Genomic DNA, 57671 nt, shown 5'->3' with positions numbered 1-57671 from the left:
TGCTTTTTTAGAGTAAATTTTCGCCATACCATGAAAGTGTTTTATAATAGTATAACGGGCTAATACTCAAAATAGTATTAGTTGGTTAAAATAATTTGATGTTTATCAATAATTTTTCTCAAATTCATTAAGGCATAACGCATTCTTCCTAATGCGGTATTGATACTTACGCCCGTAAGTTCCGATATTTCCTTGAAGCTCATATCCTGATACATACGCATTACCAAAACCTCTTTTTGATCCTCAGGAAGCTCTTCAATTATTTTTTTAAGATCCACTTCGACCTGATCAAAAATCATCTTATTTTCAATGGTTAAAGAATCATCTGACATCACAGAGAAGATAGAAAACTCTTCTGTTTCTCTGTACATGGGCATTTTTTTGTTTTTACGGAAATGATCTACGATTAGATTATGGGAAATACGCATGACCCAAGGCAGGAATTTACCTTCTTCGTTATATGAATTGCTTTTAAGGGTTTTGATTACCTTGATAAAAGTATCCTGAAAAATGTCGTTTGAAATATCTCTATCAGCAATCTTTGAATATATAAATCCATATATCTTAGACTCATGTCTTTTTATTAATGTCGCTAAAGCATTCTCGTTGCCTTCAACATAATTTTTCACCAATAGAGCGTCTGGAATATGCAGATCAGCCATAATACTACTTTTTTAGTTTCTGTTTAAAATTTGGAGTAATTTTTTCTAAAAAGTAATTTTATATAATAGGCGGATCTTTTTTTGGTTTTGTTAATAATCTGTTCAAATTTAACAAATAATTATTTTAAAAAGCAAATACAAACAACAAATAATTAATAATAAAATGGTAATTAATCTTAATTAAAATTAATAAATCCTGTCAAAGTCTTTAAAATTACCAAATAACAGTAAGGTTTTAACATTTAAAAAAAGAAGACAAACTTACCTAAATCACTTAATTTAAACCAGTTACATCTTCTTTTTTTAATACTATTTATAGTATTTTAATGATTATTCGTAGACGCGAACATAGTCCACATAATATTTTTGTGGCAATACAGTATCGTCTACGTCAGGTCCTCCAAAATTTCCGCCGATTGCCAGATTGACAATAATGTAAAATGGTTTATCAAACGGCCAGGTATTTTCGTCCTTAACTTCAGGATTAAATGTATACACTAAAGTAGTATCTACAAAGAATTCTATTTTATCTTTTGACCACTCTATAGCATAGATATGATATCCTTCTTCAATGGCAGGGAATTCTGTTCTTTTGGTATTAATGGTATTGCCATGGCTGTCCTGGGTATGCAGGGTGGTATATACCATATGCGGATCTCTGCCTATATATTCCAAAATATCGATTTCTCCTGTTTTTGGCCACTTCACCTCATCGATATTGGCTCCTAACATCCAGAATGCGGGCCATAAACCATGTCCGATCGGAAGTTTTGCCCTTGCTTCTATTCTTCCATATTGAAATTGCTTTTTACCTTTGGTTGTAATTTTAGTGGAGGTATATTTAGTTCCTTCTTTTCTGGCCTCTATAATTAAATTTCCGTCTTTTATCTGGTGATTCGTTTTGGTATAAATTTGCCTTTCGTTATTTCCGTAACCACATAAATCCGGGCAACCGTCTCCGAGTTCGAAGTTCCAGAAGGATTCGTTTATTTTCTTTTTATTAAAATTTTCTTCCCAGATAAGCTTTCGATTGGCTTTTTGCGCGAAACAAAAGCTGCTGATCAGTATTAATACAACTACTTTTTTCATAGTATCGTTTTAAAATTACTAAAATTAAGAAGGCCAGCCTTACACTGACCTTCTCATTTCATTCTTACTAATTAATTAACAATCTATTGATATACTCTCACGTAATCAATCTCCATAGAAGATTGCGTAAAAGCAGCATCAATATTTCCTCCAAAATTACCGCCCATTGCTACATTCAAAATCAGGAAGAAGTCCTTATTGAATGGCAGGGAAGCATCATTCGCAACGGAATGAATCAATTCGTCATCTACATAAATTTTTACGGCTGCCGGTGACCAGATCGTTTTATAGACATGAAACTCTGTAGAAACGTTTGGAATGGTTTTAGAGCCTGTATTACCATTTCCGCCTGAATGTCCGGGATAATGAAGTGTGCCGTGAATCAGGTTTTGACTGTTTCCTACATGTTCCATAATATCTATTTCACCACAAGACGGCCAGGCATTAGTTGCATAATTGGCACCAAGCATCCAGATCGCCGGCCAGGTTCCTCCACCTGTTGGAAGTTTGGCACGAATCTCTACTTTACCATAAGTAAAATCATATTTACCTTCTGATTTTAATCGGGCTGATGAATAGTTAAACCCGCCTGAAGCTTCTTTTTTAGCTGTGATTTTTAAATTTCCTCCTTGTACAATTACATTGCTGGCAGAATTGGTATAGTTTTGTTTTTCACTGTTTCCCCAGCCGTTATCACCGTTTCCTAAATCATATACCCATTTTGAGGTATCCGGAGCTCCATCTGTATTAAATTCGTCTGACCATACCAGATTGGTATAATCTGCAGTTGGCGGATTCTGGTTAGGTGGAGTTGTTGTAAAAGTATGATACCACGCTAAAGTTGAGTTTCCTCCCATTACTGCTCTTACGGTCATTCTGTTTTCTGTGATCGATAAAATCTCGTAAGAACTTTGTCCTATATAGTATCCCATAAAACCGCCATCAGAGAAATTCAACATAGTTCCTCTGGTTTGCTGTGCATGATTTGGATTTTTCATCACAGCTGATTCTGAAGGACCCAGTAAAACTGTTTTAGCTCCACCTGTATTGTAAGGCAGACAGGCATCAGAACCTGAGCTTCCGCCTCCAACACTTTCGAAAGAAGCGTTAAAGAAGGTAGCCCCGCCGTTATCCAGTTCAAATTTCAATTGCTCGCCCACTAAAGAGAACGTCAATACATTTTCGTACAAACAGCTGCTTGTCGGAGAAGCTGCTTTTTCAAAAGGTGCCGCTTTATAATAATCCGGAATCCAGTTTTTCTCTTCATTACTGTCATTTGGCCCCACACCTAAATGTGCAGCTTCTGACGCGGCCCAATACCATTTTTTAGAAGTTCCTCCTGTTAAAAACTGTACGGCCTGATCATCTCTAAAGTCACTAAAAACTTCAAGTTCTGTAGTTATATTGGTCGTTACACCACCTTTTCCATAAGCAATAACAGTGACTGTATATTTATTTATTCCTGTCTTGTTAAACCTTTTTTCAGTAATTCCGCTTGGCGCATTATCTGTACCACCATCACTGTAAACGTATTTATAGGAAATCACATTATCAGCAGTTGCTTTAAAATTAACCTTTCCTGATCCGTCTCCAAAGGGAGTGTCTGCTGTTTTACCTACTATATCAAAAGTCACCTTAAGATTGGACGGTGCGTCTAATGATCCGAACGTAAAATCATCTTTTTGACAACCCGTCATCAAGAGAATCGCAAATAAGGATACTATCTTTATGATTATTTTTTTGTTCATGATTTCTTGTTTTAATTGGATTGTTTAATATCGTCAAAGTAATAGCTTGTTCCTGTTCCCCCTTGTCCGAAGTCAGGAAATAAAATTACTCTGTCGTATTTGTTAGCTGTACTAAAACCGGGTGCTGTCGTTAAATCATAAGTCAGCACTTGCCACGCATTGGCTACTGTTGTTGTGGCATGTACTTCTATAAAAACAGTTGGATTTCCATTTCCATCTTTTGGAGATGTTGAAACTTCCATTTTATATAAAATATCGGCTCCGACTTTTGGTGACCACACATTTACTTTTACAGTAGTTCCTTTGGTATAATTTAATGTATTTTCAAGATTTAAACTGGCTCCGCCCCAAACTTCTGCTCCTGCTTTCTTATCCAGTTTCACTACTTTATCAGACAAATTTGCTCCTGTTTTAGATGGATTGGTAACAATTGCTGCATCAACATTTCCAAAACCTCCCCAGGCATACGTTAGGGCAGATGATTCAAAATCAAGCGGTAATGCGATTGACTCAGCCGGTTCTTTGTAGAAATAAATATTATCTATAAAAACAGTTCCTGTAGCCCAAGGCGTTCCAACCAGCTTCAATTGATAGATATCAGCTACAGTGAACCCCGTCTGGCTTGTAAAGGCCGAAATAGGAATATCTATACTTGTCCACTGATTGGCAACAAGGTCTTTAGTAACAGGTCTTTCTCCGTTTGCCAGTGTTTTGCTAATTAATGAAGTTTCTATTTTCTGCGTATCAGCAGTCCAGACATCCAGGTGAATAAAATCCATACCCGAGACATCTATAGACGTATTGGCTGCCAGTGCAATTCCCTGGTAACTCAACTTGATATAATTCAACATCTTATCACCATTCAGATCAAACTCGCCCCAGCTGCTGCCCTGACTTGCCTGACCCCAATCCGGGAAATAATCTGTTCCGGCAACATTCGTGTATTTAGAACCATAAATAGAAATCACATCTGCGGCTTGTCTGGTCGGAGGTGTAGGAGCAGATGCCGTTGGATTTAAAATCAAAATGGCTTCAAACTGCGCAGTATATTCGGTAGTCTGAATAGCTGCGCTTTTAGAAACTACTCTAATGGTATAAACTCCTGCATTCTGATAGATATACGAAACAGATTCACCATTGTTTGCCGAAATCGGATCGGGTTTTCCTGCTTCTCCAAAATAAACATCATAGAACAAAGCAAAATCTGCTTTGGCTTTTACGGTTACTTTTTTAGAGATCGCCAAATCATTTGTAATAACGACTACTAAGTTCTCCGGTGCCCTGAAAGAAACCACAACTTCTTTGTCTGCTACAGTTGTTTTTCCGTTAATTCCCATTGCCGTAATTTTCGCATGGTACACTCCTTCGGCATAAGTATGTAAAATACCTTCTCCCGGTGCTGCATAGGCTGACTCTGGACTACCGTCACCAAAATTGATTTTATATTGCGTTGCGCCGGATCCTTTAGGAACAAAAGTTACTTTACCGGTATTGTCCTGCGTTACTGTTGTTAATGCCGAAACATTGGTTGGCGCACTTACTCCGTCTAAATCAATATCACTACCATCATCGTTTGTGCAGCCTATTAGAGTGGCTAAAACGAAAAGACTTATAATAAAATGTATTTTTTTCATAATTCGTATTTTTTAATATCCTGGATTTTGTGCCCAGTTTCCACCGGCAAACTGAATTTCTTCAATAGGAAGTGGAAATAATTCGTTTTTATTCGCTTTAAAACCAGGTATTGTTCCTGCCGCTTTTCCTGTTCTTACCAAATCAAAGAAACGGTGTCCTTCTCCAAAAAGCTCTACTCTTCTTTCATTTAAAATTACATCAGTCAAAGAAGCTCCGGTAAGGTTTACATCATGATTATTGTCTCCAAAAGCACGTCTTCTTACCTGATTCAGATATTCTTTGGCTTTACCGTCATCAATCGTACCTCTGTTGTAAGCTTCTGCTGCCATTAATAAAACATCAGCGTAACGTATGGCTCTGTAATTATTTGGATTGGTCAGATTCAGGTCACCCTGAGCATTTCCACTTCTTTTTCTTGGAAGATATTTTCTATTGAAGAAACCTGTATCCTCATTCCCTTTTCCAAATTTAATTCCATTACCATTATCATAACTGGCATTGGCCAGCGCCCATGCTTTGATATCCAGTATCGCAACATCTTTACGCTTATCGCCAACCTGAAAAGCATCTGCACTTTCCTGTGTTGGAATATTAAAGCTAAAACCTGATGTAAAAAGTGGTCCGTCATATCCTCTTGCTCCGCTGAAACCTACAGCGACATTTCCTTCACTACATTGTAAACACGTAAAGCCTGCACCTTCAACATCTGTATACTGTACTTCAAAAACAGACTCTTTGCCATTTTCTCCCGCTTCTTCAAATATGGTATTATAATCAGATACGAGTGAATAGGTACCGGAATTAATTACTGCTTGTAAAATATTCGCAGCCGGAACAAATTTATTCTGGTACAAATAAGCTTTACCCAGTAAGGCCTGAGCTGCCCCTTTTGTAACTCTTCCTGTTTGAGAAGCAATTGGAGATAAATTAGCTGCCGCGAAAATTAAGTCAGCTTCAATAGAAGCATAAACTTCTGCAACGGAGGAGCGCGGAATCTTAGTTTCATCTCCAATTTTAAACCTCGCATCCCCTTTCATTGGAATACCACCAAACCATTTTACTAATTCAAATTGGTAGTAAGCCCTAAGAAAACGAGTTTCGGCTATTAGTTGTGTTTTACCCTCAAAATCCAGTTTATTCTGAAATTCAAGGATATAATTAGCTCTTTGAACACCTGCGAACATCCAGTTCCATACATCTTTCAGGTTGCTGTTTACCGGTGTATGAATCATATCGTCTACTTGCTGAAAACCAATAACATCTGTTGCATTTTCTCCACCGCAGAGTGTATTATCTGAAGCAATTTCTCCTAATAAAACATTTACGTAAGAAGACTGAAGCAAATCATAAGCTGCTATTAATGCCTGATCATAATCGGCTTTTGAATTAAAATAATTCTCAGAGTCAATGGAATATGGCGGAGTAGGATCAACAAATTCATCCGAACAGGAAATCGTTACGGCTGAAAATAATGTTAACATTACGATTGTTGTGTAAAAATATTTTTTCATTTTAATTGAAATTAAAAATTAATGTTTAAGCCCAATAAATAGGTTCTTGGAACAGGATAAAACCCATAATCAATTCCGGCACCAATAGGAGATTGAGACACTCCATCTCTATTTTGAGGTCCGGATGAAGCTCCCGGGTCAAAACCTTTATACTTTGTAAAAGTGTATAGGTTGTTTACCCCTGCATAAAGTCTTAACTTTGTTATTCCTGCTTTCAGCGTTACTTTCGGATCAAGTGAATATCCGATTTGTACATTCTGAATTCGTACGTAAGAAGCATCTTCTACAAAATAATCTGAAAAAATATTATTTGCAGTTGCGCCCGTTGTCACTCTTGGAGTCGAATTACTGGTACCTTCTCCTGTCCATCTGTCTAAAACATAATTCAAACGGTTGGTAGCGGTAACTGTTCTCTCGTAGTTTCTTACCATATCGTTTCCAATGGAAGCGAAAGTAAAAACAGCAAAATCGACATTTTTATAATTGAATTGTAAATTGAATCCCATTGTAGCTTCCGGAATAGGATCTCCTATATTCGTTTTATCTTTAGTATCCAGTATACCATCTCCATTTAAATCTGCAAAACGGATATCTCCCGGTGCTGCTTTGGCGCCAAGTCCTAATTGAGAAGGATGTGCATCGACTTCTGCCTGGTTTTGAAAAATTCCATCCATTTTATAGCCATAAAAATAACCTAACGGTTTTCCAACTTCCATACGGGAAGGCGCAGTTTGTCCGACCCCGAAAGCACCTCCTTCAATAAATCCGGTACCGTTGTTTACTGCTAATACTTCATTTTTAATGAACGTTACATTGTACCCCAGACTTAAAGAAAATGAATCTGAAAACTTTTCTTTATAATCAATCGAAAATTCAACTCCCGAGTTTCTAACCGTTCCGGCATTGAGTGTCGGAGGGCTTGCTCCCGGAGCTCCTGTACCGTTAATTCCTGAAACCGGAATATTTGGAATTAATAAATCTTTTCTGGTGTCAATAAAATAATCTGCAACAATAGAAATTTTATCATTAAACAGTTTCATATCTAAACCAGCATCGAATTTTCTGGCTTCTTCCCATTTTAGATCAGGATTTGGTACCTGCCCGGTTGCCTGTCCGCTTGCGAGCGTGCCGCCAAACACATAAGTTGCCTCACCATTTAAAAGGGCGATGTAGCCATAATTTGGAATCTGATCATTTCCTAAAGTACCGTAACTTGCTCTGAATTTCAAAAAATTAAGCGTTTTGGATTCTCCGAAGAAATTTTCATCAGAAACTACCCAACCTCCTGTAAAGGAAGGGAAATAACCCACTTTATTTCCGGGACCGAACTTGGTAGAAGCATCACGTCTGATCATTGCAGAAAACAAATATTTTCCTTTATAATCGTATTGTACTCTTCCGAAATAAGAAAGCCTTCTCTGATCGTAGACATATCCTCCGGTATTCAGCGAAACCGGCACTCCTTTTGTCAGCGTAAGATCTGCATATTCCCAGGAATTGTTCGGAACGTCAAATCCGGTAGCATTAAAACTGTTTCCCCATTGTTTGTAAATAGTATTACCTACTGTAGCTACAACATTATGATTTTCCGCAATTTTTGTTGAATATGTCCCAAAAAGGTCAAACGAATAATCATTATCATTCGTTGCAGTCTGAGTTACGGAACTTCTTAATACATCAAACACTTTATCACTAGGATTATTCCAGTACAAAAGCTTCTTTGCAAAAGATTTTCCTTCACTGTTTGCGGTATTAAAACCAATGGAAGACGATAAGGTAAATCCTTTGAAAATTTTATAATCCAGTCCAAAATTTCCATTGATTTTTTTATAATTATAGTCATTGTAGGTATTTTCAATTTGCGCTAAAGGATTAATAATTTCACCTCCAAATCCATTTACGGGCACTTTGGTAAAATCTCCATTGGCATCATATGGCTTCAGGGTTGCCGGTACATTTAATGCATTAAACAAAACAGATCCCAATCCGTTTTCATTTAATGTTTTCCTGTTGAAATAGGTATAAATAACATTCGTTTTTAATTTGAATTTATCGCTTAAGTCAGCACCAAGTGCTAATCTGGCCGTATTTCTTAAAAATCCTGATTTATCTCCTCCAACAATTCCTTCCTGATCTAAATGGGAACCACTCACAGAATACGTGATTCTTTCTGAACCTCCGGAGATCGTTAAATCATTATTAATAATTGGTGCGCCTTTCTGAAAAACTTCATCCTGCCAATTGGTGCCTTTTCCTAAACCGCTGACATTTGGATAAAGAATGGCTTGTCCTCCATTAGAATAACTTTCGTTGGACAACAAAGCATATTCTGTCGCATTTAAAGTTGGTACTTTTCTGGTCGTTTCCTGAAAACCTGCATAACTGTTAAAGGACACTTTTGTTTTAGAATTCTTTTTACCCATTTTGGTAGTAACGAGAATAACACCATTGGCTCCGATTGTTCCATAAATAGCAGCCTGTGCATCTTTTAAAACTGTAATCGTCTCTATATCGTTTGGATTCAGTATTCCTAAATCCCCAACATAACCATCGATAATTACCGTAGGCGCATTTTGCCCGTTAGTAGCAACACCACGAATACGGATGTCTAAAGGAGCACCCGGTGAACCGGACTGAGTGGTTACATTTACTCCCGAAATAGTTCCCTGTAAGGCTTGTTCTATTCTGGCCGGTTTTAAAAGATCAAGTGTTTTGCTGTCCAGAACGGCGACTGCACCGGTAAGTTCCCTTTTTTTCTGGCTACCGTAACCTATCACGACCACCTCATCTAACGATCGGGCGTCGTCACTCATTTTTACGGTAATTTTGGTACCCGAAACCACAACTTCCTGTGTTCGAAAACCAATGTAACTGAAAACAATTGTAGTTCCTTTTGGGAGACCTGATAATTTAAAAGATCCGTCAAAGTCTGTGGTTGTACTTTGCGATGAACTTTTAACTTTTACATTCACGCCAGGCAATGATAAACCTGAGCCATCCAGTACGGTTCCTGTTACATCAAGATTCTGCGAAAATGCAAAAGATGTAAACAGCAGCAATACCATTAGTAATAATTTAGATTTCATAATTAGTTAGTTTTTATTGAAAGCTAAATTTATCTTATCCTTTTAAGAATAAACTAAAATTAACCTCAACAAAAAACATACATCATAAAAAAAACCGATTAAAATTAAGATATAACAAAACAAGCCTACATTTTATAAGAAATTACTAATGTTAATTTAATTAACATTTAAATGTAAAAAGTACAATAAAACGTTAATGTTGTGGTGATGTATAGGTGTTTTTAATAGAATTTGACTTTCCTATACAGCCAGAATATACTCTACTAAACCGATTTCGTGCTGTAAATCCATTTTTTTACGCAAACGATATCTTTTTATCTCCACACTTCGAACGGAAATATTAAACAAAGGCGCTATTTCTTTCGAAGAAAGATTCAGTCTTAAGTATGCACAAAGGCGTAAATCATTCGGCGTTAATAAAGGATGGATTTGTTTGATTCTTTTTAAGAAATCCTTGTCGGCACTATCGAAGGCTTCCTTGAATATTTTCCACGAATCCTCCTCCGTAATATTATCGTTGATGGTTCTGATAACCGATTTGATATTCTTGCTGTCATCCTGAGTGGTTTTCTTTAAATCTTCCTTAATAAAAGTCAGCAGCTCATTTTTACTGTTTAAACTCATCGTCGAAACCGCCAGCTCCCTGTTTTTATTATCCACATCCTGAGACAATTGTTCGTTGCGAAGTTTCATGAGCTGTTGTTCATTCTCCAGCTCTTTTATCTCTAATAAAAGATTGTTCTCTTCAATTAATTTTTCCTTTTGTTTCTGATAGAAATTACGGTACGACTTGTTGATGAAATAAGCCAGGACAAGAATCAGCAGAAAATAAATAAAACAAGCCAGATTCGTCAGGTACCACGGTTTTAGAACCACAAAGGTATAAACAGCACTATTTTGCAAAATGGTATTGGCATATTTCGCCCTTACTTTGAAAGTGTATTTCCCGGGTGACAGATTTTTAAAATTAACAGACGATTTAGTACTCCATTCACTCCAGTCATTTTGAAATCCTTCCAGAAGATACTGATATTCGGTATTGATGTATTTATTGTACTCGGGAACCGTATAGTTTAAAGTGATATTATTTTCGGTTGATTTAAAACTTCCTTCTTCATTTAAAACAACATCGTTTAAAGTTTCATTTTGTTTATTGATCGAAATTTCAGCAATAGAAACGCTATAGTTCTTAAAGCTTAAATCATCAATGTTAAGAATATAATAGCCATCTGTAGTTCCGATTAAATAAGTTGATTTTGAAATCTGCCTGATATTCTCGAAACCTAGCATCGAATTGGTTAAGGAAGACGGAATCGGGATGATATTTTGTTTTAACTGATTACTAAGTTTGCTGGCAGAGAAATAATGAATGTAGTTCTTGGAAAAAAGCCATATCCGGTTAGCATCATCTACAATCAATTTACCGGATGTATATTCGTCTTTTTCGAAAATAGAGCTCAGCAAGGCATCTTTTTCAAATTGCTTTGAACTTGAATTTAATTTAAAAATTCCTTCTTTACAGGCATAATAAATAGAATTATTAAATTTTATTAAACTTGCATTTTTTCCTTTTTTTGGCGAAGAATAGGCATAGAATTCTTTTGTTTTTAAAAGAGACGGATCCAGTTTTAGCCTGAAAATACCTTTGTATTCATGGCTGACATACACTTCAAGAGTATTGGTGATTTCAAAATAACGGGAAGAATAATCAAAGCCTTTTATTTTATTTTTAAACTTCCATTCGCTTCCTTTTTTTTCCAAAACCGAAATCCCATAATAATTGCCCTGTAACAATTGATTTTCAGCATTAGGAATCCGCTCTAATTTCCAGGTGCCGGAACCCGAAAAAATGCTTTTTGCAGTGGTACGATCAATAATAAAAGTTCCCGAATCATGCCCGCAAAAAAGCGTATGATCGTAAACAAACAAGGACCAGACCTGACCTTTTGTTCCGCTTATAAACTGAAAATCTTCATTGCTTTTGTATTTCCTGCAAAACAACCCCTGATTTGTTCCTACGTATAATATGCCGTTGTATTCAATCGAAGCATATACGGTTCCCAAAACTCCCGTGTCATCTGTAAAACTATGCACCGGCGTCTGTAGGTTGATGCAATTGATTCCATTATCAAGGCCTATCCATACATTTTGGTCTTTATCTTCAAACAAAGACAAGGCTGTGTTGTTACTCAGGCCTTTACTTTGTGAAATGTGGTACTTTAACTGGCCTTGGTCTGATAAAATAAAAACACCGTTCGAAACTGTCCCCAGTGCATAACTCCCATCCTGAAGACGCTGGCTGCTGTACACAAAACTCGATTTTAATTCTGTGTCGACAGCGGTTCTAAATGGCGTTAAAGTTGCTCCCGAGAGTTTATAAAATCCATCCAGTTGGGTTTGAATCAGCAAACCATCGTCAAGGGTAAAAACATTTACAATAGTATATTTTTTTAAAACAGGATGATCAGAAATTAGTTTTCCTTTTCCGGCTTCTATCTCAAAAAGACCTTCATTTATAGTCTGATAATAAATAGAGGTTTTGGTACTAAACGATTTTATAACACCGTTTTTAGGGGAAATAATTTTGAAGCTTTTCGTTTTGGTATCGTAAATATAAATTCTGTTTAAGGACTGAAATAAAATCCACTGATCGTATTTTAAAATGTTCCAGAACTGCTCATCGTCAAGAATTTTAGCTTTGATTGTATCGCTTAGCGAGGTATATTTCAGTTTCCCGTTTGCCTGCCTGGTCCAGTAGCCAAAATTCATATAACATCCCGTGTAAATCTTATTATCGATTACTTTCACGGAACGCATAATCGTTTCATTTGGAGTTGGATATAATTTCCAATTGGTTCCGTTATATTCCAGAAGGCCTTCGTTATTGGCAAAATAGAGATAATTCTGTTCATCCTGCGAGATCATCCAGCTTTGGTTCCCGGCCCCGTAAATAGTCGATGGATATTTTACAATTGGCGGAAGTTCCTGAGAAAACAGGATTACATTCATCAAAAAACAAAGTATAGAAAATTTAGTTTTCAAGTTTAGCCGTAGTATTAATTTATTACAAAAACAGTTCTAAAATAGCTTATTTTATATTGAAACAACGAATTTTTAGTAAAAAAAAGAGCAATGCCGAAAACATGGCAATTTTGGAACAATTAGTTAAAATTTGGAACAATGGGATTAACAAAACTCAATTCAAAATTGATTACTTTTGTAGAAATTGACTTTTTTTATGCAAATTGACCTTTCTACACTCGACCCGAAACATAATATTATCATTAAAGGAGCACAAGTACATAACTTAAAAAATGTAGATGTAGCGATTCCCAGAAATAAACTTGTTGTCATTACAGGGCTTTCCGGATCCGGAAAATCGAGTCTGGCATTTGATACTTTATATGCTGAAGGACAAAGACGTTACGTGGAGAGTCTGTCTTCTTACGCGCGTCAGTTTTTGGGACGTTTAGACAAACCCAAAGTAGAATACATCAAAGGAATCGCTCCGGCGATTGCGATTGAGCAAAAAGTAAATACGACCAATGCAAGATCTACAGTAGGGACTTCGACTGAAATCTACGATTATATGAAACTTTTGTTTGCCAGAATTGGGCGTACTTATTCGCCAATTTCGGGTCAGGAAGTTAAAAAGAATACCGTTTCAGATGTCGTTTCAGATGTAAAAACATTAGAATTAGACAGTAAATGGCTTTTGTTGTCGCCTATTCACCTGGAAGAAGGCCGACAGCTGGAAGACAAACTAAAAGTACTTTTACAACAAGGTTTTGCCCGTATTTTAGTCAATAACGAAATGGTTCGTCTGGATGAATTTGAAGCTGCTGATCTTCATCAGTTAGACAATAAAGATATCCTTCTTATTATAGACCGAATCGTGGTCAAAGAAGAGGAAGAATTCTATAACCGTCTGGCAGATGCCGTACAGACTGCTTTTTTTGAAGGAAAAGGAATTTGTTATTTACAGGAATTAAACTCAGAAAAACGTTTTTCGTATTCTAATAATTTTGAATTGGATGGTATTACGTTTTTAGAACCAAATGTTCATTTATTTAGTTTTAACAATCCATACGGTGCCTGTCCGGTTTGCGAAGGATACGGAAATATTATCGGAATTGATGCTGATCTGGTTGTACCGAATACTTCGCTTTCTGTTTTTGAAAGTGCCGTTTATCCCTGGAGAGGCGACAGCATGAGCTGGTACAAAGACGAACTGGTCAAACATGCCTACAAATTTGATTTCCCGATTCATAAACCTTTTTTTGAATTATCAGAAGAACAAAAAGAGGTGCTCTGGAAAGGAAATCAGTATTTTCAGGGGCTAAATGATTTCTTCAGGGAATTAGAAGAAAAAAATTATAAGATTCAGAATCGGGTGATGCTGTCCCGTTACCGCGGAAAAACAAAATGTCATGCCTGTCGTGGAAAACGCTTACGCGTAGAAGCATCCTATGTAAAAATCAATGGAAAAACAGTTTCCGATTTAGTCGATTTACCGATCAAACACCTGGTTACTTTTTTCCAAAATATCGATTTAAACGTTTACGAACAGCAAATCGCAAAACGTTTAATGATCGAAATCAATAATCGCCTGTCATTTTTGACGGAAGTCGGGTTGGATTATCTTACCCTAAACAGAAACTCTGCCACACTTTCGGGAGGAGAATCACAACGAATCAATCTGGCGACCTCTCTGGGAAGCAGCCTGGTCGGGTCTATGTATATTTTGGATGAACCAAGTATTGGCCTGCATCCAAAAGATTCTGAACGATTGATTAAAGTTTTGCTTTCACTTCGTGATTTAGGCAATACGGTTATCGTGGTAGAACACGACGAAGATATTATGAAAGCGGCTGACATGATTATTGATATAGGCCCGGAAGCCGGTACCTATGGTGGTCATCTTGTCGCTCAGGGTACTTATGATGAAATATTAAAATCGGAGTCCTTAACGGCCAAATATTTAAATGGCGATTTAGAAATAGCGGTTCCCAAAAAGAGAAGAAAATTCAAAAATCATATTGAAATTATCGGTGCCAGGGAAAACAACCTGAAAAATATCAATGTTACTTTCCCTTTGGATGTTTTAACGGTGATCACTGGAGTTTCAGGAAGCGGAAAAAGTACGCTGATCAAAAAAATCCTGTTTCCTGCCATGCAGAAAAAGCTTGAAAACGCAGCAGAAAAAGCAGGTCAGTTTAGCGAAATAAAAGGCTCATTCTCTCAGATAAAACATATCGAATACGTAGATCAGAATCCAATTGGAAGGAGCTCGAGATCTAATCCCGTTACTTATATCAAAGCATATGATGATATCCGTGATTTGTATGCCAAAGAAAAATTATCTAAAATAAGAGGATATCAGGCCAAACATTTTTCTTTTAATGTTGACGGAGGCCGTTGCGAAACCTGTAAAGGAGAAGGCTCTATAAACGTCGAGATGGTCTTTATGGCCGATGTGCAGTTACCTTGTGAAACCTGCGGAGGCAAACGCTTTAAAAAAGAAGTTTTAGAAATTACTTTCGATGATAAAAACATCAATGACATTCTAACGATGACTATTGATGATGCGATTGCTTTTTTCGAAAAAAACAAACAGGCAAAAATCACTCAGAAATTACAGCCGCTTCAGGATGTAGGATTGGGATATGTTCAGTTAGGACAATCCTCTTCTACGCTGTCGGGAGGTGAAGCGCAACGTATCAAACTAGCTTCTTTTTTAGTAAAAGGTGCCACAAAAGACAAAGCCTTGTTTGTATTTGATGAACCTACAACCGGTTTGCATTTTCACGATATCAAAAAACTGCTGGCTTCTTTTGATGCCTTAATAGATAAAGGCCATTCCATTATTGTGATTGAACACAATCTTGATCTTATAAAATGTGCTGACTGGATTATTGATTTAGGCCCTGAAGGCGGAGAAAACGGCGGCCATTTATTAGCCGTAGGAACTCCGGAAGATATTGTGAAGGTAAAAGAATCTGTTACCGGAGTTTATCTGAAGGATAAATTATAATTTCTTTAAACTCATTAAAAAAATAAAGCGGCCAGAATAATAGAATTCTGGCCGCTTTATTTTCTAATAGCTTGTATTAAGCTACTAAACACCTTTCTTCAAAAGGCAATCCATCTTCATCAATTGCAACTAATATTTTTTTCTGCTTTGAGGCTTCTATTGTAAGATAAAGCCAGGCGAATGACCATAATCCTAAAGTCAGACAAAAAATAATAAAATTCAAACCATGATTGACAACCTTCCCTCCTTTTGACAGAACTGCAAAAAGCAATTCGTCATTTCTTTCTTCTAATGTAAACCCCTTGTGAACTTTCTTTGATATCATATTAGAAAATACCTGAAAGCTCTGTTCCTGACTCAGTTTATTGTTTCTCATAATGGGCAGATTAAATTAATCCAAATTGTGATATATAAATGTTAATTATTTCTAATACAGATAGGGATCTCCATATTAAACAAACACGTTAAAATTACTTTTATTGCATTTTCTAAGATATTTTCCATTAGATCTTCATACTAATATCAAATTCTTACATAAATTTAATTTTTATTAATCAAATAACAAAAAAAAAATATGTTAAAATTCAAACGTTAGAGAAGAAAATCAACAACTTAGCTCTTATTTACGACGTCAAAGCAGTTGGATTACAATTCCTTTTTAAATAATTTTCAGGATTGTTGTTGTGTTTTTATCCCTTAACGCTTTATAATGTAGGAAATAATCTCCAGTACTGCGACATTATAATGAATTCTGAAGATTTAATTTGACGAAGAACCTAACCAAAACAATATTGTAAGTTATTTCTTGTGAATATTTTTTCAGAAAAGAAACATACAATCAGCGACAAGTTTTTTGTACAAATGCAAACCTTAAAATTTGAGAATATTGAAGGCAGACATTGCCCAAATCGCGGTAAATGTGGTCAAATCTTATATAAAGTTCTCTAAATTTTAATTCCAACTCTTTTAAAAAGTCCCTGGATCACCTGATTAATCTCCGGAGAGATATTAAATTTATAATTCAGGTAAATATAAAGAATCGTTACTAAAACCGATTTTAAGGCGATGCTGATCAGCTGATAAAACGGAAACTCCCAAAAATAAAACACTAAGAATAAAGCAAATGTGATCAGAATAGAATGCATGGTTTGTTTTGTAAACGGATACAAATGAAGTTTCTTAACCACAAACTGCAATTTGGCTAAACTATATAATGTAATGGACAATAAAGTAGCAAATGCCGAACCTAAAATACCCGAAATTGGAATAAAAATCATATTTAGAACAAAGGTTAAAAACACCAACATCAATCCTAAGTACAGGACCATTCGGTAATATTTAGTATTAAAAATAATAGCATTATTATTTCCTAAAATCAAATCGAAGTATTTGGAAATTCCAATCATAAATACAACCGGAATTCCTCCGCTGTACTCTTTCGGCACCAATTCGTACAATTGATTGATATTTACAAAAATACACAGCATTACAAAACCACCCACAAACTGAAGGTTTATTGAGGTTTTCTTGTATAAACTATTTAATTCGTCGTGTTTGTTTTCATGCATTAATTTTGCAGTAATCGGATATACAATCTGATGCATGGCCCTACTTGGAACCGAAATAACCAACGCAATATAAGTTGCTACCGAATAATAAGCGATGTTCTCAATTTTCATATACTGATTCAGCATCAATTTATCTCCGTCTAAAAGAAGATTCGCTACACTTCCCGATAAAATAATAAAGAAAGTATACTCCATTACACTTTTTACGTTTTCCGGAATTGTAATCTGGAAATTGGGCCTTTTAATATAAAAGGCATAAAACATCGTGATAATAAAGGCAACAAAATAAATTACTGCTGTAACATAAACAAATTGCACCAAATTGATCCAGTGAAAATATAATCCGATCAAAGCAACAGTAGAAAATAACCTTAAACCGACTTCTTTTATAAAATTGCCAAAAACAGAATGCATATGTACTCTAGCCCAGGCATAAAAAATCTCAAAATAGGCCATACAAATCCCAATAAACGGAATGAGGTACATAAATTCCTTAACAACAGGATTTTCTTTCGAAACAAAAGCGGTAATATCATCAAAGAAGAACAAACCGATAATTCCTAACGGAATACACATGAGGATAGGAAACAATGCTGTAAACGACAGAAACTGCTCTCTTTCTTCTTCCGTTTTGTATTGGGAGTAAAACTTGACTAACGTATTTTGCATTCCGATAGCAAAAAGAGGCATAATCACATTTGCCGCAGAAAGAATATAGTTCGTTAAAGCATAATAGGTTGCGCCTAAAAAAACAGGATATAAGTAAAGTGTATTGATAGCCCCAATTCCGAAGCCGATATAAGTAATAATGGTGTTCTTGAAAGACTGATTTAAGACAATACCCATGTTTTTATTGCAGAGTTTAGATTGCAGAGTTTAGATTTTTGATTTTCTACTCTTTAATGATTTTTGAAATTATTATTGCCTTTGAAATGGTTCTCTTAACTAATCAATTCTACCAATTGTCTGGTAAGATTTTTTCTGGAATATTGCTGTAAACCAACACCATTCGCTTGTAATTTCCCTTCCAGAAATTGATTATAAAAGTCCAAAATTACACTTTTTAGCTTCGCTTTTTCAGAATAATCGAAAAATACACCGGTATTTGTTTCTTTTACAATAGCTGCAAAATCAGAACCTTGTGGCCCAATCGCTATTATCGGACGATTTGATACCATGTATTCAAACAATTTTCCGGGAATGATACTTTTGGTATCTTCCGAATTGATTTCGATCAACAGCAAAACCTGTGATTTCTTTTGATGCGCAATAGCTTCATGATGTGAAACATACCCCAAAAGATTCAGATAAGCATTGAGATTAAATTGGGCAATAGCATCCAGTACTTCCTGACTGACGGCACCAATTAATTTGATTTCCAGATGAGCTTTAAAATCCGGAATTTCATTCAGTAACTCTACCAGAGATTCCCATAAAAATTCAGGATTCCTATCGGATAAAAAGGAACCGATATGCGCGAGCGTAAATTTGGTATCTAAAGCCTGTTTTTCTACATTTTCGATATCATAACCATTTGTAATTACCGAAATTGGTTTGTTGGTAATGGCCTGAAACTCTGTTTTGGTCGTTTTACTCGTTACAATTATAGTATCTGCCGAATTCAGTACTTTATGTTCTAATTTTTTATGTCTTTTCGCTGCGTAAGAAGATAAACGCAGTGCTTTGTGATACCCGATTGTTGTCCAGGGATCACGAAAATCTGCCAGCCATTTTAGGTCTAGTTTTTGTTTTAATTCCAAACCAATTAAATGCAGGCTGTGCGGTGGCCCGGAGGTTACAATGGTATCAATATTATTATCTCTAATATATTTTTCAAGATAAACTATCGAAGGTTTTACCCAAAAAACCCTTGCATCCGGAATAAACAGATTACCACGAATCCAAAGAAAGGTTTTATCTAAAAAGGTTTGTTTTTTCTTTTGTGGAAAAATTCCCGAACTGATTTTTTTGGTTTTATTTTTTGAAAAAACAGAGGCCAATTGGTAAGGTTCCCAGATTTTATTTTTCAGGACAATTACCTGATCAGAAATTTCACTGACCAAACCTTCATCCACTATCGGATAAGTTGGGTTTTCAGGAATATAAACAATAGGCTGAACATTAAATTCAGGTAAATATTTGACGAATTTTAACCAACGCTGTACACCGGGACCTCCGGCAGGTGGAAAGTAATAGGTAATTATTAAAAGTTTTTTTTGTTCCATCAGTTTTCTTCTGTTTCACAGAGACTCACAAAGTTCTCACCAAGTTTCGCAAAGATTTTTAAATATTTTTTTGAGAATCTCCTTGAATTCTTTGGGAATCTTTGTGATAGAATCTTTCAAAATAAACCCCGACAATCAGTAACAACAACATTCCTATCGTACTTATCAATGTAATGGTACTTCCGGTTTTTACTACCTGTGGTTCAAATTTAAATTCAATAGTATGTTTTCCTCCCGGAATTTCCATTGCTCGTAAAACATAATCTACAGGGAAATGATCTGTTAATTTACCATCCACATAAGCATTCCAGCCATTTTTATAATACATTTCAGAGAAAACAGCCAAACCGTCTTTTCCGTTATCGGACTGATATTTGATGTAATTGGGCTTATATTCAACCACTTTAATCGTTCCGGTTGTATCCCATTGTTTCTTTAAACGGGCACTTCTGAATTTACCTTCATTTTCACGAACATTAAAAACCGCCACTTTTTTGGTATCCAAATGATCTAAAGCTTTCATGACATCGTCCGGTTTATTGACAAGCCTTACATTGCTTACAAACCATGCATTACCATTCGTATTAGGATTAACGGTCGGGAATTCTTTTCCTTCTTTATCCGTCTGAATAATATATTTCACATTCAGCATATCCAGAACCTCCATATTGTTTTTGGCGATTTGGTAATCAAACAATTGTTGTATTCTTCTTGGTTTTGCTGCATGATACCCGCCTAATGAATGGTGAAAGTAAGAGGCACGTGCACTGGACATATTTCCATTGACTTCAAAAACCCTGTAATGTGTCGTATCTTTTAAAATCTGAGCATCAGAAGGTGTTTCCTGAAATGGGGCTGCAATTTGCACCGGACTCACAAAATCTTTAGCCGAAACATATTTTTTATCTACAAAAAACAAATCAAAAATCATCAAAAGACCTACAATGATTAAAGTTGTGTTTTGTGAAAATTTATTTTTAATAAACAACCATAAAATTCCAAAAGTAACTACGATAAAGAAACCAGAACGCAATAAATCAGCAGAGTACAAACTCATCCTGTCTTCTTTTAAGGCATCAACAAAACTGGGTCCGTAACTTTCCAGAAAATAACTATCGCTGCTTCCTGTAAAATGAAACATACTTTTTGCAAAAACTAAAATCAATAAAACCCCAAGTCCGAAAGCTCCTGTCTGAACCAGGGCTTTTTGCTGTAATTTTGGTTCGTCTTTCGCTTTAAAAAATGATTGTAATCCCATAACAGCCAGTACCGGAAAGCATAATTCAAGAATAACCTGAATCGATGAAACTGCCCTGAATTTATCGTACATCGGAACGTAATCGATAAAAAAGTCGGTTAACAGGGAGAAATTTTTTCCCCATGAAAGTACCAGAGCTACTAATGCCCCTGAAAGGAAAACATATTTTATTTTTCTGTCATCAATAAACAACGCTAAAACGCCTAAAAAGAAAACTACCACCCCAATATAGGCAGGAGCTGCAACAATTGGCTGATCGCCCCAATACGTAGGCATTCCCGATACAAAATCCTGTGCTTGCTCAGATGGAACTCCCTGTTCCGTCATAAACGAATACATACGGCTATCTGTCCCTACATTTTCATGGTTTGAACCACCGAAAAGTCGTGGCGCAATCAGATTAAGGCTTTCTGCTATTCCGTAGCTGTATTCCGTAATATATTCATGGCTCAGCGCATTCTCATTTACCTTTTTAGTTCCGTCCGGATTAAAGGTCAGTTCGCTATTGCTTCGGGTACTAAATTTAGCATATTCACTGGTTGCCAGTAAATTAGTTGCATTGGCTCCGATAGCAAAAATTCCTGCTGCTGCCAGAACACCAAATGAAATTAAAAGTGGCTTATATTCTTTTTCTTTAAGGAAATTAAAAGCAAAATAACCGGAAAGAATCAATAGGAAAATCAATAAATAATAGGTCATTTGAAAGTGGTTGGCATTAATTTCTAATGCAACCGCAAACATGGTGAGCAAGCCTCCCCAAATATATTTTTTCTGAAAAACCAGTATAAATCCGGCAATAACCAAAGGCATATAAGCTATGGCATGCGCTTTAGCATTATGTCCGACTCCTAAAATAATAATTAAATAGGTGGAAAAACCGAAAGCGATCGCTCCGATAAAAGCTTTTAACGGATCTGTTTTTAAAACCAGTAACAAGCCGTAAAAACCCAAGAAGTATAAAAATAAATAATCTGCAGGACGTGGTAAGAAACGCAATGCATCATCTAATTTGCCAACGTAATCGTTAGGATAGTTGGCTCCAAGCTGATAGGTCGGCATTCCGCCAAAAGCAGAGTTTGTCCAATACGGCTCAGCATGTTCTGTGGCTCTAAAATCATTTTGCTCTTTGGCCATTCCGGTATATTGTGCAATATCGGACTGGAAAATTTGTTTCCCTTGTAAAACCGGGTAAAAATAAATTAAAGAAACGAGAATAAAGCCCAATATAACAAGGGCGTGCGGATAGAACTTATTTACTATTTTCAATTTAGGCAGGTTTGGTTAAATGATGAATCCTATTTTATTTAGGACACAAACTTAATCTATTTCTTCGTAATCAACATAATCTCCCACTTTTTTGGTTTCACGGGGATTTTTTGCATTCGCAGTATTGATAATGATTTCATCATTATTGCGTTGCGTTTTTTGCCATGAATTATCCTGGCTATATTGTTGTTGTCTCTGAAAATTCTCTCCTGCTTTTTCTACAGCCTTTTTTACCAATACAGGCAAAAAGATTCTAGCTAAAAATTTAAAAATATAATAAAAAGCCACGATGTAACAAATAGCTTTTATTAAACCTGAAAAAGATGCTTCTTGCATAATTGTATAATTTTTTTCCAAAATTAATAAATCCATTGTTTAAAATTAAAATATCAATCTTAAATAAATAATAAAATATAGTACATTTGAAATGCGTTATTACTTTTTAATCAAAAATTACGTTTATGTTAAAAGCTAAAAACTTATTTATTGCTGCTCTCTTTTTTACACCACAATTCTTTTTCGCACAATATACCGATGTCATCAACTCCAACCGTCCCGGTGAAACCATGTCGGCTTTTGCTGTGGGGAAATCTGTTATTCAGGCAGAAATTGGTATTTACGGGATAAAAGAAAAGCATGATTTATTAAATTATGATGCAAATGGTTTTGGTACTGATTTAACATTCAGATATGGCGCCTTTCTCGAAAAACTGGAATTTATCCTTGATTTACAGTATCAGATGGAAAGTTTTGATACTCCCTACAACAATTATAAAAAAAATAATTTCAGACAAACCGTTTTGGGAGCAAAATATTTAATTTATGATCCTTTTAAAAACTACGAAAAGGCAAAAAACATTTACAGCTATAAAGCCAATCACAGATTTGACTGGCATCAGTTAATACCTGCAGTTTCTGTTTTTGCAGGAGCCAATTTCGTTGGTAAAAACAATCCTTACTCTTTTTCTCCGGAGTCCAGCATTTCTCCAAAAGTGGCCTTAATTACTCAAAATCAGTTTGGAGGCGGAAAATGGGTTTTTGTGACTAATATTATTGCCGATTATATTTCTACAGATTATCCGAGTTATGGTTATGTATTAACTTTAACGCACGGTTTTAATGATAAATGGTCCGGTTTTGTTGAAAACCAAGGTTATAAAAGTAACTATTACAGTGATGCTATCGTTCGTGGCGGAGCAGCCTACCTGCTGAATCCCAATTTACAGGTTGATGCTTCTGTAAGCACTAACTTTAAAGGTACGCCTTCTATATTTTATGGAGGAGTTGGTGTTTCATGGCGCTATGATACCAAGTACAAGGAAACCCAAATGGAGTTTAAGAAACAATCCAGAAAAGACAAGAAAAAAGATCCTAAAGATCCGGAAGGTGTGAAATCCAAAAATGAAAAGGAAACAGATTATCAGGAACAGGAAAGAAAACGTAAATCTAAGTACGAATAAAAATAAATAACCAAATCTCTCTTAGGAGATATTTTACAATACGATTTAATGATTACAATTAAAGAAGCCAAAACAAAAAAGGAATTAACAGAATATATCAAATTTCCGTTTTCATTATACAAAAACAATCCATACTGGGTTCCACCCATAATTGCTGATGAATTAGAGTCATTTGATAAAACCAAAAACCCTGCTTTTGATAATGCGGAAGCTTATTTTTATCTGGCCTATAAAAACAATGAAATTGTTGGAAGAATAACAGCAATCATCAATTGGTCTGAAGTTAACAATCAGCATAAAAGAAAAGTCCGTTTTGGATGGTTTGATGTTGTTGATGACATCGAAGTTACAAAAGCTTTGCTCGAGAAGGTTTACGAATTAGGAAAACAAAACAATCTGGAACATGTTGAAGGACCAATGGGTTTTTCGAACCTGGATAAAGTTGGTGTTCTTACAGAAGGTTACGATCAGATGGGAACAATGATTACGTGGTACAACAACCCGTATTATGTAACTCATTTTGAACAATTAGGCTTTCAGGTAGAGAAAGAATATATTGAAAGTATATTTCCGTTCTCGAATGTGAAACCCGAATTTTTCCTTAAAGCGCAGGAATTAATCAAAAAAAGATACGGCTTGCGATCGTTAACCTTCACCAAAACAAAAGACATTATGCCACATGTGGACAAAATGTTTGATTTGTTTAATGATTCTTATGCCAAACTAGCTTCATTTGTAGCTATTTCAGATGTTCAGAAAGAATATTTCAAAAAAAAATATATCAGTTTCATCAATCCCGAATACATCAAGTTTGTTGTTGATAAAGACGATAATCTGGTGGCTTTTAGTATAGTGATGCCTAGTTTTTCCGAGGCTTTACAGAAAGCAAAAGGTAAACTGTTCCCATTTGGATTTATTCATTTATTACGAGCACGAAAAAAGAGTAAAGATGTCGTTTTTTACTTAATCGGAGTTCATCCGGATTATCAAAACAAAGGAGTTACTGCTATTATTTTTGATGAATATTTTAAAACGTTTTCAGAAAAAGGAATTCAAACCTGCATCAGAACGCCGGAATTAGCAGAAAACACCGCCATTCATTTACTTTGGAAAAATTTTGATCCCAAAATTCACTGTCAGAGAAAAACGTATTTGAAATATCTTTGAAAAAGTATTCAGTCTCAGTCTCAGTTGACAGTATGGTAACCACGTAAACTGAGACTGAGACTATAAAAAAAATCCATTCGCCTCAACGAATGGATTTTTTTATAATGGAAGATTTTTTTATTCTACTTTACAATCAACTTTTGTTAATGTATTTTTTTGATCAAATTTGAGTAATTTTTTATCTTTAAAGGAAACTTTACCATTTGCTTCTACAACATCACCATATCCTTCATAAAGAATTCCCTCTCTTTCAATAAAGGCAACCTCTCTAATAGATGAAACTCCTTCTGACATAAAAGTATAATCGGCAATTAAAGTATCACCTTTCATATTCCCTATCAACGTTCCTTCATTTTTATCTTTTCCAGCTATATTATAGCTTAATTTTCCATTTACTTCCTGATGCGAATTTACATTGTAACTCAGTTCAATTTTACTAGCACCTGTCGATGCAAAACATTGATCTCCTGCTGGCTCAACAATTTCAGCCTCTTTTGGTGCTTTTGGTGTAATTTCTACCGGTTCTGCAACTTGATCTTTTTTACAAGAAGCAAAAACACTTAAAGTAATAATCGTAACGGCTAGTATTTTCTTCATGTTCTTTTGTTTTAAAATTAGTGGATATAAAATTACTTTAAATAAAAAAATCCACTCGTATAACGAATGGATTTTTTTTACATAATTCCCATATTTGGGATATTTTAAAAAGAATTAAGCGTCTAAATCTACTTTAGTTCTGCTTGCAATTTCTTTATAGGTTCCGTTTTCTAATTTTTCACGAATCGCTTCAAAAGCCACCAATGTTTCATCAATATCAGACAAAGTATGGGAAGTGGTCGGAATCATTCTCAACAAAATAATCCCTTTTGGAATTACCGGATAAATTACGATTGATAAGAAGATACCGTAGTTTTCTCTTAAATCATTTACCATTACCATCGCCTCAGGAACACTTCCTTCTAAGTATACCGGGGTTACACAAGTATTGGTATCACCAATATTGAAATTTCTGGAACGCAAACCATTTTGTAATGCATTTACGTTTTCCCAAAGTTTATCCTTTAGTTCCGGGTGATTACGCAGCAATTCCAGACGTTTCAAAGAACCAATAGTCTGAATCATCGGCAATGCTTTCGCAAACATCTGAGAACGCAAATTATATTTTAAATAATCAATAATATCTTTATCTGCCGCTATAAAAGCTCCGATATTAGCCATTGATTTTGCAAAAGTAGAGAAATAAACATCAATTTGATCCTGAACTCCCTGCTCCTCACCTGCTCCGGCTCCTGTTTTCCCAAGAGTACCAAAACCATGTGCATCATCTACTAATAAGCGGAAATTATATTTTTCTTTTAAGGCAACAATTTCTTTTAATTTACCTTGTTGTCCTCGCATTCCAAAAACACCTTCGGTAATAAATAAGATTCCACCACCTGTTTCTGTTGCCATTTTAGTAGCACGCTGCAGGTTTTTTTCCATACTTTCCAAATCATTGTGTTTGTAAGTAAAACGTTTTCCCATGTGCAAACGCACACCATCAATAATACAGGCATGAGAATCTACATCATAAACAATAATATCGTTTTTAGTTACTAAAGCATCAATAGTAGATACCATTCCCTGGTAACCAAAATTCAATAAATAAGCTGATTCTTTCATTACGAAAGCAGCCAGTTCATTTTCCAGTTGTTCGTGATACTTGGTATGACCTGACATCATACGGGCTCCCATTGGGTAAGCTGCACCAAACTGAGCAGCAGCATCAATATCTGCCTGACGCACTTCCGGATGATTTGCAAGACCTAAATAGTCATTTATACTCCAGTTCAAAATATTTTTTCCGCCAAATTGCATTCTCGGACCAAGTTCTCCTTCTAATTTAGGGAATACAAAATACCCCTCAGCTTGTGAAGCCCATTTTCCTAATGGCCCTTTATTGTTTTGAATTCTTTCGAATAAATCTTTTACCATAATATAATGATGTAATAATTTTAATTTTAAACAGCGTGCAAAAATAAATATTTATTCCATGTTATCATAATAATTTAAAAATGAATCGAATTCAAAATCAATATTCGTTAAAATTTTACAAAAAACCAGTTTACACGCCGCTAAAAATCCTACAAAAATTACATCTGAAGTATAAACCCACCTAATTTATACCTGTTATAAATTCTGTGCAAAGAACCGTTATTGTTTATTTTTTACTAATTTTAAATGCTTTTTTAAAAGAAATATCATAAATCATAACACCTTTATATAATGGCTTTAAGCAACTCAAAAGATTTAAAACTAGCCGTTCTTATTGATGCCGATAACGTACCTTACAGTAATGTCAAAGGTATGATGGAAGAAATAACAAAATTTGGCACGCCAACCACTAAACGTATTTATGCCGACTGGACCAAACCAAATTCTAATGGATGGAAAGGAGTTCTGCTCGAACATGCCATTACGCCAATTCAGCAATACAGCTATACGGTGGGTAAAAACTCTTCAGATTCTGCACTTATAATAGATGCAATGGATTTACTTTATTCGGGAAAACTGGATGGGTTTTGCATCGTTTCAAGTGACAGCGATTTTACGCGTCTGGCGATTCGATTACGAGAATCGGGCATGAAAGTAATCGGTATCGGAGAAAAGAAAACTCCCAACTCCTTTATTGTAGCCTGCGACCGGTTTATTTATATTGAAGTTTTAGACGGCGCAATTCAGAAAAAGAAAATCAAAGTGGCCACCGACGTTAAAAAACCTGTTGAAAAACCTGCTGAAAAAGCATTACACAAAATCGACAAACAAACCATTGACCTTATTGAAGCTACAATTGAAGATATCGAAGACGACGACGGCTGGGCATTTTTAGGTGATGTCGGAAATTTAATCGTAAAGAAAAAACCCGAATTTGACCCCAGAAACTATGGTTTCTCCAAACTGACGCCTATGCTGAAATCATTAACTGATATTCTCGAAATTGACGAAAGAGAATCAGATAAAAAAGGAATTAAACACGTTTACGTTCGTTTAAGATTCAACTAATTATTACACTTATCCCCTATTTAATTTTTTAAAAACATGAGAAAAAAATTCTTCATCTACGGATTCTTATTGTTTCTGGTTGTTGCTGCAGTCTATTATTATTCCGGACGCGGTTTTTTACTCGTAATTATTTTACCCATATTACTGGTTGTTGGAATTTATAATGCCATTCAGACCAAACACGCTATTTTAAGAAACTTTCCGGTTTTGGGATATTTCAGATATCTTTTTGAAATGATTGCTCCGGAAATTCAGCAATATTTCATTGAAAGAGCTACTGATGGAAAACCATTTTCCAGAAATCAGCGCTCAATGGTATACCAGAGAGCAAAAAACATCGATTCCAGTACACCATTCGGAACACAGCAAAACTTAAATCAGGACAGTTACGAAGGAATCAAACATTCTATTTTTCCGGCGAAAGTGAATGAAGAACTACCTCGTGTTTTAGTGGGTGGAAAAGATTGCAAACAACCTTATTCTGCTTCTTTATTTAATGTTTCGGCCATGAGTTTTGGTTCGCTGAGTGAAAATGCAGTACGTGCTATTAATTTAGGTGCCAAAAAAGGAAATTTTTATCAAAATACCGGAGAAGGCGGTTTAACCGAATTCCATCTTGCGGGTGGCGGCGATATTACCTGGCAAATTGGAACAGGATATTTTGGATGCAGGGATGCTGAAGGGAATTTTAATCCTGAAAAATTCTCGGAAAAAGCCAATCTTCCAAATGTGAAGATGATCGAAATTAAATTATCCCAAGGTGCAAAACCCGGTCATGGAGGAGTACTTCCGGCGGCGAAAAATACCGAACAAATTGCTAAAATCAGAGGGGTTGAACCGCATACAATGATCCTTTCTCCTCCCGGACATCATGCTTTTTCAGACAGTAAAGGACTGATTCGTTTTATTGCACAATTACGTCAGTTATCCAATGGCAAACCAGTCGGATTTAAATTATGTATCGGAAACACGGCGGAGTTTGAAGCCATCTGCCATGAAATGATTGCAGAAGATACCTATCCGGATTTCATTACCGTTGATGGTGCCGAAGGGGGTACAGGAGCAGCACCCTTAGAATTTGCTGACGGTGTGGGAATGCCTTTTGAACCCGCATTGATATTTGTAAATAAAACCCTGATCGGATTAAATATCCGCGATAAAATACGCATTATTGGCAGTGGAAAAATCCTTTCCGGCTATTCTATTTTACATGCTGTTGCTTTGGGAGCAGATATGTGCAATAGTGCCCGTGGATTTATGTTTTCCTTAGGTTGTATCCAGGCGTTGCGTTGTCACAATAATGAATGTCCGACCGGAGTTGCCACTCAGAACAAAATGCTGATGAAAGGTTTGGTTGTCACCGACAAATCAGATCGTGTCTATCATTTCCATAAAAACACATTACATTCTGCTAACGAACTTCTTGCAGCAGCCGGCAAAAACAGCTTCGCCGATGTAGACATTAATATCTTCATGCGCGGTGATGAATTTAGTAATTTATCCGATTCTTATTTTCCAGATATTTTAACGAATGTTACCAAACGATAAAAAAAAGCCTCTTTGAATAATCCAAAGAGGCTTTTTAACTAATTCAAATTTCAAAATTACAGTTTTGCAGTTACCTTTTTAGATTCACTTGCGCTTTCTAAAACTGCAAATTCATCTTTATCTACTATTTTCTGAGCAAGAATGGCGTTATTATAGGCTAAGAAATAAACATCAAACTTTACTCCTTCATCGATTAACTCTTTAGAAATCTGATCGTTCTTAATCATTTCTTTCAGTAAATCAGGAAAGGACTCTTTGTATGTCAATTTATTGGTATCGTTCTCCTCTAAATTGGTTTCAATTCTAATTTCAATTTTATTGTCATTAAGAAATGCCTTAGCGGTCGTACTGGTAATTCCAGTGCCTTTAATTGACGAAGAATTATTATAGGTATTTACATGTTCCTGAATTTTTTGCTTGGTATTTTTACAACTTACCAATAACAATACAACAACAAAAGCAAATGCGATTTGAGTAATTTTTTTCATAAATATTTAGGTTTTAGGTTATTTTTTAACTCAAACATAATGAACTTTTTAAACAATAACAACTTTAGCCTACAAAAATAAAAAATGTAATTATTTGATTACAAATTAATTATCCAAAATAAAGCAAAAACATACACAGCAAAATTGAAAGGAAGTATTCCATTAAATCCATCCCGTAAAATCATAAAAAAAGCCACTCTGAAAATGATTTAGGTGGCTTTGGTAATTTTAACTTATTTTAGTAAATCTGGTAGTGATTCTGTATTTATGATCTCTTTAAGAAGAACAGTATTGTCACTCGCCAAAAAATAAGTATCAAACTGAACTCCTTCTTCTACAAGTTCTTTAGGGATTTGATTTTTAAGTATCATTTCTTTTAACAACTTAGGAAATGAGGTATTTACTTTTAATTGATTCACTTGTGTTTGTTCTAAATTGGTTTCAAATCGCAACTCAATTTTGTTATCGTTTATATAACCTCTGGCGGTTGTAAGCGTAACATCATCTGCTTTAAAACCTGGCGCAGTGCTATTGTAAGTCGTTACATATTCCTGAAGTTTTTGTTTGGTGTCTTTACAACTGACGATCAGCAGTGCAAAAAAAACTATTAATGGGATCCTGATTAATTTTTTACTCATAATTTTAAATTTAAATTTTTACTTTTTTAATTTCTGAAGCCTTAAAAGCGCTTCCAGATAATAATAATCCGCATAATTTATCGAGCAGTCAATTTCACTTCCGGCAGGTTTATGACCTGTTGAATGAAGTAAAAAAGCCGAATTAAAATCGTGACTCTGATACTGATCTGAAAGCGAAACAATCATCTTTTTAGCTTTTGAAAGATACTCCTTTTTAAGAATTGCTTCTTTGGTGTACGAACTCAATTCGATAAGTGCCGAAGATACAATAGCTGCTGCCGAGGCATCTCTTGGTTCATTTGGAATTCCGGGAGCATTAAAATCCCAATACGGTATCAGATCTTCGGTAGTCAGTTGATCTAAATAGACGCGCGCCAGTTTGTGGGCAAAATCCAAAAACTTCCGGTCTTTGGTTTCCCTGTAAACCATAGTAAATCCGTAAATGGCCCATGCCTGGCCTCTCGCCCACATACTGCCATCACTATAACCCTGTGCCGTAATTCCTTTTATTTTTTTACCGGTTTCATAATCATAAACCAAAACATGATACGAGGTATAATCCGGTCTAAAATGGTTGTTCATTGTCGTTTCGGCATGTTTTAAGGCAATTTCATATAATTTTTTACTGCCGCCGTTTTTAGAAGCCCAAAAAAGCAATTCCAGATTCATCATATTATCGATGATCGTATTGTGCCCACCATATTTATTATGCGGCCACGAAAGAATGGTTCCTACTTTCGGATTAAAAAGCGTTGCCAGCGTATCTGCCGTTTTAAGGATGATTTCTTTGTATGCTGCATTTTTGGTAAGGCGGTATCCATTTCCGAAACTATTAAAAACCTGAAAGCCCAAATCGTGATCAGCCGCTTTGCTTACCGATAAAGGTGTTAGAAAGCGACTAAATTTATCGGCTTCCTTTTCCCATTTTTTATCTCCGGTAGCTTCATATAAATACCATAATTCTCCGGGCCAGAAACCGCTTGTCCAGTCTTTATAGTCAACAAATTTCCATTCTTTGCTTCCTGTCGGAATGCTTCTGGGAGAAGATCCGTTATCCGGAATCACTTCTAATGTCTTTGAAGCCTGTAAAGCGCAATATTCCAATTGTCTTTTTAGATCAAATGTTGTAGTTTCCTTTTTTTCCTGTGCCTGACTCATCGTTACAAAAAACAGAAAAGCAGATAATAAAGAAACAAATTTAGGATTGAGATTCATAGTATTGGTTTTTGAATGCTAAATTTAGAAAATTACAAAAGAACTAAGGCCTTTTTATCTTTTGCACCTACCAAACCTGTACTATTTTCTACCTTTTTATATCTTTGTTTCGTAAAACGCCACAAAAAAAATCAATCGTGCCATTGAAAAAATCAAGAATTTATTACGGTCTGGTATTTTTTTTCGTCATTGGACTCGGCATTCTTTCCAGGAAGATCGCCATAATTCCGTTATGTTTTGGAGATTTACTGTATGCTGTAATGATATATGTACTCGTGAGGATGCTATTCATTGACAAAAAAGCGCTTCAGATTATACTTATTTCTTTCTTAATCTGTTATAGTATTGAATTCTTTCAGCTTTATCAGGACAGCTGGATTATCGAAGTCCGAAAAACCCTTTTTGGAAGATACGTTCTCGGACAGGGCTTTTTATGGAGTGATCTTGCAGCTTATACTTTTGGAGTTGCCATTGCTTTTATAATCGAAAAAATTACCTTAAAATAGTATAGTTATGAATCTGGTTTTCGCCTCAAACAATAAAAATAAAATTAAAGAAATACAAAGCATTCTTCCCGAAAGCGTAAAAATATGGAGTCTTGAAGAAATTGGCTGCCATGAAGAGATTCCGGAAACCGCAGCTACTATTGAAGGCAATGCAATCCTCAAGGCTAATTATGTAACTCAGAAATATGGTTATGATTGTTTCGCCGATGATACGGGACTTGAAGTTACCGCTTTAAACGGTGAACCTGGCGTATATTCAGCTCGATATGCAGGTGAACAGCGTGATGCAAATGATAATATGAATAAACTTTTAGAGGCTTTATCAGACCAATCAGATCGCAGCGCCCAGTTCAAGACCGTTATTGCCTTAAATATAAACGGTGCACAGCATCTTTTTACCGGAATTGCCAAAGGGAACATTACTTTGAATAAAACCGGAAGCCAGGGTTTTGGTTACGACCCTATTTTTCAGCCTGAAAATTATACGGAAACTTTTGCCGAGTTGCCTTTAGAAATTAAAAATAAAATCAGCCATCGCGGAAAAGCAACTCACCAACTGATTGATTTCCTGAACCCCACAAAATAATTGTTTTAAATACAACATTTTAAACGCTAAAGTTTATATTTCACGACGTATTTTTTTTGATTTTTCTCCGTTTTATGATCAAAATGATTTCGTCACAAACATAACTTTTTGATAATCAAATCATAACAAATACATAAATCTTAAAATTGCATTAGTTTATCTGAATAATTAACAGTAATTTTGCACCCTATTTTAAAAATACATATGAATAAATTTGAACAATTAGGATTGAATGAATCGTTACTGAAGGCGATTTTAGATCTAGGATTTGAAAATCCGTCAGAGGTACAGGAAAAGGCGATTCCCCTATTATTGGAAAAAGACACAGATATGGTTGCGTTGGCTCAGACAGGGACAGGGAAAACGGCAGCTTTCGGTTTTCCGCTAATTCAAAAAATTGATGCTGACAACAGGAATACACAAGCATTAGTTTTATCGCCAACACGAGAACTTTGTTTACAGATTACCAACGAACTTAAAAACTACTCAAAATACGAGAAAGGTATTAATGTGGTAGCAGTTTACGGCGGGGCTAGTATTACAGAGCAAGCTAGGGACATTAAAAGAGGAGCACAAATTATTGTAGCTACTCCGGGGAGAATGCAGGACATGATCAACAGAGGTCTGGTAAACATTAAAAATATAGATTACTGTATTTTGGATGAGGCTGACGAAATGTTGAACATGGGGTTTTATGAGGATATCGTGTCTATATTATCAGATACTCCGGACGAAAAAAGTACATGGTTGTTCTCTGCAACTATGCCACAAGAGGTTGCCAGAATTGCAAAACAATTTATGAGTGACCCGGTTGAAATTACTGTTGGAGCTAAGAACTCAGGTTCTGCAACAGTTTCTCACGAATTTTACTTAGTAAATGCCCGTGACCGTTACGAAGCTTTAAAACGTTTAGCCGATGCTAACCCGGATATTTTCTCTGTGGTTTTCTGTCGTACTAAAAGAGATACACAAGCCGTAGCTGAAAAATTAATTGAAGATGGATACAGCGCTGCTGCATTGCACGGAGATTTATCTCAGGCGCAACGTGATGGTGTAATGAAATCTTTCCGTGGAAGACAAATTCAGATGCTTGTTGCAACTGACGTTGCTGCACGTGGTATTGACGTTGATAATATTACTCACGTAGTAAATTACCAACTTCCTGACGAAATTGAAACTTACAATCACCGTTCAGGACGTACAGGTAGAGCAGGAAAATTAGGAACTTCTATTGTAATTGTTACAAAAAGTGAGTTGCGTAAGATTTCTTCTATCGAAAGAATCATCAAACAAAAATTCGAAGAAAAAACAATTCCATCCGGAATCGAAATCTGCGAAATTCAATTATTGCACTTAGCAACTAAAATTAAGGATACTGAGGTTGATCACGAAATTGACAACTATTTACCAGCTATCAATAACGTTCTTGAAGGTTTATCGAAAGAAGAACTGATCAAGAAAATGGTATCTGTAGAATTTAACCGTTTTATTGCTTACTACAAAAAGAACAGAGATATTTCTACGCAATCGGGAGAAAGACGTGAAAGAAGTGATTCTGCTGAGCCAAGAGAATTCAATAATAACGGAGCAGTTCGTTATTTTGTAAACATCGGTTCAAGAGATAATTTCGACTGGATGTCTCTTAAAGATTACCTGAAAGAAACATTAGACTTAGGTCGTGATGATGTTTTCAAAGTAGATGTAAAAGAAGGTTTCTCTTTCTTTAACACTGATCCTGAGCATACTGAAAAAGTAATGGAAGTATTAAACAACGTACAATTAGAAGGACGTCGTATTAATGTTGAAATTTCTAAAAATGATGGTGGCGGAAGACGTGACCATAACGGACGCAGCGGCGGAAGCAGCGGTGGACGTAGTTCTGCTCCAAGACGTGAAGGAAGTTTTGCACCAAGACGTGAAGGTTCTGGTGGTGGTTTCAGAAGCGACAGAAACGCTGCTCCAAAAGAAGGTGGTTTCAGAAGTGACAGAAGTTCATCTGCTCCAAAAAGAGAAGGTGGTTTCAGAAGCTCAGCTCCAAGAAGTGAAGGTGGTTCAGACAGAGCACCAAGACGTTCTGAAAGCTTTGGTGATTCGCCAAGACCAAGAAGACCAAGAAGAGATTAATACTTTAATCTCTTAAAATATAAAATCCCAAATTCCATACATAATTGGAATTTGGGATTTTTTTTATTAAAAATTTCACTTAGAATTGATGAGTGTTGTGATTCAAAAAATTTAATTTAAATCTGTATTATTCCTTTTTCACTTAAATATTAAAAGCAACACTTCTTTCCTTTGTTAATTTTCTGATAATTATATTCGGAGACTGCGAAATATTTAATCCTGATTTACTACTTTTAGTGCTTTAAATCAGGATATGAAATATTTCGCAGTTTTCTTTTTTACATTATTATCTACCATGGGTTTTGCTCAGGACGCTCCGTCTACAATTCCGCAAAGAGTTTCGGGTTATATTATTAATGACAACAGCAAACAGCCTCTTTCGGGTGTTAATGTTATTAATACGAATAAAGTGCGAGGCGCAAAATCTGATGAAAAAGGATATTTTGAAATTGATGTACAGGTAAATGATACGTTACACTTCTCAATTTTAGGATTTCAGTCTCTTAGAATCAGAGTTACCAATGACTGGATAAAAAATAAAGTGACCAGAATTCAGCTTACCGAAAAAGCAATTGCACTTGAAGAAGTGGTGATCGCTCCTTTTAACCTGACCGGTTATCTTGAAGTAGATTCTAAATTAATTCCAACCAGAGAAAATTATCGTTACAGTATTTCCGGCCTTACGCAAGGCTATGAAGCAGGTGAGTATTCTCCAAATGCTTTTGGAAAAGTACTGGGTTCTATATTCAACCCGGCCGATATGCTTTATAACTTCTTTGGAAAGAACGGAAAGGAACTCAAGAAGCTTAAAGAAATGAAGAAAGATGATACAGTTCGAAATCTGTTAGAATCAAAATACGATCGCGAAACCGTTGCTGTGCTATTAGGGATCAGTAAAGATGAAATTCCCGAAATCATGCACCGCTGTAACTATTCAGATGCTTTTATCCAATCTGCTAACGATCTCCAGATTATGGATGCTATAAGCGGCTGTTACGAACAATATAAAGTATTAAAACGAAATTAATTTATTCCCTATAAATCAATCCTCAATTATCTAATTGGGGATTTTTTATTTTAAATGACCTTTAATTATTAACTCAAAATAAAACTATGTCTGCAATACTTTTTCAAACGATTGACTGGAGCCAGGTTGAAAAAACAGAACACAAAGGCGAAACAGGAAAAGCATTTTGGCAAACAATACAATCCGGAGGCTTACGGATTAGAAAAGTCACCTATTCTGAAAATTACATGGCCGATCACTGGTGCCAAAAAGGACATATTGTACATTGCCTTGAAGGTGAATTCATTAGTGAATTAGAGAATGGCGAACAATTTAAACTTACAAAAGGAATGACCTATATGGTTTCTGATAATACAAGTTCCCATCGCTCCCTAACTGCCAAAGGAGTCGAATTATTAATTATAGATGGTGATTTTCTGAAATAATATTGGAAGCAAATTAAAATATTGTGTGTACATTTACTTCTACACAATAGAAACATTTAATTTTAAAAGATATGGCAAAGAGTCAGGATGCAAAAAAGACAGTAAAGAAAGAACCTCTTAAAACTGCAAAAGAAAAAAAAGAAGAAAAGAGAGAAAAGAAAAATTCTCCTAAAAGAGATTAATTTTTAGTATTCAGTCGCAGTCTCAGTTTTCAGTTATGTATACTGAAAACTGTGACTGGCAACTGAGACTATATTACTTAACCGGAATATTCGAAAGAATTTCCAGTACAAATTTCCAATATTTCTGCGCTGAGGAAATACTTGCTCTTTCATCAGGAGAATGTGCTCCGTGAATGGTCGGGCCAAAAGAAATCATATCCATTTCAGGATAATTTGTTCCTAAAATTCCACATTCCAAACCTGCATGACAAGCCACTACTTTAGGCTTTTCGTTGTTTTGTTTTTCGTAAATTTCTTTTAAGACTTCTAATATTTCAGAATTTACATTTGGCGTCCATCCCGGGTAAGAACCAGAAAGTTCAACTTCACAGCCCACTAACTCAAAAGCGGAACGCAATGAATTCGCCAAATCAAATTTTGAAGTTTCTACAGAAGAACGGGTCAGACATCCGATTAAAATCTCCCCGTCTTTTACGATAACACGTGCAATATTATTTGAAGTTTCTACTAAATCTTCCATATCGGCACTCATTCTGTAAACGCCGTTGTGAGCTGCGTAAATCGCTCTGATAATACCTTCCTGAACCCCTAAATCCATTACTTTCTCCGGTAAATCGCATTTTACGATTTCAATTGAAAGATTAGGTTCCGTTGTTTTGTATTCCGTTTTAATGTCGTTGATGATTTCCTGCATGTCAAAAATGTAAGCTTCATCAAACATTTCAGAAATGATCACTTTGGCAACACTTTCTCTTGGAATTGCATTTCTTAAACTTCCACCGTTTATCTCCACTACCTGCAAACCGAAGTTTTCAAAAGCATCAAACAACAAACGGTTCATGATTTTATTAGCATTCCCGAGACCTTTATTGATATCCATCCCTGAATGACCTCCATTTAGCCCTTTTACGGTAATAATATGCCCGACAGAACCTTCCGGAACTTCTTCTTCATGATACGTTCTTGTAGCCGTTACATCAATCCCTCCTGCACAGCCAATATCAATCTCATCATCTTCTTCTGTATCCAGGTTCAGTAAGATCTGCCCCTGAAGAATTCCGCCTTTCAGGTTTAAAGCTCCTGTCATTCCCGTTTCTTCATCAATTGTAAACAAAGCTTCAATAGCAGGATGCGGAATATCTTTGCTTTCCAGGATAGCCATAATAGTAGCCACTCCTAAACCGTTGTCAGCACCAAGTGTAGTGCCACGCGCACGAACCCAGTCCCCATCTACATACATATCGATTCCCTGCGTATCGAAATCAAAAACGGTATCGGCGTTTTTTTGGTGCACCATATCCAGATGCCCCTGCATTACAATCGCTTTACGGTTTTCCATTCCCGGAGTAGCCGGTTTTCTTATAATTACATTTCGAATTTCGTCTTCAAAAGTTTCTAAACCTAAACTGTTTCCAAAGTTCTTCATGAACTCGATTACGCGTTCTTCTTTCTTTGACGGACGCGGAACGGCATTCAAATCGGCGAATTTATTCCATAGCGCTTTAGGTTCCAGATTTCTTATTTCCTGACTCATTATATTTTGTTTGAAGTTTAACAATTAAGAGCACCAAAGTTACAAAGTTTAAATTCTTTTTCAGCGGTAATTCAGATTCATTTATATTTACGTATTCAAAATTTATATCGTGAAAAGAAAATACATTTTACCTTTATTCCTTCTCGTACAGATTATCATCTTAAAAATCCTTCCCTTTTTCCCGGAATTCACTGAACGCTTTTACAGCAACGGATTGTATGTGAAAATTTCTCATTTTTCAAGATTCCTTTTGGGTAAAATTCCGTTTTCTGTTGGTGATTGCTTGTATACTGTTTTGGTTTTATTTCTGATTCGATGGATTTGGAAAACGCGAAAAACATGGAAATTACAATGGAAAGATCATGTACTAAAAATGCTAAGCTGTATTTCTGTGCTTTACTTTTTCTTCCATTTTCTTTGGGCATTTAACTATTACCGGGAGCCGCTTTTTGAAAAAATGAAAATTCAAAGAGAATATACGGATGCCGAATTATTAGCCTTTACTAAAAAACTAATTATTAAAACCAACGAAATTCAGTTTCAGATCACAAAACATGACAGTGCTAAAATTGTTTTCCCTTATTCGCAAAAACAGGCTTTTCAGATGAATTTAAATGGCTATGAGAATCTTTCGAAAGAGCATCCTTATTTTAAATACGAAATACCAAGCGTTAAAAAATCGCTTTTTAGCGTACCCCTGACCTATATGGGTTTTGCCGGTTACTTAAACCCGTTTACAAATGAAGCTCAGGTAAATTATTTACTGCCCATGTATACTTTCCCGCTGACAGCCAATCACGAAATGGCACACCAAATGGGATTTGCCAGTGAAAATGAATGTAATTTTATCGGCGTGCTGGCTTCTGTTAAAAATGAAAATTTATACTATCAATATGCGGGATATAGTTTTGCTTTGCGGTATTGCCTGGGAATCTGGCATTTTAAAAATGAAAAGATCTTCAATCAATTAAAAAAAACGGTACATGCCGGAATATTAAAAAACTATCAGGAAAGCGAAGATTTCTGGACGCAGTACGATACTTTTATTGATAAAGCTTTTCATTTTCTTTATGACAACTTTTTAAAAACAAACAATCAAAAAGACGGAATGGAGAGCTATAGCAAATTTATTGATCTGATGGTGAATTATTACAAGACAAAAGAATTATAGCTTTTTTTGCCACAGATTACATGATGAAAGGGATTAAATCTTTTTAATCTTATAATCTGTGGCAAAAAATAAAAATAAGTGTAACAAAATAGATTTCAATACTACTAATACTTTATGAGCGATAATCTAGAACAGTCATTTGTTGCGCAGTTGCAGGCAAATCAGAATATAATTCACAAGATTTGTAGATTATATACTGCTGACGAAGATGCTCACAAAGACCTGTTTCAGGAAATCACTATTCAATTATGGAAAGCGTTTCCTAAATTCAGGGGCGATAGTAAATTTTCGACCTGGACGTATCGCGTTGCTTTAAATACAGCCATTACCTTATATCGAAAAACCAAAAGGACCATATCTACCGTAGATTATGAAAGCCATCAGCATTTTGTAAAGGATGTGGATTACAATTATGAAGAGGAAGAACAGATTAAACTGATGTATAAAGCCGTTTATCAGCTGAATGACATCGAAAAAGCATTAGTTTTTATGTATTTAGAAGACAAAGATTATCAGGAAATAGCAGAGACCTTAGGAATCAGCGAAGTGAATGCACGTGTGAAAATGAATCGAATTAAAGGGAAACTTAAAAAAATACTAAATCCTTAAAAATTATTATGAAAGAACTGGATTTACTAAAAAAAGACTGGAAAAAGAATGCCGATTCTTTTCAACAAATTTCTGAAAATGAAATTTACAAAATGATTCACAAAAAGTCTTCTTCCATCGTGAAGTGGATTTTGATTATCAGCATTTTGGAAATTTTATTCTGGACGGTTTCAAACCTATTTTTCAGTACGGATGAAATGTTAATCAAGATAAAACATCCTGAAATGATTTTTTATCTGGAGGTTTTAACGTACTTCAATTATGTCGTTGTTTTGATTTTTGTATACTTTTTCTACAAAAATTATAAAACTATTTCTACTATTGAATCTACCAAATTATTAATGAGCAGCATTCTGAAGACCCGAAAAACGGTTCAGTATTATGTCTGGTACAATTTAGGAATGGCAGTTGTCAGTTCGATCATCAGTTTCTTCATCGCTTTTGTATACAATCCGGACATGACCTATTTAAGGGAAAAATTAGCTACAAGCGGTAAAGCAATGTTTGTTACAGGCGGAATATTACTTCTGGTTACATTGGCCTTTCTGGGTATGTTCTGGTGCTTTTACAGATTATTGTACGGAACGCTTTTACGCAGGTTGTACGCTAATTATAAAGAGCTGAAAAAGATTGATTTGTAGTTTTGAGAGGAACTAAGGTTCTGAGGTGCAAAGGTGCAAAGTTTTTTTTGAAAGGTGCTAAGGTTCTGAGATACTAAGCTGCTAAGGTTTTTTTTAAACCTGAAACTTGAAACAATTTCAAAATCTAAAATTTAATAGTCCCATCTTCTCATTTGATTCAGTTCTTCCTGGACTTTTAGTTCTTCTGCCGGGATAACTTTTAAAAATGATGGATGTTGTTCTATGGCAAATTCTACTTTTTCTACGATTTCATCAATGGTATCGTTGTCATAATCAATATCAAGAGGTTCTTTGATGATGAAAGATTGCAGAATACCTTTCTTTTTCATTCGCAATCCTTTTTTATCAAAGGAACGACGGAAGCCGTCAATTACAATTGGGATTACGATAGGCCTGTGCTGTTTTATAATATGGGCGGTTCCTTTACGAACCGGTTTAAACGATTTTGTAGTTCCCTGTGGAAAGGTAATCACCCAGCCATCTTCAAGGGCAATTTTGATATTTTCAGTATCATTTGGATTTATTTCACGTTTTTCGGTAACATCAACACCTTTGGCACGCCAGGTTCTTTCTACTGTAATCGCTCCAACATAAGCCAGAATTCTTGGCAGTAAACCTGCCTGCATGGTTTCTTTGGCGGCCACATAATACAAATTCATTTTGGGCTGCCATAAATAGCCAATATTCTTAATCGTATCCTGACGACCGGACAAACTCGCATTAAAAACATGAAACATCGCTACAACGTCAGCAAAATAGGTCTGGTGATTGGATATAAACAAAACATTAGTATCCGGCAACGTTTTGATGATTTCAGATCCTTCAATCTGTAATTCATTAAAACCTCTATATCTTCGGTGAGTCATGGCTCCCAAAATTCGGATTAACCATTTCTTGATGAATAATATATGTCCGAAAGGATTTCGTTTAAACAATCCCATAGCTGTATATTGTGTTTTTTAGTTAAGTCGCAAACATACAAAAATAATTCATTTGGCAACACTAATAAGTAATTTCTAAGACAAATGGTTATTGTAATGAATATCAAATTGTTAATTTATTGTTTTTGGAGATTTTCTTCAAAAGTTACTTTTAAAACATCCCTTAATTCGCTTAATATCATCGCCGTTGCGCCCCAGACGATATGATTTTGAATATTAAAGGCCGGAACCAAAATATTAGGACCATAAGAAGTTGACAATCTGGCCTCGATGATAATTTCGTCATTTAAAAAAACAGACAGCGGCAATTCGATCACATCTGCCACTTCCCTTGCATCCGGATAAAACGAAAGTTCATCTGAAGAAATTCCCAGAAAAGGATGCACCAGAAAATTACTTGGCGGAATATACATTGGACTAAATTGTTTAATTACTTTAATTTTCTCCGGAGCAACACCCACTTCTTCATGCGTTTCTCTCAGGGCTGTTTCTTCGTAACCTGAATCGGTAGTTTCGTACTTTCCACCAGGAAAGGCAATTTGAGAAGAATGAACTCCATTGTAAGCATTTCGAACAATTAAAACTAAATGCGTTTTTTCATTTTTTGGATAAAACAACATCATCACTGCTGCAATGCGCGGGTTTTCTGCTTTGAAATCTTGATTTTTCAGGGCTTCAATTCGTTCTTTTGGAGCCATTTTTATATGCGCAGAGACTGCCGGCAGTTCAACTGGAATTAAATTTGGAACATATTGCAAAAAATCCTGAAAATCCATAATCAAAGTTTATTTTTGTACTTTCAAATAAAATATAAATATAGTTTAGAAAAGGCGGTTTTACAAACTTTCTAAAATCAAAGCCATAAAAATGTACAGTAAAGAAGAATCACAAAAAATAAAAAGAGAGTTCTGGGTAGCTTTCGCCGAAAAATATCCGCGTAAATGGGTTCTTTACGATACCAAGATTAAAGATTTCTCTTTTAAATTTTATGTAGACAATAAAAAAGCTCAGGTTTTAATCGATATCGAACAGAGAAGCGATGAGAAACGAACTGCTTATTTTGAAAAATTAGAAGCTTTAAAAAACATTCTCGAGGAGGAATTTATTAAAGATTTAGTTTTCGAAAAAAATTATACACTGGAAAGCGGTAAAACCATCAGCCGAATCTGGACTGAAATACAAGGGGTAGGTTTTAGCAACCGCAATAATTGGGACACTATTTTTGATTTCTTTTTCGAAAAAATGAATGCTTTAGAGCTCTTTTATCTGGAGTATGATGATTTTATTAAGGATATTGAGTAGGAAAGGTACTGAGGACCTAAGGTTCTGAGATTCTAAGGTTTTTATATAACAAACCCGACAGGTTTTTTGAAACTTGTCGTACTTATAATTGTCTTAATAATAATCTTACCTTTTTAATGAAAAGTGACCTGTTTTATTAGTACCATTCTCAAATATTATTTGAAACCAATAATCTGATGATGGTAAAGGTTTACCATTAAAATTTCCATCCCAACCGATGTTAGAACTCAAATTTTTTAAAAACTTTCCATATCTATCATAGATATAAATAGTATAACTTTGATCAGTTATTCCATTAACCTCCCATGTGTCATTTATACCGTCCTCATTTGGAGTAAAAAACTTTGGTATAATATACTCTTCCGGTAATTCACAATCTAAACCAAGATTAGAAACATTTAAATATATCTTAGTTTTTACTATACAAGATGTATTTATCTCTGTAACTCTAACCGTTATCTCTTCATGATTTTTAATTGAATTCTTATATATTTCATTTATAGCATTAGTAATATCTTTTTCATTTTCATCAAAATATGAAAAAGTATAAAGCGAGGGTTCAACAACTAAAAGAGAATTAATTTTTGATAGATTGAATATAGCATATCCTGTACCATCAGAATCACATTCATTAAAATCTGGAATTTTATTTAAATTAAGTTTTTAATTCAATCTTGGTTTCTCCATAGCAGCTAGGATTGTTTTTATTTCCAACTCTAACATTAATTATTTCATTAAAAGGATATTTATTAGCATAATTAAGCGGTAAAGGAGAAGGAAGAGGATTCCCCAATTGATCTTTATAAGTAAAAATAAAATTATCTGGATTTTGTACCAAATCTTTTTGCAGAGATGACATATCAAAGCCTGAAGAAAAGCCATTTCCTAAATCAGCACATGATTCCAAAACAGGTACCGAATTCAGAACAGGTTTTTGTGCATTAATATAATCGTAAGTATTAAAAATATAAACAGATCCTGCATAAGCAATATAATTTTGATCATTAGCATCTAAACCATCCCAAAAGGCGCTAATAAATAAATCTTCTTTGAATATAGAAATTGAATTAGCAAACCAATCACTATTATGTTTTATTTTTGATTCAATTATTTGATATTCTTCCCATATATCATTATCCCCTTTTTTAAACATATATACGCGACCAAAAACTTTCGATAAATTGCCATTATTATCATATTCATATTCGGTTCCTCGTATAGCTATTTGATCGCTATAAATTTCCATTCTGTCACCAAAACCGAAATAGTTAACCGAACCATCAGAAGCTCTAATTTTCTGATGCCCAACCCATTCATTGTTCGAATTTTTCTTAAAAATATAAACTGAACCTAACGCCGTTAGAGGACCTCCTCCATCACCGCTTAAGTCAGAATCATAATCGTCTTCTTTTGGAGCCGCAATCATAATTCCATTTTCATTAATCCTAACAATTTCGCCAAATCTATCTTGCAGTGATCTATAATCGTAAGCAACTAGCTTTTTAACTTCATTCCACTTATTCGAATTAATTCCTTTTTCAAATACGTATGCCGCGCCTGCCCAATTACTCCCTTCTTCTACTGCTCCAACTACAATAGTGTTTTCGAAGATAGCAACAGAATGGCCAAAAGTATCTCGTCGTTCTCTATCGCTTGGTACAATTTTTTGTATTAACGACCAAATACCATCAGCATCTCTATGATAAATATATGCTGCTCCGGCATTTTCCATATAATTTGCCAAAGAACTATCAGTACTGTTATAATTTGCACCAACGACCATATAATTATCAGATATCGCAAAATTAGAACCAAAATTATCCGATAAAGCATTTTCAGGCTTAGCTATTTTTTGAGTAAAAACATAAAGATTATTAACATCTCTTTCATAAATATAGATCGCATTTCCTTTATTTGGATTCGCAGAATCACAACCTAGGATAGCAAGCGTTTTTCCTTCCATAAATAGTGTGGAACCAAAGCCACAATTATTATTTGTATCTGAAAGTGTGAGCTCCTGATAAATAGACCATCCATCGCAATCCTGTTTAGCAATATATACTTTACCAGCATTTTCAACTCCTCCTACCTCTACTTGATCAGCACCATAAGCTGCAAAACCATCGTTAGTAAAAACAGAAAAAGCAAAACTATTATCTCTAACTCTTATAGGTTCAACAACTTTAAAATTTTGTTTCCATTGTTGAGAATACAAAGCAATAACGTTAAATAATAGTAATAATATTATTGTAGATTTTTTTTTAAATTTCATAATTAAATATGAGAGAAGTATTAGCATGAATAGCTAAGCACTCACAATATTATAAACAATAATCTGATTGTCGTAATTAATGTAAAGCTGCTTGCGGTAGTCTTGTTTTTTTCGGGTGATGATCGAGAGTTTGCAATCGTTTCCACTATTGTCTTTGCATAAGAAAGAATACACAATGTCAGTATCATTTTCTTCACGTTCGATATATTCGCTAATACTAAAAAGCTGAATTTCCTGGGAATATACCACAATTCGGTGCTTATCGGTATCGAGGATTACAGAGAGATTGACCAGGTCAAGATTAGACCATTCGCCCCATTTCCCTCTTTCATTTTTTTCCAAGACACTAAAACCCGATGTTTTAAAACGATAAGACTGACTGTAAGACTGTTGCAAACCTAGCCCTAAAAAAAGGATTATTATATAGTTACGTAAAGTATTCATGGTGTATTCGGGGCTATTAAAACTCAAATTTAGCTTTTTCCTTGCTTGCAATCTCAAAATCAGCCATCATTTCTTGAATAATTTTTTCTACAGGCAAAATTTCATGAATAATTCCGGCAATTTGTCCAATTTCAAGTTCGCCTTCTTCGAGATCACCTTCAAACATCCCTTTTTTGGCTCTTGCCCTGCCCAGAAGTGCAATCAATTCTTCTTTGGAAGGCCCTTTTGCATAAAGTTCCTGAACATCATTATAAAACTTATTTTTGATCAGTCGAACCGGCGCTAATTCTTTTAATGTCAGTTGCGTATCTCCTTCATTTACATTCAGAATCGTCTGTTTGAAATTATCGTGAGCAGATGATTCTATAGAAGCTGCAAAACGACTCCCCACCTGAACTCCATCGGCTCCCAAAATCAGGGCAGCCAGCATTCCTCTTCCGGTTGCAATTCCTCCGGCAGCAATAATCGGAATGTCGATTTTTTCTTTTACCATCGGAATTAAAGTCAACGTTGTGGTCTCATCTCTACCGTTATGCCCGCCTGCTTCGAAACCTTCGGCAACGATGGCGTCTACACCCGCTTCCTGCGCTTTTAAAGCAAAAATACTGCTGCTCACCACGTGAACTACCGTAATTCCTTTTTCTTTCAGGAAAGAAGTCCATGTTTTAGGATTTCCCGCTGAAGTAAAAACGATTTTAACGCCTTCTTCAATAACAATATTCATAATTTCTTCGATGTTCGGATATAGCATTGGGATATTTACTCCGAAAGGCCTGTCTGTTGCTTTTTTACATTTCTGAATGTGTTCGCGCAATACTTCCGGATACATAGAACCTGCACCAATGAGTCCTAAACCTCCTGAGTTGCTCACGGCACTTGCCAGTTTATAACCGCTGTTCCAAATCATTCCACCTTGGATTATTGGATATTTTATATTAAAAAGCTGTGTGATTTTATTCATGCAAAAATGCTGTTATTGTTTGATAATTTTTCCTGTTTTGTGTATTCCTTCTGCATCAAAAACATAAAAGTAAAGTCCGCTTTTTAAGGACTGTAAAGAAAGAACCGGATTTTGATTTGTAATTTGTTTCTCGATCACTTTTTGCCCTAAAACAGAATAAATGGCTACTGAGGCTGTACTTTGATCCGGAAATGAAAATGAAACCGTAGTTTTAACCGGATTTGGATAGACCGAAAAAACAGGAATTTCAAAATTCTCCACCCCTAAAGTAGTCCCGAAATTTGGAATTCCGTAACCATACGTATTGGTTGGGGCACTATATCGATCTGAAGATTCGAGGATCATTTGTCTGATTTCCTGATTGGTTTTAGAAGGGAAAGCCTGCCACAGACAAGCAATCGTACCGGCCATAATAGGGCACGAAAATGAAGTTCCATCAACTGTAATAATAGAACCGGAAGCATTTGACGCAACTGCTGCCGTTCCCTGTGCCATAACTTCGGGCTTTATGCGATTGTCAAAACTTGGGCCTATCGAACTAAAAGAAGATCTCACTTTTGAAGCTGTAACGGAACCGACTGTAATCACTGAAGCTGCATCTGCCGGCCCACCAATATGAGGCTCTGCCGTATTTCCTTCATTCCCTGCCGAAGCAACCACAATAATTCCTTTGCTAAAAGCAATTTCGGCACCACGGGAAATGAAATTCTTTACACCGTTCATATCATTATAAGTGTGGCTGTAATTGGCATTGTCAAATTCAAAATAGCCTAATGAGGTTGTAATAATATCTACGCCCAAACTGTCGGCTTTTTCTGCTGCTTCCACCCAAAGTGATTCTTCAACCGGATTTTCAGAAGCATCATTTTCTGTAATGAATAAATAATACGAAGCGTCCGGAGCCGTTCCTACCAAAGCATTCTCTTTGTAGCCTCCCATTGTTGAAAGTACCATTGTACCGTGATCATCTCCCGTATAAAAATTTTCATTTCGGGATACAAAATCATAACCTCCAAGGATTCGGTTATTGCTTATAAGATTCTGAAAAGGCTGAGCCGTATCTACTCCCGGAAAACCGGCATCCAAAACAGCAATTATTTTACCGGATCCTGTATAATTTTGCTGATGCAAAACCTGACCGTTCAGCATCTGTATTTGATTTGCCGAAGTTCCGTAGGCATAATTAATAGCCGTTTTGAACTTATCTTTGGTTTGTGCCGTTTTGTTATTTTGTACTTTTTTTGAAGTCGTATTTAAAGTCTTATCCGCAAAAACCACTTTATCCACAAAAGCTAAGTTTTTCAAAGCCGTAATATTCGCCTGAGTTCCGCGAATGTGGAGTGCGTTCAGCCATTTAGATTGCGCCATTATGGTAATTCCCGTACTTAATTTTACCTGGCTGACATACGTTTTTTCTATCGGAGCATCAGTAATACTTAAGGCAATGTTTTGATTGGTACGACGATCTAAAGACCGCTGCGTAAGCATCTGCAAAGGAGTATTCAAATACGTTTGTGCGTTTGGTTTGGCGTTAAAATACACCCAGGCATCTTCTTCCTGTGCAAACATTGCAGAAGAAAGTAACAATAACAAAAAGAGGTAGTTATATTTCATAGTTTACTTTTTAAAGGCAAAAACCTTCTTAAAAAGTATAAAGCTAAGAAATTACTCCCGAACCAACTAATTCATTATCGAAATACCAGGCTGCAAATTGTCCTTCTGTTATGGCAGATTGCGGTTCGTCAAAACGAATATACATTCCGTCTTCAAATTGATATAAAGTTGCTTTTTGCAAAGGCTGACGGTAACGGATTCTCGCCATTACCTCCATACTTTCTCCGACTTTCAAAGCCAGATCAGTGCGAATCCAGTGTACTTCGGATTTTTCTATAAATAGGGCTTTCTTAAATAAACCAGGGTGCTGGCTTGTTAAACCAGTGTAAATCGTATTGGTTTCAACGTTGGTCGCAATTATAAATAACGGGTCGGTGGTTCCTCCAACATTGAGTCCTTTTCTTTGTCCGATAGTAAAATAATGGGCTCCCTGATGTTTCCCTACTACTTTTCCCATTGTCGGAACATAGTTTAGTTTCTGAGCTTCTGCTTTCAATTCTTCTTCTAAAGACAGACCAAGAGGTTTTTCTATAGTATAAATTGGATCGTTTTTGTCAATCTGAACAATTTTACCTTCTTTAGGCTGCAATTTTTGTTGCAGAAATTCCGGTAAACGGACTTTTCCAATGAAACAAAGTCCCTGGGAATCTTTCTTTTCAGCAGTTACCAAGTCCATTTCGGCAGCAATTTCGCGAACTTCCGGTTTGGTTAAAGCACCAATTGGAAATAATGATTTTGCCAATTGTTCCTGAGACAGCTGACATAAAAAATAGGACTGATCCTTATTGTTATCTGCACCTGCTATTAATTGGTAGACCGGTTTTCCGTCAACTTCTATTTCATTTTTTTGACAATAATGCCCTGTTGCTACGTAATCCGCACCAAGACTTAAGGCAATTTTCATAAAAACATCAAATTTGATTTCGCGATTACAAAGTACGTCCGGATTTGGAGTTCTTCCTTTTTCGTATTCGTTGAACATGTAATCAACGATTTTTTCTTTGTACTCTTCACTCAAATCAACGGTCTGAAACGGTATTCCGAGTTTTTCAGCTACTAATAAAGCATCATTACTATCTTCTAACCACGGACATTCATTAGAAATAGTAACCGAGTCATCATGCCAGTTTTTCATAAAAAGGCCAATAACTTCGTATCCCTGCTGTTGCAGCAAATAAGCGGCAACACTAGAATCAACTCCTCCGGAAAGTCCAACAACTACACGTTTCATTTTAACTCGTTTATATTTTTACAAGGGTGCAAAGGTAAGCCAAAATCTATATAATTGTAATTGTTTTGATTAGTTTATATAATCCTGCAGTAGATAAAACTTATTGCTTTTTTTAATTACTTTTAATCAATCAATTACAACACCATGTCAAAACAGGTTTACAGTATTATTTTCTTTATCGTTTTTACCACTCTGAATGCTCAAAATTATACGCCGACCCTACAAAATTATAAGTCGTATAAGGCATTCAAAGGAAAACCACTGTCTGATAAATTCTCCAATATCGAATCGGTAAAAGTGATTTATAATCTGAAAAGCCAAAAAATGTATTATTTTAATAGTAGTCTTATTCGCTTACACTATGATTTTGTTACGGACTATTTAGGCTATACCAAAGGTCTGGATGTTTTTAATGACGATAATTACAGCGACACGGAAAAAGGCAGAGATTTTTTATTGGGAAATCTGAATCATATAAAAGGAACAGAGAAATGGGTTTTCGAACTGGCTGCTTCAGATCACATGCCCATTGTATTGATAGAGCGTTTTTACAATCTGGTTGTTCAGTCTGCTTTTATGGGTAAAGATTTAAAATTCTATCTGAACAATCCGGAAAAACTGCAATGGAATCAGGAAAATAAATTTAAAATCCCCTGCGTCAAATCGAATTATATTTTTGATGAAATCACTTATCAGGAAGTGGTTTCCGGAAGCAATGTTGGGATCTTAAAACAATATAAAATCAAGGAATTAGAAAGTATCACGCCTCATCCGGATGAAATTATTATTCTGGATGGTACGCCGGATATCTTACCCAATGTGAGAGGAATTATTGTAAACGAGCTGCAAACTCCCCTAAGCCATTTAGTCTTATTAGGCAAAAACAGAAAGATTCCAATTATGGCTTATACTACAGTTTTGAAAGATGCCAATATCAAAAAACTACTTTCAAAAAAGGTAGAACTCAAGATTGCTGTTGACACTTTTTATATCAAAGAATCCACCAAAAAAATAACTCAAAAGACAATTAAGAAAAAGAAAAAATTAATTGTTGACAATAGCGTGACTTATTTGGTTGATTTGGATAAAATCCCAAAAAAAGGCGTGAATTACATTGGCTCGAAAGCGCAAAACCTATCCTATTTAATCGCCATTTCAAAAGAAATTCCGTTTAAGACACCCGAAAACGCTCATGCGATTCCGTTTTACTTTTACACCAGTCATATTCAGAAAAAATCTATTTCCCCTTTAATTCAGGAACTTCTGGCTTATCCACACAAAGATTCTGTCCTTTGGATCCATAAACAATTGAAAAAAATACGCGATGCCATAAAGAAAGAACCTATTGATCCTGATTTAATAGCAAAACTGAATCAGACTTTCAAAAATGCTGCTTTCAAAAATTTCAGGTTCCGATCCTCAACAAATGCAGAAGATATGGATGATTTTAATGGTGCAGGATTGTACGATTCTAAAACAGGAATTATAGGTGACAGTATAAAAACTTTTGAAAAAGCTATTAAACAAGTCTGGGCCAGTACCTGGAATGAAGCTTCCTACACGGAAAGAGAGCTCTTTGGAATCGATCAGCAGAGTATTGCCATGGGGGTTCTGGTGCATCGTTCTTTTCCTGATGAACTGGCCAATGGCGTTATCATCACCAAAAATATTTTCAGGGAAAACTTCTCCGGAATTACGGTCAATGTTCAAAAAGGAGAAAACTCTGTTGTAAAACCTAAAAAAGGGGAAATCTGCGAGCAGTTTGTAATCTATCATTTTAATACCGGAACCGGCGCTGACGATTTTGATGTGGATTATACGTCTAATTCAAACCTGAATAAAAACGAACCTCTACTAACGAGAAAAGAGATCAGTACCCTTTTTGTTGTCAGCAATAAAATTGAATCTAAAATGTATCGTTACTGGAGGAAAAACCTTTTCCATCCTGTTGATATTGAATTCAAGATTGTTGGAGAAAATCGAGATTTGTACATCAAACAAGTTCGCCCATTTAATGAATAATTAATAAAAAACCAAAAGATCAATTTCGTTTGAAATGCTATTAATCCTAACAATTTTAAAATCGAAATCGTCAATTTTAATTTTGTCCTGAATAGATTTCCTGATATTTTCAGGAACTAAAACAAAGCTGTTTTCTAACACAATTTTCAACTCAACAGTATTCAGGAATTTAGACGCTTTTTTATTGACCAGTACCGAAGCAATGATATAAAAACCGATGATAATCAACTGAAAAAACAGCAGCACTTCTATTTTTTCATACGGATACATAATATCCAAAATAGAAAGCGTAATGGTAGCAAACAGAAAGATGATGGCATTTACGGTAAAAGACTGTGTCCTGAATCTTAAAATAGAAAAAATAGCAAACAGACCAAAGCCAATTCCTACTCCGATTTCTATTTTGGTAAATAAATAACAGAGCGAAAAAGTACAGAGTCCCACGATAACCATCAAGGGATTTATGGTTTCATTATCTTTTCTGTTCGAAAAAAAGTAAAGAATCAGGATTGAAAAAAACAGCAACAAAAATCTTCCGGAAAGCTCGTTTAAATCCATTTACAGTAAATATTAGTGAATCAAATTTAGAAAAAAGTTTGCCACGAATTTCACTAATTTTTCCGAATTTTTGTAATTTCTGCTTATAATAATATAGTCATACAAAATTCGGGGCAAAAAAAAAGTCCGCATCGCGGACTATTATAAATCTATTCCATCTTAGGCTTCGAGTCCGCCTTATAACTGCTTTTAGGATCACTCATATTAACTTCTTTGGTTAGTTTTCCTTTTAAGTAGAATTTCCAAATTCCTGCTTTTTTTCCATTAAGAAATTTTCCTTCAGAAGCCACTACTCCATCAGAATCATAGAAAACAGCATCACCATTATACTGATTATTTTTATAAGTAGTCTTTTCTAATATAACTCCGTTCTGCCCGTATTTTTTATAAATTCCTTCTTTCTGTCCATTCACATACGTTATCTCTTCCGCTATTTTAGCATTTGGATAAAAAACAGTTCGTACGCCTTCCAACTTCCCATTTTTATAATTTTCAGTTGTCATAAGTACTTTCGAAGCTTTATGATAATATTTCCACTCCCCTTCGTAATTTTTTCCAATTACTTTTCCTTCACTTACTTTATTTTTAGCCTGATCGTAAAAAATATTGTAAGCACTTCCATCGTTAGCACTAAAATCGCGCGTGGCCACTATATCGCCTCTTTTGGTATCATCAAAAAACTTAAATATTCCCGATTCTTTTCCGTGAATAAACGTTCCCTCATATCGGGGACGTTTGGAAACTTCATAAGTACCTTTCCACAGACCGTCTTTTTTACCGTTGGCATCCAGTTTATTAATGTCTGCCTGGGCACTTACCAGGAACGCGTTCAATAGTGCCAGTCCGAATATTATTTTTTTTAAAATCATCTTATGTTCAATTTAAAGATTAAACGAAATTGTACTTTATAAAGTATATCACAGGTATAAAAAAATCCCGATAAATCGAGATTTTTTTAAGAACTTATTTCTTTTTATTCTGAGCTTTTGTAGCTTCCTGTTGTTCCATTACTTCCTGAAGACGTTGTTGAAATTTGCTTTGTTTTTTAGGCTCTTTCAATTTGTTTTCCTGAATCTGAGCGTGGATTTTATCCGTATCCACAATATAATTTTTAATTACAAACATAATTCCGATCGTAATTAAGTTTGATATAAAGTTATACAAACTCAAACCTGCACCATAACTGTTGAAGAAGATCAACATCATTAATGGGGAAACGTAAATCATGATTTTCATCATTTTAGCCATATCCGGCATACCTTCCTGCTGAGGCGCTGCCATTTGCTGATCTCCTGATGTCATTTTCATGTAGAAGAAAATTGCAATTGCTGCCAAAATTGGAAACAAACTGATATGATCTCCGTATAACGGAATATGAAACGGCAATTTTACAACGGCATCAAAAGAAGATAAATCGTCTGCCCAAAGGAAACTTTTTTGTCTTAACTCAAAAGCAGATGGAAAAAACTGGAATGAAGCATACATAAACGGAAGCTGAATCAATGCAGGGATACATCCTGCCATTGGGTTTACGCCCGCTTTGTTGTATAATTTCATTGTTTCCTGTTGCTTCTTCATTGGGTCTTTTTTGAATTTTTCTCCCAACTCTGTAATTTCAGGACGTAAAACTTTCATTTTAGCCTGTGACAGGAATGATTTATAGGTAATTGGCGACATGGCCAATTTAATAATGATTGTAAAGATGATAATCGCAATTCCGTAAGCGATATAAGAGCTTAAGAATCCAAATAATGGAATGAAAATCCATTGATTGATCCATCCGAAAATCCCCCAGCCTAGTGGAATAATTTTTTGGAAATTTTTATCGTAAGATTTTAATGTTTTATAATCAGATGGCCCAAAATACCAGCTCATTTTATAATCAACTTCTCCATTTGTAAAAGCCAATGGAACAGTTGCTTTAAATTGCTTTATAAAAGTAGTATCTATGTTTTCGTCCTTCACTAAATCATCTGATTGCAGTTTCGATTTTTCGAATGGTTTATCAGTAGCTAAAATCGCCGTAAAAAAGTGTTGTTTAAAAGCTATATAACTCACTTTCTCAGGAGTATCTTCTTTACCTTCTCCATGATTTACTGAACTGTATTTTTCATCATCATACTCATACTCAAGTTGGGCATATCGTTTTTCAATAGAAACACTTTTCTCGTTTCTGTACGATTTTAAATCCCATTGCAAATCTAATGGTTTCGAAGAATTTAAAACTTTATTCAAACCTTGGGAACGAATATCAAAACCAACTAAATACTCATTTGGTTTTAAAATATATTTGTATTCCAAAAATTCATTAGCTCCTGCTTTTAAACGCATTGACAAAATCTGATCAGCTCCAACTTTTGTTAATGTTGGCTCAAAAAACAAATCTTTAGAATTTAAAGTCCTGTTATCAGTTGTTTGTAATTGAATATTTAAATTAGCATTATTGTCTTTAATCAATTCTACTAATTGTTTTGAACCTTTTTCAAATCTTTCGAATTCTTTTAATTTAGCTTCCACTATATAACCGCCTTTATTAGCGATTTTAAGTATCATCTTTTCGTTTTCAATTGTAGTAAAAGATTCTTTTGCAGAAGGAAGCGTAGCTGAATAAGCAAAACCACCTAAGGTTTTTTGTAATTGCGCTAACTGAACGGTGTCACCAGGCGTCACTGCAGCAACAGGCAAAACTGCTGTTTTGGTTTTATCTGTTTTAGCCTGAGCTTCTTGTTTCGCTACTAATTCTTTCTTGGCTTTTTCAGCAGCAATTTCTTTATCAGAAGGTTGATTTTGGTACATAATCCAAATCAAAATTCCAAATATCAATACAAAACCAATGATTGAATTAAGGTCAAATTTTTTCTCTTCCATTATATTTAAAAAAGTTATTCGTTAAGGTTATTGGTCTGAGTTTTACTCAAAAGTTACATCCCCTCAGAATATTAATTATTGTTTTTTATGTGAATTTACCGCTGCGGCCACAAAGTTTACGAAAATAGGATGTGGGTTAGCAACTGTACTTTTGTATTCCGGATGGTATTGTACACCAATGAAAAACGGGTGATCTTCAAGCTCTATAATTTCAACTAAACCAGTATCCGGATTTACTCCCGAAGCAATTAAACCTGCTTTTTGTAATTCGTCAGCATATTTATTATTGTACTCATAACGGTGACGGTGACGCTCTGAAATTGTCTTTTGACCGTAAATTTTATGTGCTAAAGTATTAGGCTTAATATCACATTTCCAGGCTCCAAGACGCATTGTTCCGCCTTTGTCTGTAATCGTTTTTTGTTCTTCCATCAAATTCACCACAGGATGTTTTGTATTCTCATTCATCTCCGTAGAATTCGCTTCCGCGTAACCTAAAATATTTCTGGAATATTCGATAATTGACATTTGCATTCCTAAACAAATTCCGAAAAACGGAATTTTATTTTCACGTGCAAAACGAACTGCTTCAATTTTTCCTTCAATACCTCTTTCACCAAAACCAGGTGCAACCAAAACTCCGTCAAGAGCTCCTAATTTTTCTTCAATATTATCAATATTAATGTGTTCCGAATGTATCGAAATTACATTTACTTTAGTTTCGTTTGAAGCTCCGGCATGAATAAATGCTTCCAATATTGATTTGTAACAATCCTGCATTTCAACATATTTTCCAATCAAACCAATATTTACGGTATGTTTTGGATTTTTTAACCGGCGTAAAAAAGTATTCCAGTTTTTTAAATCCGGTGCTGCTTTTTTAGGAAGATCTAATTTTTTTAAAGCCACAACATCTAATCCTTCTTCAAGCATTAAATTAGGAACTTCATATATCGTTGAAGCATCAATAGACTGAATTACTGCTTCTCTTTTTACATTACAAAATAAGGCTAATTTATTACGCAATTCATCTGAAAGTTCATGCTCTGTTCTACAAACCAGAATATCAGCTTTGATACCGCTTTCCATCAATGTTTTTACGGAGTGCTGCGTCGGTTTTGTTTTTAACTCCCCTGCAGCAGCCAAAAATGGCACTAATGTTAAATGAATAACAATTCCGTTGTTTTCTCCCAATTCCCAAACCAGCTGACGAACAGACTCAATGTAAGGCAGGGATTCAATATCACCAACCGTTCCGCCAATTTCAGTAATCACAATATCATAATCGCCGGATTTACCCAACAATTGCATTCTGTCTTTGATTTCGTTTGTAATATGAGGAACAACCTGAACCGTTTTTCCTAAAAATTCTCCTCTTCTTTCTTTTTCAATAACGGAAAGATAAACTCTACCTGTAGTAACGTTATTGGCCTGAGAAGTAGGAACATTAAGAAAACGCTCGTAGTGGCCTAAATCTAAATCAGTTTCAGCACCATCATCAGTCACATAACATTCTCCATGCTCATATGGATTTAACGTACCCGGATCTACATTTATATACGGATCAAATTTTTGAATAGTTGTACGATACCCTCTTCCTTGTAACAATTTTGCTAAAGATGCTGCAATAATTCCTTTTCCTAAAGAAGAAGTCACACCGCCTGTAACAAAAATATATTTTGTCTGATTCATTCTGTTGTTGTTTGTATTGTAGTTGTGTAAAAAACTTGGCAAAAGTACAAATTTAATTGGACAATTTATCAATTACAGAATGAGATAATTTGCAAATTTATAAACAGATCGTTTACTTGTTTCCGTAATCCGTAATTTTGGATTTCAAACAGTCTAATTTTTAATTAATCTGCTTATTTATTTCTAAAATCTTACGTTGATATTGTTAATTAACCAATGAAAAATGATAGCCGTTTATTTTTACGGTTTCGGATATCTTTTCTTAATATTACGGATTAATTCTTCCAAACCGTTTAGTTTTAATTCGTAGATCAATTGTAATTGCTGGCCCAGTTCTCCTTTTGGAAATCCTTTATTCTGGTACCAAACGACATAATATTCGGGTAAATCAATTAAGAAACGTCCCTCGTATTTTCCGAAAGGCATTTTGGTATGGGCTAATTTTATGAGAAGTTTACTGTCTTGTTCCATTTTTTTTTAAAAGAAAAAAGAAGCAAGATGAAAGAATACAGACTCATTCTCTCCTCTTGCTTCTATGTTTACAAAGCTATTGTTATTTTAATAACTTTTCTATTTTTTCGCCAGTTTTAAAATAGTTTCAGTCGCAGTCACAGTTTGCATTTAGAAACAACTGCAAACTGTGACTGTAAACTGAGACTGAAAACGGAAACTTAATAATGCCATCTCACGAAAGCTTCCATTGCGGCATAGGTCGCTAAACCTAATTCCTGATATAAAGCTGCTGTTTCGTGATTTCGGTCCTCGGCTCTCTGCCAAAATTCCCTGGCGTCCGTTCCCTGAAAAACAACTCCGTCTTTTTGAGACTGGTGTTTGAAAATTCCATGGCGTTTGGCCAGCACCTGATCAGGACTCATGGGTACTGCCATTTCGACTTCGTCAATTCCCCATTCCTGCCATGCGCCGCGGTACAGCCACAACCAGCAGTCGTCCATAAAGGGTTTTGGTTTTAAAGCTTTTACCGCTTCAAAAATAGCATCCAGACAAACTTTATGGGTTCCGTGCGGATCGGCTAAATCCCCGGCTGCGTATATTTGGTGTGGCTTGATTTTTTCAATCAAATCGATGGTCAGTTGAATGTCTTCTTTTCCGATTGGTTTTTTCTCGATGGTTCCGGTTTCATAAAACGGAAGTTCCATAAAATGAATCTGATCATCTGTTAACCCAACGAAATGGCTTGTGGCTCTCGCCTCTCCTTTTCTGATTAATCCTTTGATGTAACGAACTTCGGGAATGTCTATTTCACTGTTCTTTTTATTCTCCAGAAAGGTTTGTGCTTTTTGATAAATCGTATCGGCTTCGG

47 protein-coding genes and 1 pseudogene (1 of these 48 running past the window's edge) are annotated in these 57671 nt (G+C 35.3%); 15 read left to right on the top strand and 33 right to left on the bottom strand.

All coding sequences use genetic code 11. The features are described 5' to 3' along the window. The 8 genes from EV142_RS24180 to EV142_RS21070 all read right to left on the bottom strand — a co-directional run. A protein-coding gene (locus tag EV142_RS24180; RefSeq protein WP_164502545.1) for a hypothetical protein crosses the window boundary here: on the bottom strand, positions 1 to 27 show its start. 117 nt of this gene lie to the left of the window's left edge; the window shows 27 of its 144 coding nt (coding positions 1-27); the start codon lies at positions 25 to 27; its stop codon lies beyond the left edge, outside the window. A 50-nt stretch (positions 28 to 77) separates the two neighbouring features. Beyond that, positions 78 to 662: an RNA polymerase sigma factor gene (locus EV142_RS21100; RefSeq protein ID WP_127337092.1), complete on the bottom strand. Its 585-nt coding sequence runs from the start codon at positions 660 to 662 to the stop codon at positions 78 to 80. A 330-nt stretch (positions 663 to 992) separates the two neighbouring features. Beyond that, on the bottom strand, positions 993 to 1751 hold the full coding sequence (locus EV142_RS21095) for a glycoside hydrolase family 16 protein (RefSeq protein WP_132037822.1): 759 nt from the start codon (positions 1749 to 1751) through the stop codon (positions 993 to 995). An 83-nt stretch (positions 1752 to 1834) separates the two neighbouring features. Continuing rightward, positions 1835 to 3499 carry a glycoside hydrolase family 16 protein gene (locus EV142_RS21090; RefSeq protein ID WP_132037821.1) on the bottom strand — a complete coding sequence of 555 codons (1665 nt, stop codon included), beginning with the start codon at positions 3497 to 3499 and terminating at the stop codon, positions 1835 to 1837. 11 nt (positions 3500 to 3510) lie between these two features. After that, positions 3511 to 5133 (bottom strand): hypothetical protein, encoded by a 1623-nt coding sequence (locus EV142_RS21085; RefSeq protein WP_132037820.1) that lies wholly within the window; start codon positions 5131 to 5133, stop codon positions 3511 to 3513. A gap of 12 nt (positions 5134 to 5145) precedes the next feature. Beyond that, entirely contained in the window at positions 5146 to 6645 is a 1500-nt protein-coding gene (locus tag EV142_RS21080; RefSeq protein WP_132037819.1) for a RagB/SusD family nutrient uptake outer membrane protein, read from the bottom strand. Between the two features lie 11 nt (positions 6646 to 6656). Then, on the bottom strand, positions 6657 to 9731 hold the full coding sequence (locus tag EV142_RS21075; protein WP_132037818.1) for a SusC/RagA family TonB-linked outer membrane protein: 3075 nt from the start codon (positions 9729 to 9731) through the stop codon (positions 6657 to 6659). A gap of 240 nt (positions 9732 to 9971) precedes the next feature. After that, positions 9972 to 12740: a triple tyrosine motif-containing protein gene (locus EV142_RS21070; RefSeq protein ID WP_132037817.1), complete on the bottom strand. Its 2769-nt coding sequence runs from the start codon at positions 12738 to 12740 to the stop codon at positions 9972 to 9974. A gap of 229 nt (positions 12741 to 12969) precedes the next feature. On the opposite strand from EV142_RS21070, the gene uvrA reads away from it, so the two are divergent. Beyond that, positions 12970 to 15765 (top strand): excinuclease ABC subunit UvrA, encoded by a 2796-nt coding sequence (gene uvrA / locus EV142_RS21065; RefSeq protein WP_132037816.1) that lies wholly within the window; start codon positions 12970 to 12972, stop codon positions 15763 to 15765. A gap of 76 nt (positions 15766 to 15841) precedes the next feature. Here uvrA and EV142_RS21060 read toward each other — a convergent pair whose 3' ends face one another. From EV142_RS21060 to EV142_RS21040, 5 genes are all read right to left on the bottom strand, one after another. Further along, complete coding sequence (locus EV142_RS21060) at positions 15842 to 16141, bottom strand: hypothetical protein (protein WP_132037815.1); 300 nt, start codon at positions 16139 to 16141, stop codon at positions 15842 to 15844. Positions 16142 to 16709: 568 nt separating this feature from the next. Next, the gene (locus EV142_RS21055; RefSeq protein WP_132037814.1) at positions 16710 to 18179 is read right to left on the bottom strand and encodes a lipopolysaccharide biosynthesis protein; all 1470 of its coding nucleotides are present in this window, start codon (positions 18177 to 18179) and stop codon (positions 16710 to 16712) included. Positions 18180 to 18274: 95 nt separating this feature from the next. Then, positions 18275 to 19558: a glycosyltransferase family 4 protein gene (locus tag EV142_RS21050; RefSeq protein ID WP_132037813.1), complete on the bottom strand. Its 1284-nt coding sequence runs from the start codon at positions 19556 to 19558 to the stop codon at positions 18275 to 18277. A gap of 58 nt (positions 19559 to 19616) precedes the next feature. After that, positions 19617 to 22082 (bottom strand): YfhO family protein, encoded by a 2466-nt coding sequence (locus EV142_RS21045; RefSeq protein WP_132037812.1) that lies wholly within the window; start codon positions 22080 to 22082, stop codon positions 19617 to 19619. A 51-nt stretch (positions 22083 to 22133) separates the two neighbouring features. Further along, a complete protein-coding gene (locus EV142_RS21040) occupies positions 22134 to 22454 on the bottom strand; it encodes a DUF4834 family protein (RefSeq protein ID WP_238698651.1) in 321 nt (106 codons plus the stop codon). A gap of 89 nt (positions 22455 to 22543) precedes the next feature. Between EV142_RS21040 and EV142_RS21035 the strand changes: the two genes are divergently transcribed. Both EV142_RS21035 and EV142_RS21030 read left to right on the top strand, forming a co-directional pair. Next, entirely contained in the window at positions 22544 to 23542 is a 999-nt protein-coding gene (locus EV142_RS21035; protein ID WP_132037811.1) for a transporter, read from the top strand. Between the two features lie 48 nt (positions 23543 to 23590). Next, complete coding sequence (locus tag EV142_RS21030; RefSeq protein ID WP_132037810.1) at positions 23591 to 24709, top strand: GNAT family N-acetyltransferase; 1119 nt, start codon at positions 23591 to 23593, stop codon at positions 24707 to 24709. A gap of 117 nt (positions 24710 to 24826) precedes the next feature. On the opposite strand, the gene EV142_RS21025 is transcribed toward EV142_RS21030, so the two are convergent. Together EV142_RS21025 and EV142_RS21020 are read right to left on the bottom strand one after the other, a co-directional pair. Further along, on the bottom strand, positions 24827 to 25306 hold the full coding sequence (locus EV142_RS21025) for a hypothetical protein (protein WP_132037809.1): 480 nt from the start codon (positions 25304 to 25306) through the stop codon (positions 24827 to 24829). A gap of 114 nt (positions 25307 to 25420) precedes the next feature. Beyond that, positions 25421 to 26683 carry an aminotransferase class I/II-fold pyridoxal phosphate-dependent enzyme gene (locus tag EV142_RS21020; protein ID WP_132037808.1) on the bottom strand — a complete coding sequence of 421 codons (1263 nt, stop codon included), beginning with the start codon at positions 26681 to 26683 and terminating at the stop codon, positions 25421 to 25423. 291 nt (positions 26684 to 26974) lie between these two features. On the opposite strand from EV142_RS21020, the gene EV142_RS21015 reads away from it, so the two are divergent. Together EV142_RS21015 and EV142_RS21010 are read left to right on the top strand one after the other, a co-directional pair. Then, complete coding sequence (locus EV142_RS21015; RefSeq protein ID WP_132037807.1) at positions 26975 to 27751, top strand: NYN domain-containing protein; 777 nt, start codon at positions 26975 to 26977, stop codon at positions 27749 to 27751. Between the two features lie 36 nt (positions 27752 to 27787). After that, entirely contained in the window at positions 27788 to 29299 is a 1512-nt protein-coding gene (locus EV142_RS21010; RefSeq protein ID WP_132037806.1) for an FMN-binding glutamate synthase family protein, read from the top strand. Between the two features lie 56 nt (positions 29300 to 29355). Here EV142_RS21010 and EV142_RS21005 read toward each other — a convergent pair whose 3' ends face one another. The 3 genes from EV142_RS21005 to EV142_RS20995 all read right to left on the bottom strand — a co-directional run bounded on the left by EV142_RS21005 (position 29356) and on the right by EV142_RS20995 (position 31640). Beyond that, positions 29356 to 29787 carry a hypothetical protein gene (locus EV142_RS21005; RefSeq protein WP_132037805.1) on the bottom strand — a complete coding sequence of 144 codons (432 nt, stop codon included), beginning with the start codon at positions 29785 to 29787 and terminating at the stop codon, positions 29356 to 29358. Between the two features lie 233 nt (positions 29788 to 30020). Next, complete coding sequence (locus EV142_RS21000; RefSeq protein ID WP_132037804.1) at positions 30021 to 30425, bottom strand: hypothetical protein; 405 nt, start codon at positions 30423 to 30425, stop codon at positions 30021 to 30023. 18 nt (positions 30426 to 30443) lie between these two features. Next, the gene (locus EV142_RS20995; RefSeq protein ID WP_202978481.1) at positions 30444 to 31640 is read right to left on the bottom strand and encodes a glycoside hydrolase family 88 protein; all 1197 of its coding nucleotides are present in this window, start codon (positions 31638 to 31640) and stop codon (positions 30444 to 30446) included. 137 nt (positions 31641 to 31777) lie between these two features. On the opposite strand from EV142_RS20995, the gene EV142_RS20990 reads away from it, so the two are divergent. The 5 genes from EV142_RS20990 to EV142_RS20970 all read left to right on the top strand — a co-directional run bounded on the left by EV142_RS20990 (position 31778) and on the right by EV142_RS20970 (position 36308). Next, positions 31778 to 32146: a ribosomal maturation YjgA family protein gene (locus EV142_RS20990; RefSeq protein ID WP_238698650.1), complete on the top strand. Its 369-nt coding sequence runs from the start codon at positions 31778 to 31780 to the stop codon at positions 32144 to 32146. Between the two features lie 7 nt (positions 32147 to 32153). Continuing rightward, positions 32154 to 32732, top strand: coding sequence for a non-canonical purine NTP diphosphatase (locus EV142_RS20985; RefSeq protein ID WP_132037803.1), 579 nt, complete (start codon positions 32154 to 32156; stop codon positions 32730 to 32732). 204 nt (positions 32733 to 32936) lie between these two features. Next, positions 32937 to 34856, top strand: a complete 1920-nt coding sequence (locus EV142_RS20980) for a DEAD/DEAH box helicase (RefSeq protein ID WP_132037802.1) — start codon at positions 32937 to 32939, stop codon at positions 34854 to 34856. 253 nt (positions 34857 to 35109) lie between these two features. Next, positions 35110 to 35883, top strand: a complete 774-nt coding sequence (locus EV142_RS20975) for a carboxypeptidase-like regulatory domain-containing protein (protein ID WP_132037801.1) — start codon at positions 35110 to 35112, stop codon at positions 35881 to 35883. A gap of 86 nt (positions 35884 to 35969) precedes the next feature. Beyond that, positions 35970 to 36308: a DHCW motif cupin fold protein gene (locus EV142_RS20970; RefSeq protein WP_132037800.1), complete on the top strand. Its 339-nt coding sequence runs from the start codon at positions 35970 to 35972 to the stop codon at positions 36306 to 36308. Between the two features lie 255 nt (positions 36309 to 36563). Here EV142_RS20970 and EV142_RS20960 read toward each other — a convergent pair whose 3' ends face one another. Continuing rightward, positions 36564 to 38024, bottom strand: coding sequence for an aminoacyl-histidine dipeptidase (locus tag EV142_RS20960; protein WP_132037799.1), 1461 nt, complete (start codon positions 38022 to 38024; stop codon positions 36564 to 36566). A 109-nt stretch (positions 38025 to 38133) separates the two neighbouring features. Here EV142_RS20960 and EV142_RS20955 point away from each other — a divergent pair, with 109 nt between their 5' ends. From EV142_RS20955 to EV142_RS20945, 3 genes are all read left to right on the top strand, one after another. Continuing rightward, the gene (locus tag EV142_RS20955; RefSeq protein WP_132037798.1) at positions 38134 to 39195 is read left to right on the top strand and encodes a DUF3810 domain-containing protein; all 1062 of its coding nucleotides are present in this window, start codon (positions 38134 to 38136) and stop codon (positions 39193 to 39195) included. A 114-nt stretch (positions 39196 to 39309) separates the two neighbouring features. Continuing rightward, the gene (locus EV142_RS20950) at positions 39310 to 39804 is read left to right on the top strand and encodes an RNA polymerase sigma factor (protein WP_132037797.1); all 495 of its coding nucleotides are present in this window, start codon (positions 39310 to 39312) and stop codon (positions 39802 to 39804) included. Between the two features lie 8 nt (positions 39805 to 39812). Continuing rightward, positions 39813 to 40445, top strand: a complete 633-nt coding sequence (locus tag EV142_RS20945; RefSeq protein ID WP_132037796.1) for a hypothetical protein — start codon at positions 39813 to 39815, stop codon at positions 40443 to 40445. Positions 40446 to 40576: 131 nt separating this feature from the next. Here EV142_RS20945 and EV142_RS20940 read toward each other — a convergent pair whose 3' ends face one another. Further along, positions 40577 to 41386 carry a lysophospholipid acyltransferase family protein gene (locus tag EV142_RS20940; protein WP_132037795.1) on the bottom strand — a complete coding sequence of 270 codons (810 nt, stop codon included), beginning with the start codon at positions 41384 to 41386 and terminating at the stop codon, positions 40577 to 40579. A 116-nt stretch (positions 41387 to 41502) separates the two neighbouring features. Beyond that, complete coding sequence (locus tag EV142_RS20935) at positions 41503 to 42162, bottom strand: NUDIX hydrolase (RefSeq protein ID WP_132037794.1); 660 nt, start codon at positions 42160 to 42162, stop codon at positions 41503 to 41505. 91 nt (positions 42163 to 42253) lie between these two features. Between EV142_RS20935 and EV142_RS20930 the strand changes: the two genes are divergently transcribed. Continuing rightward, entirely contained in the window at positions 42254 to 42688 is a 435-nt protein-coding gene (locus EV142_RS20930) for a DUF4268 domain-containing protein (RefSeq protein ID WP_132037793.1), read from the top strand. 105 nt (positions 42689 to 42793) lie between these two features. Here the strand turns inward: EV142_RS20930 and EV142_RS24740 are convergent, their stop codons facing one another. The 6 genes from EV142_RS24740 to mnmA form a co-directional block, all read right to left on the bottom strand. Then, positions 42794 to 43039 carry a T9SS type B sorting domain-containing protein gene (locus EV142_RS24740; RefSeq protein ID WP_371311633.1) on the bottom strand — a complete coding sequence of 82 codons (246 nt, stop codon included), beginning with the start codon at positions 43037 to 43039 and terminating at the stop codon, positions 42794 to 42796. Positions 43040 to 43343: 304 nt separating this feature from the next. Next, entirely contained in the window at positions 43344 to 44960 is a 1617-nt protein-coding gene (locus tag EV142_RS20920) for an FG-GAP repeat protein (protein WP_158286358.1), read from the bottom strand. Between the two features lie 33 nt (positions 44961 to 44993). Next, positions 44994 to 45404, bottom strand: a complete 411-nt coding sequence (locus tag EV142_RS20915) for a hypothetical protein (RefSeq protein ID WP_132037791.1) — start codon at positions 45402 to 45404, stop codon at positions 44994 to 44996. Positions 45405 to 45420: 16 nt separating this feature from the next. Beyond that, on the bottom strand, positions 45421 to 46365 hold the full coding sequence (locus EV142_RS20910; RefSeq protein WP_132037790.1) for an NAD(P)H-dependent flavin oxidoreductase: 945 nt from the start codon (positions 46363 to 46365) through the stop codon (positions 45421 to 45423). Between the two features lie 12 nt (positions 46366 to 46377). Continuing rightward, positions 46378 to 47979, bottom strand: coding sequence for a S8 family serine peptidase (locus EV142_RS20905; RefSeq protein WP_132037789.1), 1602 nt, complete (start codon positions 47977 to 47979; stop codon positions 46378 to 46380). A gap of 43 nt (positions 47980 to 48022) precedes the next feature. Then, positions 48023 to 49210 carry a tRNA 2-thiouridine(34) synthase MnmA gene (mnmA, locus tag EV142_RS20900; protein WP_132037788.1) on the bottom strand — a complete coding sequence of 396 codons (1188 nt, stop codon included), beginning with the start codon at positions 49208 to 49210 and terminating at the stop codon, positions 48023 to 48025. 144 nt (positions 49211 to 49354) lie between these two features. Here mnmA and EV142_RS20895 point away from each other — a divergent pair, with 144 nt between their 5' ends. Next, positions 49355 to 51232, top strand: coding sequence for a PEP/pyruvate-binding domain-containing protein (locus EV142_RS20895; protein WP_132037787.1), 1878 nt, complete (start codon positions 49355 to 49357; stop codon positions 51230 to 51232). Here EV142_RS20895 and EV142_RS20890 read toward each other — a convergent pair whose 3' ends face one another. The 6 genes and pseudogenes from EV142_RS20890 to EV142_RS20865 form a co-directional block, all read right to left on the bottom strand. Then, positions 51233 to 51790 (bottom strand): DUF4956 domain-containing protein, encoded by a 558-nt coding sequence (locus EV142_RS20890; protein WP_132037786.1) that lies wholly within the window; start codon positions 51788 to 51790, stop codon positions 51233 to 51235. 149 nt (positions 51791 to 51939) lie between these two features. Then, a complete protein-coding gene (locus tag EV142_RS20885; protein WP_132037785.1) occupies positions 51940 to 52659 on the bottom strand; it encodes a toxin-antitoxin system YwqK family antitoxin in 720 nt (239 codons plus the stop codon). 94 nt (positions 52660 to 52753) lie between these two features. Beyond that, the gene (gene yidC / locus EV142_RS20880; RefSeq protein ID WP_132037784.1) at positions 52754 to 54658 is read right to left on the bottom strand and encodes a membrane protein insertase YidC; all 1905 of its coding nucleotides are present in this window, start codon (positions 54656 to 54658) and stop codon (positions 52754 to 52756) included. A 75-nt stretch (positions 54659 to 54733) separates the two neighbouring features. Next, positions 54734 to 56350 (bottom strand): CTP synthase, encoded by a 1617-nt coding sequence (locus EV142_RS20875; protein WP_132037783.1) that lies wholly within the window; start codon positions 56348 to 56350, stop codon positions 54734 to 54736. A gap of 240 nt (positions 56351 to 56590) precedes the next feature. Next, positions 56591 to 56821 carry a DUF3820 family protein gene (locus tag EV142_RS20870; RefSeq protein ID WP_127337046.1) on the bottom strand — a complete coding sequence of 77 codons (231 nt, stop codon included), beginning with the start codon at positions 56819 to 56821 and terminating at the stop codon, positions 56591 to 56593. Between the two features lie 200 nt (positions 56822 to 57021). Continuing rightward, positions 57022 to 57671: pseudogene (locus EV142_RS20865) on the bottom strand (glucosamine-6-phosphate deaminase); the annotation flags it as partial.

This window comes from Flavobacterium circumlabens (genome assembly GCF_004345565.1).
GTDB lineage: Bacteria > Bacteroidota > Bacteroidia > Flavobacteriales > Flavobacteriaceae > Flavobacterium > Flavobacterium circumlabens.
Note: the sequence above shows the minus strand (reverse complement) of the source record. Positions and strands in the feature narration are given on the sequence as shown.

What these genes read in the sequence shown, in the direction of transcription:
- EV142_RS21100 (WP_127337092.1), bottom strand. Translation starts at nt 662, where the DNA reads ATGGCTGATCTGCATATTCCAGACGCTCTATTGGTGAAAAATTATGTT.
- EV142_RS21095 (WP_132037822.1), bottom strand. Translation starts at nt 1,751, where the DNA reads ATGAAAAAAGTAGTTGTATTAATACTGATCAGCAGCTTTTGTTTCGCG.
- EV142_RS21090 (WP_132037821.1), bottom strand. Translation starts at nt 3,499, where the DNA reads ATGAACAAAAAAATAATCATAAAGATAGTATCCTTATTTGCGATTCTC.
- EV142_RS21085 (WP_132037820.1), bottom strand. Translation starts at nt 5,133, where the DNA reads ATGAAAAAAATACATTTTATTATAAGTCTTTTCGTTTTAGCCACTCTA.
- EV142_RS21080 (WP_132037819.1), bottom strand. Translation starts at nt 6,645, where the DNA reads ATGAAAAAATATTTTTACACAACAATCGTAATGTTAACATTATTTTCA.
- EV142_RS21075 (WP_132037818.1), bottom strand. Translation starts at nt 9,731, where the DNA reads ATGAAATCTAAATTATTACTAATGGTATTGCTGCTGTTTACATCTTTT.
- EV142_RS21070 (WP_132037817.1), bottom strand. Translation starts at nt 12,740, where the DNA reads ATGAATGTAATCCTGTTTTCTCAGGAACTTCCGCCAATTGTAAAATAT.
- uvrA (WP_132037816.1), top strand. Translation starts at nt 12,970, where the DNA reads ATGCAAATTGACCTTTCTACACTCGACCCGAAACATAATATTATCATT.
- EV142_RS21060 (WP_132037815.1), bottom strand. Translation starts at nt 16,141, where the DNA reads ATGAGAAACAATAAACTGAGTCAGGAACAGAGCTTTCAGGTATTTTCT.
- EV142_RS21055 (WP_132037814.1), bottom strand. Translation starts at nt 18,179, where the DNA reads ATGGGTATTGTCTTAAATCAGTCTTTCAAGAACACCATTATTACTTAT.
- EV142_RS21050 (WP_132037813.1), bottom strand. Translation starts at nt 19,558, where the DNA reads ATGGAACAAAAAAAACTTTTAATAATTACCTATTACTTTCCACCTGCC.
- EV142_RS21040 (WP_238698651.1), bottom strand. Translation starts at nt 22,454, where the DNA reads ATGGATTTATTAATTTTGGAAAAAAATTATACAATTATGCAAGAAGCA.
- EV142_RS21035 (WP_132037811.1), top strand. Translation starts at nt 22,544, where the DNA reads ATGTTAAAAGCTAAAAACTTATTTATTGCTGCTCTCTTTTTTACACCA.
- EV142_RS21030 (WP_132037810.1), top strand. Translation starts at nt 23,591, where the DNA reads ATGATTACAATTAAAGAAGCCAAAACAAAAAAGGAATTAACAGAATAT.
- EV142_RS21025 (WP_132037809.1), bottom strand. Translation starts at nt 25,306, where the DNA reads ATGAAGAAAATACTAGCCGTTACGATTATTACTTTAAGTGTTTTTGCT.
- EV142_RS21020 (WP_132037808.1), bottom strand. Translation starts at nt 26,683, where the DNA reads ATGGTAAAAGATTTATTCGAAAGAATTCAAAACAATAAAGGGCCATTA.
- EV142_RS21015 (WP_132037807.1), top strand. Translation starts at nt 26,975, where the DNA reads ATGGCTTTAAGCAACTCAAAAGATTTAAAACTAGCCGTTCTTATTGAT.
- EV142_RS21010 (WP_132037806.1), top strand. Translation starts at nt 27,788, where the DNA reads ATGAGAAAAAAATTCTTCATCTACGGATTCTTATTGTTTCTGGTTGTT.
- EV142_RS21005 (WP_132037805.1), bottom strand. Translation starts at nt 29,787, where the DNA reads ATGAAAAAAATTACTCAAATCGCATTTGCTTTTGTTGTTGTATTGTTA.
- EV142_RS21000 (WP_132037804.1), bottom strand. Translation starts at nt 30,425, where the DNA reads ATGAGTAAAAAATTAATCAGGATCCCATTAATAGTTTTTTTTGCACTG.
- EV142_RS20995 (WP_202978481.1), bottom strand. Translation starts at nt 31,640, where the DNA reads ATGAATCTCAATCCTAAATTTGTTTCTTTATTATCTGCTTTTCTGTTT.
- EV142_RS20985 (WP_132037803.1), top strand. Translation starts at nt 32,154, where the DNA reads ATGAATCTGGTTTTCGCCTCAAACAATAAAAATAAAATTAAAGAAATA.
- EV142_RS20980 (WP_132037802.1), top strand. Translation starts at nt 32,937, where the DNA reads ATGAATAAATTTGAACAATTAGGATTGAATGAATCGTTACTGAAGGCG.
- EV142_RS20975 (WP_132037801.1), top strand. Translation starts at nt 35,110, where the DNA reads ATGAAATATTTCGCAGTTTTCTTTTTTACATTATTATCTACCATGGGT.
- EV142_RS20970 (WP_132037800.1), top strand. Translation starts at nt 35,970, where the DNA reads ATGTCTGCAATACTTTTTCAAACGATTGACTGGAGCCAGGTTGAAAAA.
- EV142_RS20960 (WP_132037799.1), bottom strand. Translation starts at nt 38,024, where the DNA reads ATGAGTCAGGAAATAAGAAATCTGGAACCTAAAGCGCTATGGAATAAA.
- EV142_RS20950 (WP_132037797.1), top strand. Translation starts at nt 39,310, where the DNA reads ATGAGCGATAATCTAGAACAGTCATTTGTTGCGCAGTTGCAGGCAAAT.
- EV142_RS20945 (WP_132037796.1), top strand. Translation starts at nt 39,813, where the DNA reads ATGAAAGAACTGGATTTACTAAAAAAAGACTGGAAAAAGAATGCCGAT.
- EV142_RS20940 (WP_132037795.1), bottom strand. Translation starts at nt 41,386, where the DNA reads ATGGGATTGTTTAAACGAAATCCTTTCGGACATATATTATTCATCAAG.
- EV142_RS20935 (WP_132037794.1), bottom strand. Translation starts at nt 42,162, where the DNA reads ATGGATTTTCAGGATTTTTTGCAATATGTTCCAAATTTAATTCCAGTT.
- EV142_RS20930 (WP_132037793.1), top strand. Translation starts at nt 42,254, where the DNA reads ATGTACAGTAAAGAAGAATCACAAAAAATAAAAAGAGAGTTCTGGGTA.
- EV142_RS20920 (WP_158286358.1), bottom strand. Translation starts at nt 44,960, where the DNA reads ATGAAATTTAAAAAAAAATCTACAATAATATTATTACTATTATTTAAC.
- EV142_RS20915 (WP_132037791.1), bottom strand. Translation starts at nt 45,404, where the DNA reads ATGAATACTTTACGTAACTATATAATAATCCTTTTTTTAGGGCTAGGT.
- EV142_RS20910 (WP_132037790.1), bottom strand. Translation starts at nt 46,365, where the DNA reads ATGAATAAAATCACACAGCTTTTTAATATAAAATATCCAATAATCCAA.
- EV142_RS20905 (WP_132037789.1), bottom strand. Translation starts at nt 47,979, where the DNA reads ATGAAATATAACTACCTCTTTTTGTTATTGTTACTTTCTTCTGCAATG.
- mnmA (WP_132037788.1), bottom strand. Translation starts at nt 49,210, where the DNA reads ATGAAACGTGTAGTTGTTGGACTTTCCGGAGGAGTTGATTCTAGTGTT.
- EV142_RS20895 (WP_132037787.1), top strand. Translation starts at nt 49,355, where the DNA reads ATGTCAAAACAGGTTTACAGTATTATTTTCTTTATCGTTTTTACCACT.
- EV142_RS20890 (WP_132037786.1), bottom strand. Translation starts at nt 51,790, where the DNA reads ATGGATTTAAACGAGCTTTCCGGAAGATTTTTGTTGCTGTTTTTTTCA.
- EV142_RS20885 (WP_132037785.1), bottom strand. Translation starts at nt 52,659, where the DNA reads ATGATTTTAAAAAAAATAATATTCGGACTGGCACTATTGAACGCGTTC.
- yidC (WP_132037784.1), bottom strand. Translation starts at nt 54,658, where the DNA reads ATGGAAGAGAAAAAATTTGACCTTAATTCAATCATTGGTTTTGTATTG.
- EV142_RS20875 (WP_132037783.1), bottom strand. Translation starts at nt 56,350, where the DNA reads ATGAATCAGACAAAATATATTTTTGTTACAGGCGGTGTGACTTCTTCT.
- EV142_RS20870 (WP_127337046.1), bottom strand. Translation starts at nt 56,821, where the DNA reads ATGGAACAAGACAGTAAACTTCTCATAAAATTAGCCCATACCAAAATG.